Below are 57,132 nucleotides of genomic sequence, written 5' to 3' on the forward strand. Positions count from 1 at the left end.
TATCTTCACGAATGTTAGCCATCAGGCGCGAGCCGAAGTAGCCGCCCAATACAGTATTCAATACCTGCAAAGCCGGAAAATCGGGGTGGGTACGGTTAATGGTTTGGGTACCCATGCGGATGGCCGATTGCAGTGCATCAGGCTTTTCTTTAAAATAGAAACGCTCAGCCGACGGATGTAATTCGGGTTGTGTAACGTCGGCCGGAGTTGAGCCGTTTGACCAATCGTTGCCAAAGGTGTCTTCAAGTTGGGCAAGTACATCATCACTGATTTTGCCGGCTACAAACAGCGTGCAGTTAGCCGGTTGGTACATTTCTTTGAAATGTGCCAGCAAATCTTCGCGTTGTAATTGTTGGTAGTCTTCTGCCTCGGCGGTAAGGCCGTACAGGCTGTCGCCGTGCATTGCTTTGTTGAACAGGCGGCGGGCTACCACATCGTTTTTCTGCAAACTTACCTGCAGCTTTTGCTGCTGGTTGCGGATATAGGTATTCAGCTCCTTTTCAGGGAAAACCGAATCGGTTAGAATGTCCTTTATAATAGGCAGGGTAGCCCCAAGGTGCTTATTAAGTGTGTACAGCGTTACCTGCGAATGGTCGAAACCATAGTCGGCCTGCAAGAAGGCACCATAGTAATCAACCTGTTCAGCAATTTGCGAAGCCGTTAGGCTGCTGGTGCCCTCAGTGAGCAGGGTGTTGGTAGCCAGGTTTAACAACGGCTTGGCAGGGTTAAAGCGCAGGTTGGCAAAAATCCACTCGATGCGCACCAGTTCCTGTCCGCCCGAATTAAAGCAGTATAGCTGGCAGCCGTTATTAAAAACTTTATGCTGCGGCTCTAAAAGATTTATTTGCTCAATGGCATTAAATTGTGGCGCAGTAGTTCTGTTTAGCATTTTAGGTATATCAAACATGCTGCCGGGGCAGCGCAAAGGTTAGGGCTTTTCAGCCAGGTAAACTAAAGTAGATGAATTATCTTTACGGAACAAAGCTTGCGCCTGGTGCTGTATATCTGCAGCGCTAACAGTTAGGTAGCGGCTGGTTTCATCATTCAGCAGGCTGGCATCACCCAACAGCTCAAAGTAAGCCAGGTTCATGGCTTTATCCAGCAGGCCCATTTCTGCAAACACCATGGTGCTCTCCGTTTTGTTCTTCACCTTGGTGAGTTCATTATCAGGCACTGGCTGGGCTTTCAGCTTTTCGAGTTCCTCCCATACGGCCGTTTCGGCTTCTTCAATGCTCACGGTTTCAAGCGGTTTGCCTTCTACCACAAACATGCCTTTGTCAAGGCTGCCGGTCATGTAGGCATGAATTTCGCTGAATAACTGGCGCTCTTTTACCAAACTTTGGTACAGGCGGGATGAATGCCCGCGCGACAATACATCTGATAACAGGTCAACTGCATAATAGCCCTCGTCGGTACGGCCGGGCATCTGGAAGGCTACATATATATCATTCAGCGGTACTTTAGCCGTTACTGTTTCGCGGCGTTCCTCATGCTGGGCTGGCTCTTGCGGCAGGTTGCGTACGTAGCGCTCACCAGCCGGGATCGGGCCAAACCATTTTTCGGCCAGCTCTTTTACTTGTGGTACAGTTACATCGCCTCCCACTACCATTATGGCATTTTGAGGATTATAATGTTTTTTGAAGAAGGCTTTAACGTCTTCAATTTTAGCTTTCTCAATATGGCTGAGTTCTTTACCGATAGTAGCCCACTGGTAAGGGTGCTGCTTGTACACCAAAGGGCGCAAGCGCAGCCATACATCGCCATAGGGCTGATTGAGGTAACGTTGTTTAAACTCTTCAATCACCACATTGCGTTGCACTTCGAGGCTCTTTTCGTTGAAGGCCAGGTTCAGCATGCGGTCGCTTTCCAGCCAGAAGGCGGTTTCCAGGTTGGCTGAGGGCAGGGTGATATAATAGTTGGTAATATCGTTGCTGGTAAAGGCATTGTTTTCGCCGCCTACACGCTGTAAGGGTTCATCATATACAGGTATGTTAACAGAACCGCCAAACATCAGGTGCTCAAACAGGTGGGCAAAACCGGTTTGGTGGGGCTGCTCATCGCGGGCGCCTACATCGTATAAAATATTTACAACCGCCATAGGAGTGGTATGGTCTTCATGCACCAATACCCGGAGGCCGTTGCTTAGCGTAAATCGTTCGAATTGAACCATGGAGTATAATTTGGAAACTCACAAAGGTAGAAGTTTTACACGAAGTACCTAATGGGGAGGGGTAAGGGGAAAGTCAAAAGTTAAAATTAAAAAGTCAAAAGTCAAAAAGGCACAATGTATAATTATACGCTACCGAATTTTGACTTTTGACTTTTTAAATTTTGACTTAAGAACCTGCCTGCGGGCGGTCTTCACCTTTCAGGTTATCACTTACCTGGTGGTGGTGCAGTTTAGCTTCAATAGCCGAGCTGGAAGTGTTGGCATAAGTGCCGTATGCATCAACCAAAACGCCTTTCAGGTTATACTTGGCTGATGATATGGCATAAACGATAGACATATCTGATGGGTTACTCGGGCCCTCGAAACGATAAAATTCATCAATTTCAAAGTCATCAGCTTTCATCTGGATATTGTTACTTTTATCATCAATGCTCTCGCCGTTATCTTCAAAGCTCAAGTTAGCTGTGTATCCGTTTTTTAATAAATCGTTGGTACAATCTACTAAGGTTTCATAGTTTTTCATGGGTTGATCGATTAAGTTTTAGTACAGTGTTCGTGTAACTCATTAACCCTTTAAGCTGCATACTTGTTTGGTATGTTAAAATTTTGTTCAGGCCGGTTTTGTGTTTAGAGCCGCTTGTGCATTAGTAATAATTGACTCAAACTCATTGTAGGTGAGGTAAGACATTAATATATTATCAGTCTTATTTTGGTGTAGTTCAGTTGAACAAATGTAAGAGGCTGCTGTTGCACTTATAAAGGAGAAGTGAATCATGGAACAAGAAGATCAGCAAGCGCAAAACGCGCCGGATAATCACCAGTCAGGCGAAAATATTGTAAAGGGAGCCAACAACGAAGATCAATTGAACAGGTTCAAGGAATCGGCACCCGAAGGCGGTCGCAATGTTTATCCCGACCAACAAGCCGGCACCCCGCCCGATGCTTATGAGTATAAAAGAGAAGAGAGCGGAGAAAGTACAGCAGCAAATGATGCTGATTAATTAAAAGTATTTAAATGACCCTTGCTTTTTAATGGATGAGTTATTCCTTAAAAAGCAAGGTCATGTTGACTTTTCAATATTTATCTCACATCAAGCGCTTCATATATTTCGCCGAATAGCAAACCGCTGCCACCGCCATAATGGCGAATGAGTTTAGTTTGTGGATGCTGAGCATTAAAGTAAGTAATCAACTCATGCTCCTGGGGTTCGGTAAGGCCATTGCCTAATAGAACAATATCAAATTGAGTTTCTCTACCCAGTTGCATAGCTTGTTCGGCGCTTTCTGCGCCCGTGGCCTGCCAGGTTTCGCTGTGGTTCTGGATGAGCCTTAAAATGGTGGCCCTGATTCCTTCATGGGTGGAGATGGCCAGTATTTGTATAGGTTGCTGCATGGTTGCTTTAATAAGTCATGGGTACTTCCATCAGCAACACTTCTGCGTTACTGTTGGCCGCTATTTGAATGTCGCTAATGCCGGAAAGACCCATGCCATCGCGCGCTTTTAAAACTTCGCCATTGATAGTAACTTGGCCGCTGATAATGAATACATATACTCCGTTTTCTGACCGGTGTAACGTGTAGGTTGTTTCCAGGCCCGCATCAAACTTACCCATACTAAACCAGGCATCCTGGTAAATCCATACGCCGTCATCTTCTGCTTTTGGAGAAAGGATTTGATGCCAAACGTTGCGTGCTTCTACATCAAGCCGGCGTTGTTCGTAGCGGGGGGCTACATTACGCTGGTTGGGATATACCCATATCTGCAATACCTGTGCAGGTTCGGTAGGGTCTTCATTTACTTCAGAGTGGTACAGGCCGGTGCCTGCGCTAATTACCTGTATTTCGCCTGCACGTATAACAGCTACATTACCCAAATTATCCCGGTGAGTAAGCGCCCCTGCCAGCGGGATGGTGATAATTTCCATGTTGTCATGCGGGTGATCGCCAAAGCCTTTGTCGCCGGCAATGGTATCATCGTTCAACACCCGCAGGGCGCCAAAGCTCATCCGTTCGCGGTTATAATAGTGCCCAAAGCTAAAAGTAGGGTTGGCCTGCAACCAGCCTAAATCGGCACTGCCGCGCGTATTGGCCCTGTGGATAACTGTTTCCTCCATAACTGTAAATTGATGTTATAACAAATATATAGAGGAATGGTGTACAGCATTTAAACTTTTATCTGCTTTGTACTATCGTGTCCAGTCAATTAAGCCCGACAGGGTAAGATGATAAATATGCAAACCGGCGCTCAGGGTAAAAATAAATGCAAACGCCGCAACAGCAGCTATGGTGGTTTGGGTAAGATTTATCCGTTTCATACAGTTTTGATGTAAGTGCAGCGCAATAGTTTAACAAGTATTAAAATTGTAATGCCTTTATTTAACAGCTGAAACCTAAATAGATATAATAAATACAGGTTTGGAATCACAAAACAGGGTTTTGGTGTAATAAAGTTTCAGGGCATTACGGGTTTCAGCAGTTTTGATTCATAAATCATCAACATTATATGAAATCCGTACGCCTTACACTGCTGCTGCTTTTTGCAATTACAACGTTATCCGTAGCGCAAACTATAGATGTATCGCCTTGTAAGCGTTACTTCGAAATTACCGACCGTTTGCGGCAGGGCGATACCCTGAGCAGGGATACCTGGCATGCGTTTTTGCAAGATAAAGCCATACAAACCTATATGGCCGACCAAGGGGTAGATGAGTCTTATTACGAAGCTTACCGCAAAAACATGCAAATTGTATACATGCCTCAAAAAGACTCCATATTGCAGCGAAGGTTAAAAGATTCAAGCGCTTATTGGCTAACTTATATGATTTATCAGTATAAAAAGCATGAAGCTGGTATGAAAGCTTATCTGGCAAAAATTGAAGCTGACCCTGCTGCTTACTTTAATGCTTCATATCAGTATGCTTATACTGCTTTGCCAGCAAGGGCGCATCGTAAACTGCCGCAATACGCCTTTACCATTATTCCGATACATAATGATGCGCATGCACAAAGCAACTGGATTATTTATACCCTGCTGTGTGCTTACTTTAATGATGCCAACCGTTTGGGAGCTTTAGGTGGGCATGAGTTGCACCATGCTTTGCGGCCACAACCCAGTTTTGAACCGGAACATGCGGATAAAAGTGCAGCAACTATAATGTATGCAATTATGAATGAAGGCAGCGCAGATATGGTTGACAAAAAATATATGACAGATACCGCCAAAGCACTATTGCCTTATCAACGTTATTTTAAAGACTTTTTTGATGAAGCTAAACCTGTGATGCCGCATTTAGATTCTATGCTGCAATTAAATGCAAAGATGGATACGGTAATTAAGTTTAGGCAGTATCTTAAAGGTACCGAGTACACCAGCGGGCACGTGCCCGGAACTTATATGGCTTATTACATTGAGAAGAATGGCCTGAAAGTAAAGCTGCTGCCTCATATAGAAAATCCCTTTTATTTCTTTATGATTTACAATGAAGCTGCTAAAAAAGACAAAACACATCCTTATGTATTTTCGAAAGCAACGATGGCTTATATTGAGCGTCTGTACAAAAAATATCATAATTAAACCGAACAAGAGTATTTAATATACATACAAATGGCGCAGGCATAGTGCAATTCAATGCACTATGCCTGAAAATACCGGTTACCTGCTCAGGTAATTGTTTAAGCATATTTATATATTGACGTTTTAGTTTCCATACCGCCCATATTCAGATATGGCGAATTGATGACAAAATGATTTTACAATAAAAGATACTAATTGGTATGTTTTCGCCGTTTCATTATTTATTATGTCAAAAGCTTCAAACACCCGCCTGATGATTTTGCAGAAATCTTTTGATCTCGTTTATGAGCGCGGGTTTCAGGCTACCAGTATTGACGATATTATTGCCACCACACAGGTAACCAAAGGTGCATTCTTCTATCATTTTAAAAACAAAGAAGATATGGGTCTAGCACTGATTAAGGAAGTAATGCAACCCAATATGTTGCCCTTCATGACGGCCTCTTTGCAGAAAACCGGCAACATCCGCACAGATATATACGAGATGATGAAATCGCTGCTGCATGCTCCCTTTTTCAAAGTAGCATATGGCTGCCCGGCCATGAATATGATTGAGGAAATGGCACCGCTAAATGCAGCCTTCCAAGCTGCATTATCAAAATTGGTATTGCAGTGGCAGCAGGCGCTTGAACAAGCGATACAGGAGGCGCAAAAGCAGGGGCAACTAAACCCCAATCATAATGCGAAACATATAGCTATGTACATTTCGGCTAATTACAGCGGTGCCAGAAACATGGGAAAAGTATTTGGAAAGAGTGCCTATATTTCTTTCCTGAAAGAATTTAAAAAATACACCAGTCAGTTAGCTTAAAAAAATTTCATCAAAAACATACCAGTTGGTATTTTATTCTTAATCAATTTATATGTATAGTTTTCTTTTACCCCTGCATTCTTTGTTTCGATGGCTGGTACTTAGTGGTATATTGGTTGCCATAGGTACCGCCGGTTACGGGCTTATCAAACACCTGCCTTATACCGCTGCCGCTAATGCCGTACGCCACTGGTCGGCCACTGTTGCCCACCTGCAATTACTTATTGGTATTGTGCTTTACACGCAAAGCCCGGTAGTAAAATACCGCATGGGCAACAACGGGCAGCACTGGTTAAGCGAACAATTCTTTTTCAGGTATGTGCACATTGCTCTGATGCTGCTGGCCGTAGTGATCATTACCATCGGCTCGGCTAAAGCCAAACGACAAATTACCGACCGCCAGAAGTATGCTGTGGTGATCAAATGGTATCTGGCAGCGCTGGTTATTATTTTTATTGCTATTCCGTGGCCTTTCTCGCCTTTGGCCAGCCGGGCTTATTTGCGCTCATTTTAAACCTAAGATGATGAACTCTCCATATTAACGTTAATATTATGCAAAAACTATTCAAATCTCCTTTGTCGCGTCTTCGCATCGTCGGTTATCTCGAGGGTGCCTCACTGCTATGCCTTGTGTTTGTAGCCGTGCCGTTAAAATATGCAGCCCATCAGTCGGCGCTGGTTAAAACCTTGGGCCCTATACACGGCGGGCTATTTTTATGGTATGTGTTTACGGCTTTAAGTGTAGGGGTAGAGCAAGGCTGGAAGTTTACCCAAACCACCTGGAAAGTACTGTTAGCCTGCATTATTCCTTTCGGTACATTTTATATCGATAGGTATGTATTGCCTAATCAGGGCAGTAAAGCGTAAATCTGAATTGCAGCCTGAGTATCAACCTAAGTCTGCGCCTTTAAACGGGAGGTTCACGCACGTATCACCATTGATGGAAACACTTTTAATTTTCCGCCCAAGCATCCACGCTTGTGCGGAAAATGAACACAGTTTACCAACAAACAATATGCTGTTTAATAGATTGTTGTTTTGCCGCAGCCTGGCGTTAATCAGCTATGAAAAAATATCTTATCTTAATTGTTTTATTGTATACGGCCATTGCCGGGTGTAAGAAGGAGTCGGGCACAGAGCCGGGCAGCACTGCTTACTCAATTGATCAAACTGCTGTAACGGTAAATTACGACGGGCAACATCAATTCGCCATTAATTCCAGTACAGGCGGCAGCAGCACAATTGCCGCCACTTGGAGTTCGAGCGACACTACAGTAGGCACCATCAATTCGGCGGGGTTGTTTAAAGCCAAACGTGTAGGCACAACCACTGTTAAGGCAGCAGGCAGCAACCTTGACTTATCTTCTACAGTTACTGTAGCTCCATATTATCAACTCTATCAGGAGCCTTACCGGCTTTATAACTCCGACACTACCGCATTGAAAGCAAAAGAAATCCGTACCATTATTGGCCGCTATCGTTATGCTGATTTGGTTCAGGTTCAGTTTTTATTAAGTTATAAGGGCGAAAATTCTAATTTGAGTGCTGTGCAATACAATTTCATTGACAATAAAGAAACCAGTGCTTCACTCACACTTACCGGCAACAACGACTTAACTTATATTGCCAAATTGATGGCTTTTTACCGAGAACGATATCCGGTGTACCTGATTAACAGCGCCAGTTACCAGATATTTAAAGGCGTGGATAACCCCAAAGAACTCATAACCGTTGATGCCCGAATTTTAAATAACATCAGTGTTACTTATGTGGTTACAAAATAACCTGATTTTAAATAACTACCTGCTTAAGTTTAAACGCTTGAGTAGGTAATTATTCAAAAGCAGATTTTAAGATTTTTGAGTCTTTTCCAACTAAGCCTTTTCATCCACATCTCTCCACCACTCATTAAATACCTGCTCATCATTATTCAAATCCACCAATTCACCTATTTGGGGTGTCACTAAGGGTATTCCCAGGGTTTCATTACGCTTCGTAATTTCATTCAAAGGCTCATCCCAATTGTGTAACGCGAGATCAAACTTGGATGAATGTACCGGCATCAGTCGTTTGGCTTTTAAATCTACGGCGGCCTGCAGGTTTTCTCCGGGCAGAAAGTGAATTTCGCGCCAGGCCGGATTATATTGTCCGTTTTCTAAAATGGCCAGGTCAATAGGGCCATGCTGGTTGCCAATTTCTTTAAAGTGGTAGTCGTAGCCGCTGTCGCCGCCCAGGTAAATTTTTAATGTTGGGGTTTGCAGCAGGTAAGAAAGCCAAAGGGTTCCATCCCGCTTCAGGCCCCGGCCCGAAAAATGCCTGGCCATCAGCCCGTGTATTTTTACGCCATTGGGTAAGTCGAGTTCCGTATTCCAATCCAGTTCTGTAATTTGTTCCGGCTGGTATCCCCATAGTTCTAAGTGGGCGCCTACACCCAAGCCGCAAATCACCTTCTTTACTTTGCTTTTTAATTGTTTGATGGTGTCATAATCCAGATGATCGTAATGGTCATGTGAGATTAGCAGGTAATCAATTACAGGCATATCATCAGCCGAATACACATCCGAACCCTTAAAGGAGCGGGTTGTGCCGGGTACAGGCGAGGCATTGCCGCTAAACACCGGGTCAACCAATAGCCGCAGGCCATGCGTTTGAATAAAATATGACGAATGGCCGAACCATACCAGCCAATCGCCTTCAGGCAGATTTTTTAAGTCGTTATGTACTGAAGGGATAATGCTTTCAGGCCTTGCTCTTTTACTCTTATTGAAGATGAAATCAAACGTCACCTTACTCAAGGAGTGACCTGCAGAAACCAACGGCGTAGGGGATGGGTTAACAAAGATGCCCTTTTTGTATTGCGGTGAAGCTTTCATGCGCTCAAGCCTTTTACCGCCGGGTTTTGCCCCGAACTTGGGATGTTGAACGTATAGGGCCACCGCAATTACCAGCAGCAACAGAACAAGCGCAAATGTGATCATGGGCTTATGTTTATTTTAATTACTCAGGCCGTAAAGATAGCGTAGCTTAAACAAGTGATTTGCCATGTAAATGTTAAAGTAAAAATTGGCTGGCTCAGCCATAAAAATGCAGGTAATTAAAGCATGAGTGTAAACGCGATGCACATCATCAAAATTTTAAATTTTGTGGAGTTGATGTTGAGCAAGAGATGCTCAGGTAATTTTGTGATAGCTATATTGCAGCCGAACAACTAATGCCATTGCCATGAGAAGCTTAACCGACTTACTGCAAATTACTTACCCTATAGTGCAGGCACCTATGCTGGGTGTAACCACCCCGGCTATGGTAGCTGCCGTTGCCAATGCCGGCGCTCTGGGTTCACTGCCCGTGGGCGGTTTATCACCCCAACGTACACAGGAACTGATTAAAGCCACCAAAGCATTAACGGATCGCGCTTTTGCGGTCAACCTGTTCGCGCATCCGCCTGCCGAAAATCCGGATTTGGATGAAATAGCCTTGATGCAGGATTTTTTGGCTGAAATTTGTAGGGAGCATCAAATTCCTTACGAACGCCAGTCACCAGAGGCATTTAAGTTTTATGATTACCAAGATTTAGTTCCTGTACTCATTGAGGAAAATATCCCTGTAGTCAGTTTTACTTTCGGGCAATTGAAGGATGAGGTGATAGCACAACTCAAAGCTAAGGGCACAAAACTTATTGGCACGGCTACCAGCGTAGCAGAAGCCAAAGTATTAGCGCAAGCGGGAATTGATATCATTACTGTGCAGGGCATTGAAGCCGGCGGACACCGCGGAACTTTTTTAACCGGGCAACCATTGCAGCAAGTGGGCTTATCCTCGTTGCTGCCCCAAATAGCCGACCAGGTTGCGTTACCTTTGCTGGCTGCGGGCGGCATTGTAGACAGCCGTACTATAAAAGCTGCCTTTAATTTGGGAGCAGCAGGTGTGCAGGTTGGCAGCTTATTCATCACCGCCCATGAAAGCCTGGCAAGCGAAACATATAAAAATGCTGTGCAAAGCAGCCATGATACCTCAACCGTAATAACAAGGGCTTTCTCCGGCCGTTGGGCAAGAGGCATTCAGAATGGCTTTATGCAACGTATGGATAAGGCAGGTATAAGCATCCCGTATTATACCATCCAAAACCAACTGATGAGTTCAATCAGAAACTATGCGCAAAAGGAGGGACTGATAGATTTTATCGCCATGTGGGCCGGGCAGTCGGCAGGAAAAGCTGTGCGGGCCAGCACACATGAGATAATTACACAGCTCATACAGCAACTCCCTTAAACAGGCGTATGCCTTAAAAAGTAGAATAACGCTTTTAAGTAGCTGTAAAAGCTATAATTACAATGGTTATAAAAATAGCGAAGGAGATCACTACATCTTTGGTGAAGAACCAAAAGCTTTTTTCGATAGCACCTGAGGCTGCCAGTTGAGTTAGTAAAAGTTCCTCCTGTGCCTCGTTTACTGCTCGTTCCCGTTCCATAATTTTTGCGTCCGGAAATTTCCGGCCATCTTGTGAGGTAACAGGGTAGACTACCCAAAGCCGGCTGCCTGATTGCAAATAGAACAGGTGCATGCCCGCCATAATAGCCTTAAACTGGTAGTGAGTAACAGTTACAGGCTTATCGTTAATCCTTAAACCGTCGGTCCAACTAATTTTCTTTCTGCCCCAGGCAAAGAACAGCAATGTTGCCGCAATGAATACAGGGCCAATCATCATTCTCTCGGCACTGCTGCCAAAAAAATCATTCACTGCGCGGGCACGCGCTGCTAATATGGGATTTACGCTGTGCATTGCCATTTGGCAAAGAAAGATCAGCGTAAATAACCAAAATGACATGTCGAAAGCCAAAAAAGCAGTGCGCAGGTTACCACATCGTAATTGAATAGTAGGGTAGGCATTCCCATCGGGCAATTTGGTAGATTGGTTAAAGGTCATACTACAAAAAACCGAAATCAGCGCCTATGGTTTTGCCTGCAATGTATAGCTGATCGGATATCGTATGCCTTTCAACCATAGTGGGTTACCTCCTCATGCTTTGTTTGATACGCTCGCGGTGCTGGCTGCCCCAGGCGCTCAGTTCATGCAATACATTTCTTAAGGTCTGGCTGTATTCGGTGGCTTCGTAAATTATGGTTACCGGCGTGGTGGGATATACCTTGCGGATAATAAATTCATTCAGTTCCAAATCTTTCAGCTCATTGGCCAGCACCTTGGGCGATATGCCGGTTACTTCACCCTGAATTTCGTTAAAGCGCTTAGCCGATTGCATTAAATTTAAAATGATTGGCAGTTTCCATTTGCCGTTGAGTACATATAGGGCATCCAAAACACTGGCCAGAGAACTGGCACATTGAACCTTATCAGGCATGGGTTCTGCAATTGTCATCATGCCCAAAGGTACGCACTTTCCTGAAGGTTAGCGCTTTCCTTTGGGTAAGTACTATCTTTTGAATAGCTGGCCCGGCTACTTTTGCTGGTGTGAATTGCATTGGGCAGGCTTGCCAGAAATGGTTGGTGTCAAACCTTATCACTCATGAGTGATTGGCGCTAAACAAGCCTACCCTGCAGCTACACATCACATTTAATTACAATTTTTATGAAACGTATTCTTCATTTGATTTCCAGCATTCAGGGCAGTCAATCGTACAGTATTCAACTGGGTAAAGCAGTAGTTGAAAAAATTACTGAAACTTACCCGGGCAGCAGTGTTGAAGAGGTAGATTTAAACGCGCTGAATATTCCGCACCTGTACCCCGCACTCCTGCAATCCATGTTTACCCCCGGCGATCAGTTGACAACCGAGGCGAAAGAAACATTGCATTACTCCGACGCAGCGGTAAAGCAACTACAAGCTGCCGATATTTTGGTGATTGGCGCACCGCTGTATAATTACACCATTCCTACCACGCTTCAAACCTGGATTAATCACATTACACGGGCAGGTGTTACTTTTAGTTACGGTGAAACCGGGCCTATTGGTATGGTAACCGGCAAAAAAGTATATGTGGCTATGGCATCTGGCGGTGTTTACTCAGAAGGGCCAGGTAAAGCCAATGATTTTGTGGCTCCTTACCTGCAAACCTTTCTGGGCTTTTTGGGCATGAAGGATCTCACCGTATTCCGTGCAGAAGGCCTCAAGGTTCCGGGTATAAAGGAGCACGCCATGGAAAAGGCGCTTGCGAGTATTTATATCGACTAAGGCTTAAGATTAACGAACACGTGCCAAAACAAAAAAGCCGGTAACCTCGCGTTCCCGGCTTTTAACCTAAACCTTATCACAATATGAGTCAAAGTGACTCAATGAGTGCAATAATAAAAAATTATATTGAATTTGTAAAATATTCTATAGGTTATGTAGATAATATTTACACCATGAGCCCGCAAAATTTTGCGGGCTCATGGTGTAAATATTTGGCTTAACGGCCACTGCCACAAAGCGATTTTAGCTTTCAACAGATGATATGTTTGACTGAAGAATGGCTGTGAGGTTTAAGCCATTACTGGTACTGCTGATCGGATTCTCTCTCGTATTTTTTTTAAATCAAATTTAAAAGACTTGAGCAGAGCGCGAATGACCTGTAATAGTAGGCCAGGATAGCGCTGCAAGGCCTGCCCTAAGCGTCTTGTGCCTGTTGCTGGTGGTTTAGTTTACGAACCCTGATAAAAAGTAACAAAGATATTATCCATACTGCAAACATAGCCATGCCGAAGGCAATGCTTTGCCATACCTCTGGTTGTTTGAGCGATTTAAGGAAAGCAGAAAAGAAGAAAACAGACGAACTCAAATTGGCAAACAGAAGCATTCGTGCCTGTTTTAATTTCTCTTTAGTGCTTATGGTTGTCATATATTCAAATATAAATATAATCTGGGGTAAAAAAATCAACTATCAAAATTGAAATACTGCGTGCTCAGGTGTAATTCACTACGCATGAAATGAGTTTTTGGCCAATGCATGCTATTCTTATTGCTTTTTAGTGTAGCTTACTGCCATATTATTCACTTCAATCAACCTATTCATGGTTAAAATTTGGCTTTGCTGTTTAGTTACTTGGTTTGGAATGATGTCCGCGCAATTAACAGTTGCTCAAACAGCAACGAAAGATGTAATGCCGGCAGCGCGGATCATCAAATCTGTTGAAACTCTATTGAACTACCATGCTAATTATCTGCAATTGAAAGAGGCGTTTACTGCTTATGATGCAGAGATGCAAAAAGTAAGCAAAGAGGCATTTTTAAAAAAGCTAACCACCGGAGACTTTTTGCCTCTGCGCATGTATGCTCAAAATAAACATGGTGTATACCGGCTGTACAGATTGCCCAAAGGTACAGATCCGGACATCAAGGCGATGTTGAAACAAATTGGTAATACCTATTACGGGTTTGCGCTTATGGTGGGTAAAAAGTTTCCGCCTTTTCATTTTGAGGATATGAACGGGAATATTTACACCCCAGCCAATACAAAAGGTAAAATTGTGGTATTGAAAGCCTGGTTTGTTTCATGTGCCCCATGCGTTGCAGAAATGCCGGCATTGAATAAAGTAAAAGCGAGTTATAATAACCGAAAAGATATTTTGTTTTTAAGCATCGCTTTCGATTCAAAAAAGAGATTGCAGCAGTTTTTGAAGCGCACCACATTCAATTACGCTATTATTCCGGTAAGTGCTCAGTATATTGAAAACGAATTACATGCCACAGGATATCCGGCACACTGGGTAATCAATAAACAGGGGATAGTAGTAGATATGAGCTATGATTATGAAGAAATGGTTGCCGCTTTGAAGCAAGAGGCTGAGAAGGGCTGATAAATATCGTGTTAGACGGCCGTATTTGAGTTGAAAACTTAAGGTATAGTATGTATAAACTATGCAGCGCTGAAGGCAGAATGGTATAATGGATTAAACTTAATCACAGCCCAACAAAATTGCCGGGCTGTGATTGTTTTTTCAAAATTAATCTAATGGGAATTGCTGACCGCTTTCTGTCGCTGGGCCTGAATAGGATTCACCATCATTCGGACCAAAAGCATAGCTTACAGTAAGGTAATAACTTCCATTTTGAACACTCCACATACCAGAGGCCGACCCACTTGCATATAGAATCTGTCCGCTTCTGGTCCCATCGAACCGGAAGATTGTACCGTCGCCACGACCGGCAACGTTAACATAGCCATCAGAAGTAGCAAAGCGGAAATAATAGTAGGTAATGTTTGCTTTCCTCTCCACCCGAAGCAGTTCTCCCTTTAAAGCTTTTGGCTTGCTCCAACTAAAAGAAGATGACAATACCACGGCAAGCATCAGGCTTGCACATAATACATAATTGAAAGTTTTTGGGATGGCACACTTAAGGGCCTGTGATAAATTTTTCATAATAAAGAGGTTAGTGTAAGTTGTTGATTACGAGTGTCGTGTGGCGATTGTTGCGTTAATTTACGTATAAACGAAAATTTATTTTTTCAAATGCGGTTTGGTATCATCAATTGGTGATTGCAAGGCCTGAATAAAAAGCTCTTTCTTCCGCTAAACCAGGTAAACTTGGGTTAAAAGGGGAGATTTAATCAAAAGTGTTATTTGCAGGAAAAAAGTTAAAACTATCTTTGGTTAAATAATTTCCTACACCTAATGTTTAAACTTGTTAAACCTATCTGCTTATTGTGGTTTGTTGTTATTACTTTAACAGCAAATGCACAGGTAACTGACAGCCTTACACTATCTGATAAAATTTACGGCCTTTCTAAGTTTTGGAGCGAGGTGAACTACAACTTCGTTTACTTGTACAAGGTGGATGCCAAAGCCTGGGATAAGGCTTACCGCCAGGCTATTGATCATATACAGTTAACCAAAAATGACTACGAGTATTACAGGGAGCTGCAGAAGTTATGCGCTATACTCAAAGACGGGCATACCCAGGTGTACCTGCCCGAGCAGATAGAAAAAAAGATGATGCTGTCATCCTTCGGTAATTACAAAATTGTACCCATGAATGTAGCCGGCAGGGTGCTGGTTGTACAAACCAATAAGAGCAAGGCTGAAGAAGTGCCTTTTGGCAGTGAGATTATCAAAGTAAACGGCCTTAACACCCAAGATTATCTGAATGGGTTTGTAAAGCCTTATATTTCAGTTTCCACCACGCACGAGCTGAACAATAAGGCGGCTTATTCGATATTTAATGGTTTTGCAGGCGATAAATTTGATATCGAAATCAGAACCCCCAAAGGCCTCGTTAAATCATTGCATTTAACGCATGCACCGGTTGCCGAAACGGAGGTATATCCGGCTATGCTGGGTAATCAGCCAAATTTTGAATGGAAATGGCTTAAAAACAAAATTGCCTACATCGCCATCAATACTTTTAATGATGCCGGCGTAGTAAAAGAATTCACCGAAAAATTACCTGAGCTTAAAACAGCCACTGCAATAATTATTGATGTGAGGAATAATGGTGGCGGCAGTGCCCGTAATGCCAAAAATATTGCCAAATACTTCATTAAGGGCAATTTGTTGTATGGCGAAAAAACTTACAGTCGTGAAATTATACCTACCGACAGGGGCATAGGCTCGTTCCTGGTGGCGCAGGATACCATTAACGGCAAAGCCGCCTGGGGGCTGAATGCCGAAGCGGCAAAGGCTTATTACAAAGCTTACGCAGGTAGTAAATTTCATGAGTACCCTTTTGCACCCGATACTTTAGAAAAGGTGGAAAAATTATCGGTCCCTACCGTGATACTTACAGGAAATTATACCACTTCGGCAGCTGAAGACTTTTTGGTGTTTTTAGATGGGCAGCCGCATATTAAAAGACTGGGCGAGTACACCAGCGGCAGTACCGGCCAGCCATTGCAAATTGACTTGCCCGGAAATACTACCGCCTGGATTTGTACCAAAAGGGTTACTTTTTCTGATGGGCGGGAATTTGTAGGTACCGGCATCAAGCCCGATGTACTGGTAGAGCGAACCGCAAATGACATTCTTTACCCGAAAGAAAACGACTCGCAGTTAGAAATGGCGGTGAAGTATTTAATGAAAAACAAATAAGTTTTTACGCCAAGAGGTGAAATTACAGTGTGTTCAGGGATTTGTAATTCAAATTTTTGACCATTGCTAATTGTATATAGAGAAATGTATATGTACTTCCGTTAAATGTGTAAGTGCTCATGAACTGTATATTGGAACTTTGCTTTACTTAAAAGCAAACAAATGAATACAGTAAATGCATCACCAAAAATTGTACTGATCACTGGCGGAAGTCGTGGCATCGGGAAAAGCATTGCTATAAATGCAGCGAAACGAGGCTTAGGCGTTATCCTCACGTATCATAAGCAGGCTGAAAGCGGTCAGGCTGTTGCGGATGAAATTAACGGAAACGGCGGTAAAGCAGTGGTATTATGCCTGGATGCAGGTAATGCGGCTTCCTTTAATGGGTTTATACAACAGGTTGCTGCCGTGCTGCGCAAAGAGTGGGGGCGTAATCAATTTGATTACCTCGTCAATAATGCCGGCATCGCACAGCGGTCGCTGATTCAAGATACCACAGAAGAGGTATTTGATCAACTGGTGAACATCAACCTGAAAAGTGTTTTCTTCCTGACACAAAAACTGCTGCCACTGATTGCAGACGGCGGGCAGGTGATTAACATATCATCGGGGCTGGCCCGTTTTGCCTTTCCGGGTACTGCCGTTTACGGGGCATTAAAAGCAGCTTTAGAAGGATTGACCCGGTATTTTGCAAAAGAGTATGCCGAGCGTAAAATTCGTTTTAACAGCGTGGCGCCAGGCGCCATTGATACAGAGTTTGGCGGTGGAAAAGGCGACGAGCAGCACCGCCAGCAAGTTGCTGCGGCAGCGGCCTTAGGCAGGCTCGGCGTGGCAGATGATATTGGGCTTTTTGTAGCAGCCATGTTGTCTGATGACAGTCGGTTTGTTAATGCCCAGCGTATTGAAGTAGGTGGTGGAATCATGATTTGATGAAAAGATGAATGGGCGCCTATGTAAACTATGCATGCATTGATGTGCATAACATTTATACATTTGAATACAAAGATGGGTTATGGAATATCTTGATATCAGGTCGATTGCCGAACTGCATGACTTTTTTCGCTATAGTAAACCATTGCATCCGCTAATCAGCATTGTGGATATGGGCCGGGTAGACCGCTCCCACCGGAAGCCCGGAGTAGCTTATAGGCTAAACCTGTATGCCATCACCCTGAAAAAGGTAGACGGTACTTTTAAATATGGCCGTACGGATATTGATTTTGCCGAAGGTGCATTGCTGTTCACTGCACCTAACCAGGTACTGGTACCAGATGCCTCAAACCAGGTGGAGGGATGGGGCCTGTTCATCCACCCTGACTTTTTTAACGCAACGTCAAAGGGGCATCAATTAACTGAATACTCGTTTTTTAATTATGATTTTAACGAGGGGCTTCATGTTTCGGATGCAGAGAAAGCGGTGATAGAAAGTTGCTTGAAAAATATTAATCAAGAAATTTCCAATACCCTGGATACGCACTCACATCAGTTGATTGTGGCTAATCTGGAACTGATGTTTTCATACGCCTCAAGATTTTACGACCGCCAGTTTATAACACGTGCCAAACCAGCTCATGATTTGGTGGAAAAATTTGACCGGCTGTTAACCGATTACTTCAAAACCGATTCGTTACTGGAAAACGGGTTGCCCAATGTGAAGTATTTTGCTGAACACCTTCACTTGTCGGCAAATTATCTGTCCGATCTGCTGGTTAAATATACAGGCCTGTCTACGCAAACGCACATTCATTTAAAACTGGTAGATAAAGCAAAACACTTGTTGTGGAGCACCGAGCATTCCATCAGCGAAATTGCTTTTCATCTGGGGTTCGAACATCCTTCTCATTTTACAAAGTTGTTTAAAAACAAAACCGGGCAATCCCCCAAAGCATATCGGGCATTAAATTGACGTACCCGCTCCGCACACGCATAAACGCCTGAGCGGAGAAGGTACGACAGTATATTTGGTAAAATTGCACCGGAAAATTTGAAGTAAAAAGTTATTTTATCGAATAGCGCAACATATTCCGTTGTCAAGAACTTAAACCAATTTAAATGGCGGATATAAACTTTGAATTTGAAATTTTAAAAGCGAGCAGGGCCAGGTTAGTACAATTGATAGCAACCACTAATCATGAAAAGTTATTTCAAATTCCGGATGGTTTTAACAATAACATCATTTGGCAAATTGGCCATTGCATCACTTCTCAACAGCGGCATATGTATATGCGTAGCAGATTGCCAATGCATATATCTGTGGACTTCGAGGCATCCTTTAAAATCGGAACATCTCCACGTTCTTGGAAAACTATTCCGGATGTGAATGAAGTGAAACATTTATTGATGTATACGGTGAACCAACTGGAATCAGACCTGAAATCCGAATTGTTCACTACTTATGAGCCTTTTGATTTACCTATGGGATTTCGAGTGAACAATCATATGCAGGCACTACAAGCGGCTAACTATCACGAGGCAGAACACAGTGGAAAGATCTTTACTTACTTAAGGTTACTGAATAATGATTAGAGTGCTCACAATTATATATATAATTGTGAGCACTCTTTATTCCAGGTTTAGGGGAGTGTAAATCAGACCAGTAAAGTAAGCCGTTTACGCCCCGCTTTGCTTCAAAAGGCCAAACCAGTCTTCGAGATGCCAGGTATGGGTTAGTTTACCATCTTTAAGGTAATGAAACTCATGGAGGGGAACAGACACTCTTTTACCGGTAGGCGGTATGCCCAATAACTCTTTATCATGGGTAAATGCGATTTCGGCACGTACGCCGGCACGTTCATGGGTTCCAAAAATTTCGTGAATAATGATTTCAATATCAGGAAAGGCGGCAGTAAAGGTTTCGATGATATCCTTCAGCCCCTGTGGACCTTCTACCTGCCCCGGGCCTAAAGGAATGTCTTTCCAGTCGGGTGTGCAAACCCCGTCCAGTATTGCGGGTTTCTTTTCCTTCCATGCGGAATAAAATAATTCGATAGCCTGGCGCTCTGCCGAAGTGAGTGCGGGTACCATATTCGGATTGTCTTGTGGTGCATTCATTTGTTAATGAGTTAATGAATAACAAATATCCGGCAAACCGGCTCCTAAACAGTGGTGACTATTTCAGTATTACAGGTGAGGATTTCAGTTTTTTTATAGGTTATATTACAGTAAGCATATACCCGACGGCCCTATCTCTGGTTTAAGTTATGCTGCGCTAAACTCAAATCTGTATCAATAGATATTAAACCGCCGCCCTTAGTATTAATAGTAATTTTATATGTTTGCCAGTACTAATATTTACCCATGAAAAAGCATAATCTACTTACGTTAACTACTATTGTAACGCTGTTCGCCACTACTCATGCCGAGGCGCAGTTTGGTGGCTTATTACAAAAAGCAAAAGATAAAGCAGCTCAGAAAGCAGGCGAACTGATGGATCGTAAAAGCGACCCGCAAACAAACCCTGCGCCTGGCAGTAAACGGGTAAGAATAAATACAGCTTTTGATTTTAACTCCGGCGATTCTGTACTTTTTTCGGAAAGCTTCTCATCAGTGCCGGTTGGGGCTACGGTGAGGTCGCTTAAAACAAATGGCTCTGCTACGGTGGCAACAATTGATGATGCTCCCGGAAAATGGTTGGTGATGGAGGGCGGCGCCACTTACCGGCTGGCTAAGCAGCTTTTTTACCCCAAACATTTTACGGTAGAGTTTGATATTCTGGTAGCTGCAGATAAGGTAAGCGATGTTTCTCCGGTATCTTTTGGTTTCACTAATGATAATAGTGTAAGGAGTTACATACAAGAGGATGGCGGACATGCTTCATTGCAATACTACAATAATGATGACGTAACTGTAAGCAATCAGCACGGCAAGCATTTGGCCACTAAGTTTGACTTAACGCCTTATAACAACCGCTCAATGCACGTTTCGGTAATGGTAGATGGCGATCGTTTTGCTTTGTACCTGGACAAAAACAAAATTGCAGATACAGAACTTTTCTTTCCTTCAGAAACTAAGAACCTGTACATCAGCGCTCCGTTCCAATATTCGAACGGTGCAAAGGTTTTAATTAGTAATCTGCGCATTGCCGGATTCAGGAAAATGTAATATGTGAATTAATGTCTTTTCTTTTCCGCTTAAGCGTCCGCGCTTGAGCGGAAGTAGAGGTTTAAAAAGATATCTGAAAGCGGTCAATCAAATATTGATCAGTAACCAGAACAACAATGAAGCAAATTGCCAATGTCAGGATTCTTCCAAGTCCTGAAATGAGGAAAATCTGTGTGGGCGACTCTTCTAATCTGTCGATAAAGACCTTCTGGATGATTATAAATAAAATAAAGGTTGGCAAAAGTACTGCAATGATTATGAGCAAACGTAAAGATTTGTGCATACTGATAAGTTGGTAAGAGCAGATGTATTTTGTTGATAACAATGCAGCAAGTAATAATAAAGAACCTTTAACGGGAATTTAAGTCGTATAGAATGATGAGGCTATAAATACCACCTGTCAAAAGCATAGCAGCAAATAGGGTGATCATTCTACCACCTGGAGAAAGTAAAAACCACTGAGCGGGTCCTTCTTTCATCTTGTTAATGTAAAACCTATATAAAAGTAAATATATAATGAGTGTTGGGATGCCCACTATAACGAGCATCAGCAAAAAGAATAGTCCCAGTGATATCCACATTTAATTAAGTATGACCAAAATAATTATTTAATCAACACCAATAACCTCCTCTTTAGTGAGGAGAATGACGGTATCCAGTGCCGTCCAATTACTATCAGTAGAAGCATAATCATCAAGAAGCTACAGGCGATTATCAACCCGGTTTCAACTTCTTTAGGATTGTCATGGTATGTTCTTCCTGTGCGTTTGTCAATAGCGTTTGGTTGTATATACTTAAGAAAAAACCAAATGGCAATGAAGAAAGCAGGGCAGCCTAAAATGATTTGTAAAAGCTGAATATAATACTTTGATAAGTGCATTAAATAATGGTTCTACATACAAATATACAGAACAATTCAATTCACCCTATTCTTCCGCTCAAGTGTCCACACTTGAGCCTTATGCAAGCGGCTCTGCTACAAGTTGCTCAAGCGTGGACGCTTGAGCGAAAGTAGGGGATTTTGCGTTCATTAAGCCTACCTTTAATAAAATAATTAATATATTTATCACTTCCGCTCGGGCGTCTGCGCTTAGTCCCTCTACAGGCAGCTCTGCTGCAAACTGCTCAAGCGTGAGTGCTTGAGCTTAAACAAAGTAAATTCTTAAAGCCATAGTTAAGACATTTATAAACGTTACTTTAGCGCTCTGAAAAATAACACTTTATCACTTTCATGACCAAGTTACTCGCAACAACACTTTTTATCTCTGTGTGTTCATTAGCCGCTAAGGCCCAAACGCAAAAGGGCAGCCAGCTGCTGGGCGGGCAGTTCTCATTGAGCATCGGCAAAGGTACTACCACAGAATATGATCCTGCCGGCAATGGTGCCACTACGGTGAGCAAGGATAAAATGAACTATTTTAGCATTGGGCCTTCTTACAGCTACTTCGTGGCTAATAACCTCGATCTGGGTGCTTCTGTGGGTTATTCCAGCTCTACGCTAAACAATAACTTCAGCGCTTTAGGTAACGATGCAAGTAAGGAAAAAGGCATTTATTCCGGTGTATTTTTAAGAAAGTACTTTTTGTATGAGGGCAAAGTTGGCTTCCGCGTGGGGCCTTATATCAGCTATCAGCATAGCAGGGCGACCTTGAATTACCAGGATACACAGAGCTTTAATGAGGACACTGTAGAAAACAGGTTAAATGCAGGAATCGGGCTGGACTTTGTTTATTTTCCCGTCCGCAGAATCGGGCTGGCTGCCAGTATAGGGAGCCTGTCTTATGAAAAGGTGTATTACAAAGAGCTATCCGGCGGCCGGCTGATGCAGGAGCAGCGGGACCATGCCTTTGGCGCCAACCTGGTTTCCAACCTTGCCTTATCGGTTTATTACTCTTTTGGCAAATAACTTACTTGCATTTACATATCTCTACTCATCATGTTAAAAAAAGCTTACCGTACACTGCTGATGGCCTCTATGGTCGGGCTCCTCTTTACTTCTTGTAAAAAAGAAGGCGTTATTGCTTCGGAGGCCGTGCCTGCTACAAAGGAGGTACAAACACAAGTTGCTGCCGGCAGCGATACCAGTGTAGCTGCAGACCCGTTTTTGCTCAGTTCCATTTCAAACCCAGTCGGGCATTTTCAGCCGGCAGATTTTGGTGCAATGCCTTACGGTTTGCCCAACAGCACCGGAGATAACGGTGTACCCATTGGTCAGCCTACCGGTATGGTGTTGAAAATAAACAGCAATACATTTGTGCTTAGTAAATCCTTGCACAATGATCCGGTAGTGGCGTTTTCTAAACCGGCGCTTTTGCCGATGAGGCCTATACCCGAAATGACTATTGAGGGCGGGGATAAAGATGGTTTTATGAAGGTGCAAATTACATTTCTTTATATAGCACGCCGATATCAACTTCAATCCTGCAAGCTGATCATTGACGGCGATTTCTATGGCCGTGCATCTGCTGTATACTTCAGCGCACCTCAGGGAGCTCAATATGCTAAACTGCTTTCGGCGACCATTGACACCGGCAAAGAATACGCCAGCGCTAAAGGTACGTTTGATGCTGAAGTGAGTAGGGTTAGTGGCCTATGGGTCCCTCCAGGCGTATTACGGGTAAGCGGATCGTTCAATATAGAGTCTCCGAAACTTTAAATAGCAGGTAAGCACTGCAGAGGGGCAATACATCTTTTTTCAACTAATGAGCTTGACCAACTATCCTCTGCAGAGCCGGTCAAACAACTCCTCATTACCGGGATAACTCTGAATTAACCTGTGTTTATCAGCCATTTCAAATTCGCTGAACTCAAACCCGGGCGCAACGGCGCAGCTCACCAGTGTGTAACCAGATTTTTGTGTTATTTCCGCAGCGAACCATAGTCCGGCGGGTACCACCAGCGAAAGACTACCATCCGGCCCGTCTGATAATTCGTGCGCCTCGTGCCGGCCATCAGCGGTGATGATATGCACCGTAAGCGGGGAACCTTTGTGAAAATACCATATCTCGTCTGATAAAATACGATGGAAACCCGAATAGTCATCGCCTTCCAATAAATAATAGATCGAGGTGCAGGCTTGTAGTACCCTGGCGCTCCCTGCCCGGTTTACTTGCTTTTCAGAACGGAAAACTTCTTTATAAAAACCACCTTCGGGATGGCGGATCAGGGATAAATGTGCTATCCAGTAATCGGCGTCAGTCATATATATAAGTTGAAAGATGATTTGTCGTAAGGTAACAATATGTTATTTGCGAAGGTATAGGATATGCTACAAAAGAAGAAATTTGGTCTTAAGTCAGGGTTCTGTAGATACTCCATTCCGCTCAAGCGTCCAGGCTTGAACCTTTTACAAGCGGCTCTGCTACAAGTGGCTCAAGTGTGGGCGTTTGGGTGGAAGATGGGTTTTCTAAGCAATATTCAATTAGAAAGGTAAGCTGAAAGCTTACTGCATTGTGGGTTTAAGTTACGCTGCGCTAAACTCAAGCCAGTGCAGGGTTTATGCAATAATGTGGTATAAAATTAGTTTTTATAAATTTTTCAAAATGTTCCTTTAACAAATATCCAACTGCATTAACTAATAGTAAGAGGAATATGTATAAAGGCCCTGTTCATCAGTGTAAACTTAGCTTTGCATCCAATTGGCTGGTTGCCAAAAAGGCTTTGTAATCTTGGATGTGCAACATATCATATATTGCCTGTTTTTTGTTGGGGGCCTGGTTAAAGTAAGCTTTGCAAATTTGGTAGCCTACCCAATAGCCCAGGTCGGCAGGATGTTCGGGCGTTTCTTGGTTGCTGTTGGCAATCCAGTTGCTGTAGCGGTTCAGGTACATTTCCTTTTTAAAGTCGGCCCATATTTTCGCTTCGCGCCCTTTGGCAAAAGTATGCAGCCGCTCATTTGCCGTGCGGCCGCTAATCAGTTGGCCTATAAAATCAGCCATGCCTTCCTTAATTGCCGAGCTCAACAAGGTAGTATCGCTGGTCATTTGCCCCTGTTGCACGTGGATAAGCTCGTGCGCTACCACATATTTCATTCCATTGAGGGGTATCAGGTTGTGCTGCTGCCAGGTGTTCAGTTCAGTGGTTACCGTGTGTGCATCTGCCGATTGCATATCTGCGCCAACAATAGCCCCATCATCCGTAGAAGTACCGCCTGAACTCCAGCCGCCCATCACAAAGGTGGTATTAGGGAAAGTGCTACCCGGGTACCAGGCTTTCAAATTGGTAAAAATATGCCTGAAAGTATCTTTCATGGCTTTTACCTTTAAACTGTTTTGCCTTATGCTGCGGTAGTAAGCGGGCATGGTGGCCATGTTATGCATAAAAGCCTTAAGCCCCCCAATGTTGGGCGTTTTTATGCGGTAGTACTCTTGAAGGGCAGGTGTACCTTTGGCAAAGTATTCGGTCTCAAACAGGGGTCCGCCGTTGGTGGTATCTTTTTGGTAGCGATCATACACTTTCCAGAATAAATCGATATCACTGGTAATGATCTGCGCTTGGTTAGGATTCTGCGAGATGAATTCTTGTTTTTGCAGATATTGCTTTAGCAGGCCATAACCGGCCAATTTGCGCATATCAACCAGTTCAGTTGCAGTCTCCAGCCACCGGAGGTTACGGAAACCGTATTGTTGGGCGCTGGCCGTAAAACAGGCCAAAGCACTGTCGGGCATTTGCGATTGGGCATAGCAGTAACCTGCATTGCCAATGGCATTGCGCTGGTAGGCTACCATGTCGCGCAGGCGATACTCGGCCATAAATAGTTGTGCGGCTCTTTTTAAATCTTTGTTTCCGTAAGCTTTATTGGCTTGGCGCTGTACCGTATTGGCTGCGGTATTATACTGCTGCGCCATAGCGCCTGTAGAGCTGATTAAAGAGGCTACCGACAAAAGCAGCAGGACAGTGTAAAAATGAAATTTGGTTTTATAAAACATGTTAACAGCGTGATAAGCTGTGCAATTTACATCAAAATAAGTTAATAAGTTTTGAGCTAAATGGTTTGAGTGTTTAGGCTTTGTGCATGTCAGGTATTTATCTCGCAAAGCCCCTGTGTTGTCGCACGCACACCGCATGCGTCCAATTCATGATACCGATTCACTCATTGTCCGTTCTATACAAATAAAGTAAAGGCACACGCGGCAGGCCTACGCCAGCAATAGGGGAGTAAAACCAAACACAGCCAGTAAAATCGCTTATAAACAATTTTCAATAAACGACCCTTTAAAGAGAATCTTTAACCATTGAAATAAATGCCGACTTTCGTCACGGTAATATATAATTATGATTAGCTTCATGTTTATTTTGTTTTTTGCTGTTATTCTGAATATCATATGCCATCATCCCCCTCAAGCTCATTGTCAGCGGCTATATCGGCTGTTACTCAAATTCCACTAATTGATACTATGCTCAAAGTCATATGTCAAACCACAGGTTTAGGCTTTGCAGCAGTAGCCCATATTACCGGCGACCAGTGGATTGCCTGTGCGGTACGAGATGAATTGGGATTGGGTGTCAAAGCCGGCTCACAACTGGCTCTGGACAGCACACTGTGTTATGAAGTGCATGTCAGAAATAAGGAAGTTGTTATCGATAATATTGCGCAAGATGCTAAATTCGGCAGCCATCCTGCACCAGCCCTGTACGGCTTTCAAAGTTATATTTCAGTACCAATTTTTCTGAAAACCGGTGACTTTTTTGGTACCCTTTGTGCGCTTGATTCTCGTTCGGCACAATTAAATAATGAGCACACAATTAACATGTTCAAGCTGTTCTCGGAGCTGATTGCGTTTTACTTAAGTGCCCAAAATGAACTGTTGGTATCGAAAGGTTTGCTTACTAATGAGCAAGGTGTCTCTGCAGAGTATAAACGCATACGTGATGAACTGGAGCTCTCTAATGAAAAACTTGCTGACACAAATGCTGCGCTGTTAGGAAGCAAGGAGGATTTGCATGTAGCCGTTGAAGCAGCTGGGCTGGCCACCTGGGATTATGATCCGGTAAGCGGCCGCTTTAAAGGTAATTCACTCACCAAGGCCTGGTTTGGCTTGCAGCCCGATGATGAAATTGAGCTGCATGAGGCTACTGATGTGATTGCAGAGCCCGACCGTGAAACGGTACTTACTGCCATACGTAAGGCAATGGTTTATGAGTCGGGCGGTAATTATGACGTATATTACACCATCATCAATCCGCTCAATCCAATTCCCAGAATTGTAAGGGCTAAAGGTAAGGCCTTGTTTAACGACCATCGGCAGGCAACCCGCCTCAGCGGGGTACTGCTGGATGTAACCGAGCTAAAGCAGGACGAGCTGCGTAAAAATGATTTTATCGGGATGGTAAGCCATGAGCTGAAAACGCCGCTTACCTCTTTGGGTGGCTACCTTCAAATTCTCAAACTCAGGGCAAAAAGAGATGCCAATGAAAGTATGACAGTACTGCTGGACAAGGCGGGCAACCAAATTGCCAAAATGAGCCGGATGATTCACAGCTTTTTAACGGTAGCCCGGCTCGAATCGGGCAAAATCCACCTGGACGAAGAGGTGTTTGATATTGAAGTGCTGGTTGAAGAGATTGTGGAGGAAAGCCGTATTGCGCACCCCGGGCATCAGCTAAACTTTAGTGCCTGCACGTCTACACTGTTGCAGGCAGACCGTGACAAGATAGGGCAGGTGATTACCAACTTTATCTCGAATGCAGTAAAGTACGCGCCGCAGAATAACAGCATAGATATTGTTTGCATGGACGATGGTGAACTGGTTGAACTGCGGGTATCTGATTACGGGGTAGGCATCAGTGAGGCCGATAAAGCGAAACTGTTCGACCGGTTTTACCGGGTGAAAAATGCAGCTACTAAAAACATTGCCGGCTTTGGTATTGGGCTCTACCTTTGTTCCGAAATTATTGAACGGCACAAAGGCAAAATCGGGGTAGAAAGTACGCAGGGCAAAGGGTCAACTTTTTATTTCAAGCTTCCTAAGTTGTAAACTAATGTATTCGGGCCACGAAATGTAATTAGGGGTTCGGGTTGCAGTAAAATGATTTGCTTGTTCGGGTAACCTCACCAATATTAAAGCCTGCCCATTGGGCAGGCTTTAATATTTATTTTAAGTATCAGCTAGGATATCCGATTCATTGCGATTTTAGCCTTCAACGGGTGCTTGTATAAAGCAGCGGTATTTTAAATTGTTTGACAAGTGCAAGGTTAAAATTAACTCAATGTCCTCTATTTTCCGCTCAAGCGTGGACGCTTGAGCGGAAGATGGGCTTGACCAACTATCCTCTGCAGAGCCGGTCAAACAACTGCTCATTACCTGGATAACGCTGAATTAATCTGAGTTTATCAGCCATTTCAAATTCGCTGAACTCAAACCCGGGCGCAACGGCGCAGCTCACCAGTGTGTAACCGGATTTTTGTGGTATTTCCGCAGCAAACCATAGTCCGGCGGGTACCACCAGCGAAAGACTACCCTCCGGCCCGTCTGATAATTCGTGCGCCTCGTGCCGGCCATCAGCGGTGATGATATGCACTGTAAGCGGGGAACCTTTGTGAAAATACCATATCTCGTCTGATAAAATACGATGGAAACCCGAATAGTCATCGCCTTCCAATAAATAATAGATCGAGGTGCAGGCTTGTAGTACCCTGGCGCTCCCTGCCCGGTTTACTTGCTTTGCTGAACGGAAAACTTCTTTATAAAAACCACCTTCGGGATGGCGTATCAGGGATAAATGTGCTATCCAGTAAGCGGCGTCGGTCATTTGCATAACTTGAAAGATGATTTGTCGTAAGGTAAGGATATGTTATATGATAAAGGTATAGGATAGGCTACAGAAGAAGAAATTTGGTCTTAAGTCAGTGGTCTGTAGACACTCCCTTCCGCTCAAAAGTAGACGCTTTAATTTTTTTACAAGCGGCTCTGCTACAAATTGCTCAAGCGTGGGCGCTTGAGCAATTTGTAGCAGAGGCTTAAAAAGATATTTGAAAGCGGTCAATTAAGTATTGGTCAGCAATAAGCACCATAACAAAGCATGCCACTAACGTTAGTATTCTTCCGAATCCTGAGACAAAAAACGCTTGTGTAGGCGACTCGTCAAGCTCTTCTATGAATACTTTTTGGATGATGACAAAAAGAACAAAGGTCGGTAAAAGTACCGCAATGAATATGAGCGAACGTAAGGACTTGTGCATAGTGATAAGTTGTCAGGAGCAAATATAAAGTATCTACTAAATCAAAAGACGTCCCACAAAACGAACGTTTAATGAGACAGGATGTAGTTAATGTCTAGCAAACGAAAAAACGACACAAATTAAAACAACTGTAAATGCTAGCGAAAACAATGTGGTCGTTACTTTTCCGCCAGTACTCAAAAGAAAGATTTTGTGAGTAGACATTGGCTGTTTATGAATGATATATCGATATATCAGATATTGAAATAATGAGGTAGGTAAACTAAGCGATACAATAATTAAGATGATAGTGGGTACATCTAATTCATACATATTAACAAAATTAGGCTTATTAATTAATTTCACAAAACGACCGTTTTAAGAGAATTTATAAAGCGGTGGTGGGATTGTTTAAATATATATTTTGTAAGATATTGTACGAAATATCAAATTGATGACCGAGAAAGATTTGGGCAAAATTCTTCTTTATTTAACCCCTATATTGACGATTGCTGTAGCCGCAACTATTGATTATTTTAAAGAACGTCGAACTAAAATCAAATGGTGGTTATTGCTAGTGCCTATATTTGGTGCCATAGTTGGGTTCTTTGGCTCTTATCACTCAGATAAAGAAAAAGAAAGAGCCGACTCCACAGCAGTAGCCAATGATTTGCTATATAAAAAGCAATTGTCGTTGAATTTAGGTAAATCAATACAGATATCAGAAGATCTTGGTAAGTCCATTAAAACCGCTAAAAAGCAGCTCGACAGCACCTCAAAGGTGTTGTCAGCTCAACGGCAAGAAGCCGAAGCTCTTTCAAGGCAATTGGTATACACCAAGCAACTATTGAATACAACAAGTCTATCATTACGCAACTCCAATAAGTCGTTGATTGAATTTCAACGCTTACAAAGTCCAATCAACAACATACGCTTTTTTGTATCGTTGGTATTTCGCCTTGACAATATGTACTTTTCCGGAAATAGCAAAGACTTAAATAATCATGGTAGCTATATGGCTAATTTGAATATTTTATTATTTGACAAGAGGTTTACACTAAGTCCAGGTTCAAAGATTGAAGATAATAGCCTTGAAATAAAAAAAATTTATACATATAAGAATTCTTATATAGTTAAGAAGTTCAACACTCCGCACGATTCTTTGCTGGTATCCTTAAATATCAATCATGGTTTAAATACTGAACAATCTGAATTAAATGATTTCTTTCCTCCATTTCATTTGTTCGATGCGAGTCTGTTCGACAAGATCATGATCCAAAATAATGACCTTCAAGGTAAAAACTCTCACCTTATAGTCACTTACCAAGCAGCACCAGATAAAAACCAAGTTGTTTATAAGTGGGGAACCGTCGACCTTATCAAACGACAAGTTAATGTTTGGGTAGAATTTACGCCCACGAAGACATTCGGCGACAATATTCTCTTAAGCTCAAAAGATTTGAATGGCAAGTATTTTAACCTCTTTATTATTAGTAATACTAACTATGAATGTGAATTTGCTAGAATTCAATTCGGAGATAATTATTCGAGTTCCTTGGATATTCCTAAACAAAAGATTCAACTTTTAAAAAATTCTGTACTTCTTCACTTATAGCTTTATGCTTAAGTCAATCGTCCCAGAAAATGCCCGATTAATGGTTCAAATCAGCGCCACTAGTGCCGGCACTACAAAACCGGCTCTTCGCGCTTCAAAAGAATTTTGCAAATTCTCTCAAATCCGTTTCAAAAATCATTTTCATCAATTCAATAAGTTGACGGATTAATGAAACTGCATCTACATTAAAACAACTCAACCTTCTTCACCCGCCCGCCTTTCCACCCGCTTTAACGTCCGTAACACGGTACTGTTCGCAATATTTAGTTTGGCTGCAATTTGCCGCAGGCTCAGCTTTTGTTCGTGCAGCTCCATAATTTTCAGTTCCTGGTTGCGGCAGTATTGTTCGGTGTAGGGCAGCAGGTGCTCGTGTTCGGGGGCCAGGCCCACAAAGTCAAACTCCAGGCTGTTGTTCATGCGGCGCAGCTGGCATAAGTAAACATTGTTAGCGCCGTGCACCTGCTCACCGCTGCGCTGCTTTACCTGTTTCAGGTAGCGGGTGTCGGGCTGGGTATGGCTCTCGCCAATGGCAAAGGCGCTGTCGGCAAAGTTGATGAGCATTTTGCTGCCCTGCAAATCATCGCGGCTAATGGGCCGCGCCGGGTTGCGCTTGGGCGTATGCGCCAGTACCAATACCGATAGCTTGTACTTCACCTTTAGCTTTTGAAACAGCTGCATTAGTTCTACCGCGCCGGCCGTGCCCTCGGTGCCGCTGCGCAGGCAGCTCAGGTTATCAATAATTACAATGCGGGCCTTGGAGGTAATCAGCGTGTTTTCCAGTCCGTTAGCAATAAATTCATTATAGTTTTTAAAACGGTGTGCGCCCACGCAATCGTGGTTTTGCACCACGCGCTGCAGCAGGGGGCTAAAAGGGTAGGGCCTGCCGCAGCCTTCCCGGTAGCGAAGGCCAAACTGGGCGGTGCTCAGCTCGAAATCAAAATACAGCACCGGCTCTGGCGATATATCGGGTGTGTAGGTGCCAATGCGGTGGTTAAGGGTAATACTGTTGGCTATTTGTACGGCCAGCACGCTTTTGCCCATATTGGTATCGGCAAACAAAATACTGAGTTCGCCCTGCGTCCAAAACGGCCCGAACAGGGCTTTGCAGGCAGGTTCGCGTTTGGCCAGCTCCATCCACTGGGTGGCGGGGCGCACAATAAAAGCGGTTTTGGGGTCAACCCACAGCTCGGCAGGCAGCCGGGTGTTTTCGGTACCCTCGCGCGAAAGCTGGCGGATCAATTCAATTTCGGCCGAACGGCCCAGCACCTCGTTAGCCGGGGGCGGCGCAGCAAATCTGATTTTCATGAAATTTAATGTTTGGGGGAATAATGAGAAAGAGCCCGCAAGCTATGTATTCTTCCTGATATTTTTGGTGACACAGGTGTGTCACTGCTGCGGGTGCTGCGTGGTGCTGCGCCTGCTGCGTACTGCTTCAGGGTGCTGCGCCTGCTGCGCAGTGCTGCGTGTGCTGCATCTGCTGCGCCCGCTGCACGCAGCACCTACGCAGCACCCATAAAAAAAGGACGATGAACTGTTGAAGTCCATCGTCCTTTATCTTTAATCCATTCGTCTTTTATCCCACTCAGGCATTTTCCACTTCCTGCGGGTTCAAAAACACAAACTGGTTGTCAAACACATCCAAACGGATGGTGCTGTCTTTATCCACCTTACCGGCCAGTATCTGCTTCGACAGTTCGTTCAAAATCTTCTTCTGAATTACCCTTTTGAGCGGACGGGCGCCAAACTGCGGGTCGTACCCCAACTGTGCCAGCCAGTCCAAAGCCTCTTCCGAAGCATCCAGTTTGATACCCATTTCTTTCAGGGTATCCTGCAACTGGGCAAACTGCAGCTTCACAATATCATGTATCTCATTACGGCCCAGCGGGGTAAACATAATGATCTCGTCAATCCGGTTCAAAAACTCCGGCCTGATGGTATGACGCAGCAGCTCGAACAGCTGGTTCTTGGTTTTGGCAATCACCTCGTCCTTCTCCAGCTCATTATACCCCTGGAAGTTCTCCTGGATGATATTGGAACCAATGTTGGATGTCATGATGATGATGGTGTTCTTAAAGTTTACCACACGGCCCTTGTTATCGGTCAGGCGGCCATCATCCAGCACCTGAAGCAGGATGTTGAACACATCGGGGTGTGCCTTCTCAATCTCATCCAACAATACTACGCTGTAGGGTTTGCGGCGCACGGCCTCAGTGAGTTGTCCGCCTTCATCATAACCCACATAGCCCGGAGGCGCACCAATCAGGCGCGATACCGCGTGGCGCTCCTGGTACTCGCTCATGTCAATACGTACCAGGGCCTGTTCATCATTGAACAGAAACTCGGCCAGCGCCTTGGCCAGCTCGGTTTTACCTACACCGGTGGTTCCCAAAAAGATGAAGGACCCAATCGGGCGGCGTTTATCCTGCAAGCCGGCACGGCTGCGGCGTATGGCATCGCTGATGGCTTCAATGGCCTCTTCCTGCCCGGCTACGCGCTTGTGCAGTTCGGCTTCGAGGTGCAGCAGCTTTTCGCGCTCGCTCTGTATCATCTTGCTCACGGGGATGCCGGTCCAGCGGCTTACCACGCCTGCAATGTCATCGGCAGTAACTTCTTCCTTCAGCATGCGGCTGTCGGCCTGATTTTCCAACAAGGCGGCCTTCAGTTTATCTACCTCTTCCTGCGCTTCGCGGATGCGACCGTAACGGATCTCGGCTACCTTGCCGTAATCACCTGCACGTTCGGCCTGCTCGGCTTCTAACTTATAGTTCTCAATGGCTTCTACCTTGGTATTAATGCCATCTACCAAATCTTTTTCACTTTGCCACTTGGCCCGCAGTGAATCGCGCTGGGCGGATAGGTTGGCAATCTCCTCGCTCAGGTCGGTTACCTTTTTGTCGTTGTTTTCACGCTTAATGGCTTCACGCTCAATTTCCAGTTGCATAATGCGGCGTTCGAGTTCATCTACCGCTTCAGGCACCGAGTCCATTTCCAAACGCAGTTTAGAAGCGGCCTCATCCATCAGGTCAATGGCTTTATCCGGCAAAAAGCGGTCAGAAATATACCGTTGCGACATTTCTACCGAGGCAATAATGGCCTCGTCCTTAATGTGCACCTTGTGGTGCGTTTCGTAACGCTCTTTCAAACCCCGCAAAATGCTGATGGCATCGGTAGCATCCGGCTCTTCCACCATCACACGCTGAAAGCGGCGCTCCAGGGCTTTATCTTTTTCAATGTACTTTTGATACTCGTTCAGGGTAGTGGCACCTATAGCACGCAGTTCTCCGCGGGCCAGGGCAGGTTTTAAAATATTGGCCGCATCCATCGCGCCTTCGCCACCGCCAGCACCTACGAGGGTATGAATCTCATCAATAAAAAGGATAATCTCACCATCGCTTTTAATCACCTCGTTTACTACGGCTTTCAGGCGTTCTTCAAACTCGCCTTTGTATTTAGCTCCGGCCACTAGCGCACCCATATCCAGTGAGTACAGAGTTTTATTTTTCAGGTTCTCAGGTGCATCACCTTTAATAATGCGGATGGCAATACCTTCGGCAATGGCCGTTTTACCTACGCCGGGTTCGCCTACCAGTACCGGGTTATTCTTGGTACGGCGGGAGAGAATCTGCATCACGCGGCGGATCTCCTCATCGCGGCCAATCACCGGGTCAAGTTTACCTGATTCGGCATAATCGTTCAAATTGCGGGCGTATTTATTGAGGGCATTGTAAGTAGCCTCGGCATTTTGGTCGGTTACCTTGTTGTTGCCGCGTAAATCGGTAATGGCCTTTTTCAGGTCTTTTTCGGTTACGCCATAATCCTTGAGCAAACTGCTGGTTTTATCATTTACGGCCAGCAGGCCCAGCAGGATATGCTCAACGGATACAAACTCGTCTTTAAAATCTTTTACAAAGCCCTGTGCTTTTTGCAGGGCGGTATTGGTATTGCTGCTCAGGTAAACATTGCTGCCGCTCACCTTAGGGAAGCCGGCAATCTGCTCATCCAACTGCTGGTTGAGGCGGTTTACGTTTACGCTTAATTTTTGCAACAAGTAGTTGACTACATTTTCATCAGCCAGTAACAAGCCCTTCAGCAAATGTGCCGTTTCAATGGCTTGCTGCTGATTACCGGTTGTAATCTCCGAAGCCTTTTGTATGGCTTCCTGTGCTTTTATGGTGAAGTTGTTAAAATTCATATCTCATCTTATTCAAATCATTTGCCACAATGCATTTCCCTATGAAATAAGAAATATTGACAGGTAAAATTTGTTTTACCCGACTTTTTGTCCTGAACAAAAATGTTACGAAAACAATCCGCAATAACAGAACGTATATACCGTACACTATCTATTGAAAAAACATATATCTATGAAAAAGACTTTGTTAAGTATCGTTTCATTCTTTGTATTGATATTTTGCATTATTGCTTATTTATTTACTGCCAAAGAAGCCGGTAATTAATTATTATTAAATACACCGGTTAAATATCAGATGCTTTTTTTGCCTGATATTTAAAGCTTGGTATTCAGCGGTATGCTTATGTAATTAATGGTTATTTATGCTTAGTTTTGAAGTATTAAATAACTGTTACCCATACGGCCTTGACCACATACTTCTTTAAGAAAATACCGTCCGTTTACCGGTCCGGTTTCAGGCTTTATTACACCAGGCAGAACCTGCAGGCCATCAAAACCGGCAGTTTAGTATTCTTTGTTCTCAATTTTGCCCTGCGTGTCATCTGCACCCTTTTCCCTGAAGATATACTGCGGGCAGCTAATTATCCTGAATATAATATTACCAATTGGGTTTACATTGCCATAACGCCGCTGTTTTACTTCGCCGGGTTACGTTATCATCACCTAATTAAAAAAACACAAAAAATACCCGCAGGCGCCCACATACTGATTATGGCTTTTAGCCTGTACATTATTTTGAGCGGTATGATGGCTACTTTTATTGCCATGTACAATCCGCATAATACCCTTACCCTTTATTTAATTGCACTGATTACCATAAGCGTATTATGCGTATTTGAGTTTGAGGACAGCCTGATGCTTACGATAGCTACCGGCGTATTATTTACTGTACTGCTTTTTGTTTTCAAAACGGACCCTACTGAGGTAGTTTACAACCAACTGGTTTCGCTTATTATCCTTACCGGGTTTTATTTTATATCGAGGTATGTGTTCTCCTACAAATCCGGCCATTATATACAACTGGTGCAGATACAGGAGAAAAACATAGAGATTGAAAAGGCCAGCGCTTTTAAAAATGATGTGCTGGGCATGGTAGCGCATGATTTACGAAACCCCATTGGCGCCATCGAATCCATTGCGATGATTGCGGAGCTGGGCGACCTTGATGATGATATGCAGGACAATGTGAATATGATTAAAGCATCCTGCGTAAAGGCGCGCACCATTATTGAAGATTTATTGGAGGTGGCACGCAATGATAACAGCAACGTAATTATTACCAACCGGCTTGATGTAAACCAATTGCTGGAGCATATTGTAGCCGACTGGAAAAACCAGGATATACGGAACCGGGTGGTGTTTAAGGGTACCAATACTCCTATATTTGCCGAAATCAATCCCGAAAAATTTCACCGGGTGGTGGATAACCTGATCAGTAATGCCATAAAATTTTCGAAGGATAACGATACAGTGGATGTAGTGTTGAGCCAGGCAAAAGGCAAGGTGATAATTGAAGTGCGCGATTATGGCCTAGGTATCCCCAAAGATATTTTGCCGCATATTTTTGAGCGCTTTTCAAAAGCCGGGCGGCAGGGCGTTCGCGGCGAGCAATCCACTGGTCTGGGCCTCAGCATTGCCCGCCAGATTGTAGAGCGCCACCGCGGCACCATTGAAGTGCAAAGCGAGGAGCAAAGAGGGTCTACCTTCAGGATACACATACCGGAGGTAGTGGGGTAAAAATGCTTTCAGCCTGATATATTTAGATCCAATGTGATTGCTTAAACGATTTAAAATTGCCTTGCTGATAGGTAACATGATGTTTACACCGGCCGTAAGCAGCAATCAAGTCGTCCGACTATTTTAATTAGAACTTAATGTTAATAATTCCTGGTACATATCTCTTGGCCTTTTTGCATTTTTATTAATGATATTCCCCTCTTTGTCAATAATTGCATAATGGGGTATGCCGTTAATTCCGAAAAGCTCATTGGCTTCTTTTATCATATTATCGCTTAACAGATAGTGCTCACCCTGTATATCTAATTGATTTCGTGCTTTTAACCATGCTCTTTCTTTGTCATTATATCCAAAATATAGAAACACAACTTTTTTTCCTTTTAGTTTTTCCTTCAGGCTTTCCGAATTTGGCATTTCAGCTCGACATGGAATGCACCAACTTGCCCAGAAATCAATGTAAATAATGCTTCCTTTATATTTTTTAAATATATTGGTTATCGAGTTTAATTTGCTTGTATTAGCAACAAAAGCAGGTGCTACCTTCGGAGTTTGATAATCATATCGTCTGCTGATTACTGATTGTTTTAATTCTTTACGATGAACAATGCGGTTGTATTTCTCGAAAATAGGATTATATACACTATCAGGTTGTTTAATTAGCCATGCCATAAATCTGGAAAGATAGACATCCTTCGTACTCCCTGATAAAACGTTGCTATTTGCTACATAATTAAAATGATCTCCTAATGTTAATTTAGCTGCTTTTGATTTGATTTTTGAATTAATATAAAAATCAACAAGATCATTATACTCACTTGTATTTAAAGCGGCGTAATCATCACTTACACCGTTCTCCAAGAATTTTGATATGGTGTTCTTATCTAAAGAGTCTTTGTTAGTCACATTCTCTACTAAGGTCCTCTCATATGGTTCGTATAAATATTGAGCACGAAGCCAACGATAATAAGTATCAGACATGATGTGTGTGTGTCTATACTTATTTAGTAGTCCGGCTTTGTAGGAGGAGAGCCGTTTTCTATAATATAAAACACTATCTAAATTTTTATCCCTAAATTTTTGTGAGAGGTTGTTTTGAGCTTTATATTTAGTTATGCTGTCGCTTAAAAAGGCAGAAAAATTAAAATCACCTGCATTTCTACCAATGGCATGAACTATGTTTTGTCGGGAGAAGTCAATGATTAAGTTTAAGCTTTCTCCTTTTACCAAATCGAATATTTGATTATTGTTTTCTGTTGAAACGTACCATGAACCAATGGCTTGTTCAGGAACTGACACATTGAAGTTGTGTTTTTTATCAATACTCACCTTCACTCTGTTGTCGCGCCATACTCGAGTAAAATTATGGAAGCCCCCGGTTTCGTTAATGTAAAATGCCGAATCTTTATAATTTTTAACAGTTCCTGAGATATGGACCTGTGCAAATAGGGTTAACGAAACTGCTAATAGTGATAGGGTAAACAGGATTTTCATCGTTCATGATTAAATTCAATCAGAGTATCGCTTTATTAAGTTTTGCGTATTGATTGAAGGTGGATTCATGGCTACAAATTATAAGTTTTAAACGAAGTATTTATTCTTTTAACTTATATTAACAATCTACAAAGGAAATGTATTTGGTGAGCAGTTATTACAACTTTTATACTTATGTCCAAGTGTCTTACTACACCGCTTTCCAAGTGGTGAAATGTAAAATGTTATAGTGATAACGCCCGGCACAGGCGAAAGTAGCAACGAGAACCTGTAGTCATAAAAGATATATCAGGAGTGATGGGATAGTTTTCAATTAGGTTGGGTTGTAATAAACATCTGTTATTGACAAAGCCATATTCTCCAATAGAAAAATTTTATGCATAAAAACGGCGCTATTCCCGTAAATAGTTTTGGAGATGATTCCGGTGCAGGTATTTCTGTTGAACGGATTGCTTTTGATAACCTGCCTGAACTTGGCGAATGGGAACAGCCTGAGCGGCACGACTGCCATACGTTTTTCCTGCTCGAGCAGGGCAGTGTTCATATAGAAATTGATTTTCAACAATATCAGATTAAAGCTCCATCCATTATTTATATGCACCCCGACCAGGTGCACCGAATTATAGGGTTTGCCCATGTGATCGTTAGTGCTCTGGCTATGGATAATGAGTACCTGAATCCTGAATATTTAAAACTGCTGGAAGAGATTACACCTGCAATGCCCGTCGCTATAAGTCCGGAAAACTTTGAAATGCTTAAACAAGCTGCATCACTTTGTATCAGATATAAGGAGCGTGAAAAGGATACGCTGTATCAATCATTGCTTAAAGATTATTGCAACGGATGGGTCGGGATCATTATTACCATCTATCTTGAACAACTGCAAAGCACCGATAAAACGCTCAGGGCCGAATATGTTACCAAGGCTTTCAGGCAGGCGTTGGCATTGCATTTCACCCGGCTCAAACGTCCGGCAGATTATGCTGAACAACTCCATTTATCAACTTCTTATTTAAACGAGTGTGTAAAAAGCACAACCGGGCAATCGGTAACCTGGCATATTCAACAACGGGTTATATTAGAGGCAAAGCGCTTAATCCATCATTCCAACCAGTCGCTCAAAGAGATTGCGTTGGCTTTAGGGTATGATGATTATGCATATTTCTCCAGATTGTTTACCAAAGTTGCGGGTATGTCGCCTGTGGCATTTCGTCTTAAAAACCTCGGTTAGTCCAAGCCTTACCCTGTTTCGGTCTATTTTTTTGCATTTAAGGGCTGTTTCTTTGCAGTGTTAAATACATGTTCAAATGGAAACAGTCAATCAAAAAAGAGTATTAGTATCAGGGGCAAGCTTTGCAGGGTTGTGTACTGCTTACTGGATGAATAAATTAGGCTATAAGGTAACTATTATAGAGGTTGCTCCGGGTATTAAAAAAGGCGGAACGCCGGTAAACATTATCGGCCATACCATTGATGTGGTAAAGCGTATGGGCTTATTTGAGCAAATTGAGGCAAACCAGTTGGTGATGCAAAAAATGGAATTCAAAAATGCCGACGATGTTACAGAAATGGCAACGCTGCTGCAAGAGCGGAATCAGGACGAACCTGAATACGAAATTGAGCGGGACACACTACTGGATATTTTATACAATACCATTAAAGATGACGTGGAATTTGTATTCGGTAACAGTATCACGCAACTCAATGAGACTAACGATCATGTTGCAGTTAGCTTTAAAAAAGGTCAGCCACAGCATTATGACCTGGTTTTTGGTTGTGATGGCGTTCACTCAACGGTTAGAAAGCTATGCTTTGGTGAAGAGAATGCGTTTGTGCATCCCCTGGGTGTTTACTTTTCCATCAGCATCATTCATAAATTACTGATCCCCGAATTTACCAACCAAATGTATAGCGAGCCGGGAAAAACGGTAATGCTGAACGCTTATAACGGAAAAACAGACATCGCCCTTGCCTTTTCATCAGAGCAGGCAATTGATTACAATTACCGCGATGAAGCGCAGCAGCGAGGTATTATTACTTATGCATTTAAAGATGCTGGCTGGCGCACAGCAGAACTGTTGAAGGAAGTACAGCAGTCAGACACTTTCTACTTTGATAAATTATGCCATGTCAGGATGCCTTCATGGACGAAAGGCCGGGTAGCATTGGTGGGGGATGCCGCTTATTGCCCGTCGCCGGCTGCAGGCAGGGGAGGTTCTATTGCCATAGATGGTGCGGGTGCATTGGCCGATGCTTTTTTTAAGCACCCCGATAATTTCGAACTGGCGTTCCAGGAATACAATCAAAGCTTTAGGCCTTTTATTGAACAGGTACAAGCCGATGTAGTAATGTATAACCTGGATGTGCTGGTTCCTAAAACAGAAGAAGCCATACGTCAGCGTAATGCACAAAGCTTTAGTTTTTGATTTTATTTAGTGAGGCGAGATAAGAGGCATTATCAGGTTTCATGTTTTAAGCCTGGAATCTGATTTTTTAATCCAATTTATAAATAAACTCTTCTATTTCTGCCTGCCTGGCGTTGGCAAAGCCTTTATCTGTACTTACCTTAATGAAACCCGCTTTTTCTAAAACGCGTTGCGAACCCAAATTATCAAAAGCAACGCGTGCGGAAATCGGCCTCATGTGTTCAATACTCAGGAATTGTTGAAGTGCTGCTGTAGCTACACCTTTTCCCCATAATGCGCTGTCAATCCAATAAGTAATTTCAGCCTCGCCGTCTATTTCAAACTTGGCTATGCTTCCGGCTATGATACCATTAATAAGGATGGTTTGATTGTTAATACTGGGATTACTTAAAAAAGGTAAATGCTTTTGAATATAAGCTGCCTTGTCCAACTCATCCTTCGGAGTGAAGGCGGCCAAATAGTTCGCTTCGGGGTCGAGCTGAAAAAGAAAAAGATGCTCCAAATCGGCAGCAATGGTTGGTCGTAGTATCAATTCGTAATGATTGGTCATTGGGTATTGAATTAGCAGTTCTATAATATTTCTGCTTGTGTTGGTGTATACAGATAATTAGATAAAAGATTTTTTTGCTTAAGCGTGCAGGTTTATACTGATGTTGAGACAATAGGCCATGTCATCACTAAAAAAATAAAAACGGCTCTTTAAATTCAAAGAGCCGTTTTTATTTTTATCAAGTGTATAAATCCTGTTTCGTTAGCTTTAATTAACTGTAATGGTAGCAGTCTCTTTAATATCGCGTGATGAAGTGCCGGCCAGCAGTTTGTATTTGCCCGGCTCTACCACCCACTTCTTGGCCTGCACGTTATAATAGGCCAAGTCTTTAACCGGTATATTGAGGCTAACATCAGCAGTTTCGCCGGGGGTAATGCTTACCTTTTTGAAGGCTTTTAGTTCCTTGTCCGCACGTTCCACGCTTGAACCTTCTTTGCGGATGTACAGCTGTACGGTTTCTTTGCCGGTATATTTACCTGTATTTTTTACCCGTACAGTAGCCATAATATGATCAGCAGGGCGGTACGCTTTTTTGTTGGTATGCAAATCGGCGTATTTAAAGTCGGTATAAGATAAACCATAACCAAAGCAGTACATCGGGTCGATTTTTTTGGTATCAAACCAGCGGTAGCCCACCAATATGCCTTCTTTATAATCTACCTGCAGGTTACTGCCGGGATAAGCGCCCAAGGCGTGTGCCGGTGAATCGCCCAGTGAAGCCGGGAAGGTAAATGGCAGTTTACCCGACGGGTTGATTTTACCCAACAGTACATCGGCCAGGGCATTACCATTCTCTGAGCCGTTATACCACGACCATACAATAGTGTGGTTGTTGCTTTTAATTTTAGCGATATCATAAGGCGCACCACCTACCACTACCACTATGGTATTGGCATTTGCCGCAGTTACCGCGTCCACCAATTCCTGCTCGCCGAAAGGAAGGGAGAGGTCTTTACGGTCGCGGCCTTCGCTTTCATAATCGCGGTTGCCGCCTACAAACAGTATCGCCATATCTGATTTTTTGGCGGTAGCAACGGCCTGGGCAATCATAGCGGTATCCGGGCCATGTGTGTCGGGATTGGTGCTGGCAAAACCAGCCTTGTAAACGCCGGAATAGCCCTGTGCAAAATTAAGGGCAGCTTTGCCCGCCAGCCGGTTTTGCAGCCCGGCCAGTGCCGTTACCTCGTACCGTGCTTTTACGCCTGCACCAAAGCCGCCCAAATGGAAAGTGTGGGTGGCGTTATCACCAATAACGGCAATACTTTTAAAGTTACTGGTGCTTAATGGCAGCAGGTGTTTGTCATTTTTTAACAATACAATAGATTCGGCAGCAATATCGTAAACTGCCTTGCTGTGTTCAGGCGTGTTCAATTTTCCGGCCGGGGCATTGGCACTTAACGAGGTTTGGTACATCACCCATAAAATGCGGCGCACTTTATCGTCAATAATTCTTTCGCTCACTTTGCCGGCTTTTACCGCAGCCAATAAGGAGTCGGCAAAGTAATAGCTGGAGTAGGGCAACCTGGAGCCCATTTCCAGATCCAGGCCATACTTGGCAGAGTTTACGGTGCTATGCGTGCCACCCCAATCGCTGATCACAATGCCTTTGAATTTCCATTCGCCTTTCAGAATCTGGTTGAGGAGGTAATCATTTTCTGCACAGTACGCACCCCTCAGCTTATTATAAGCCGACATGATGGTCCAGGCGTTACCTTCGGTAATAGAAGCTTTGAAGGCCGGCAGATAGATTTCGCGCAGTGCACGTTCATTCACTTCTACATTCACACGGCCGCGTTCCACTTCCTGGTTGTTTACGGCATAGTGTTTTACACAGGCGGCCACGTGCTGGCTTTGTATACCCTGCACGGCTTGTACGGCCAGCTTTGCATTCAGAAACGGATCTTCGGAATAATATTCATAGGTGCGCCCGCCTAAAGGTGTACGAATAATATTGAAAGCCGGCGCCAGCATAATATGCTTATTACGTGCACGTGCTTCTTCGCCCATGGCTTTGCCGAAACGGTAAGCCAGTTCGGGGTTCCAGGTAGCGGCCAGTGCCGAGCCGTTGGGGAAGAAAGTGGCCGAGTCGGTAGTCAGGTTAGCCGAACCCCAGCCCGGCTTTACGTCTTCACGTACACCCAGCGGACCGTCATCGCTCACCAGGTCGGGTATACCCAGGCGCTTCACGCCCGCAGAGGTAAATAAGCCGTTGGCATGTAGCATGGCTATTTTTTCCTGAAGGGTGAGTTTTTTGATAATAGATGTAATCTTCTGGTCGGTGGTGAACGGCGTTTTGGTTTGTGCCATTGCCGGTACGGATAAGCTCAGCCATGCCGCACCGCAGCAAAGCAGCGATAAAGTAAAATGTTTCTTCATCAGGTGTTGATTAGATATAATTGGTTAGTGTACAGTTGGTTTGCAGTAGTACTGCATAATACAAGTATACTGTAATATTTACACAAAGCGTGTGTTTCCAACAAAAAATAGCGCAGGGTTTAGCTGATAAAGGAAAAGAGAGTTTTGCCTGTAGTTCTGGTATTGACAAAAGCCTGTTTAAAGCCGCAGTTTCAAAAGCGAAAAGATATTGTTGACAGGAAGTGGACTTTGTTAATCTGCCTCCACATCCATACCTGCAATCAGCCCCTCTTTAAAAGTATAAATATGCTTCACCATACCATCAAACAGCACTTCACCATCTAAATTCTTCACCAGCTGATGAACTGCCACCTCAAATCTGCCGTCGGGCCGCTCGGTGATGGATTGTGGTTCTACATGCGGGTTAATTTCGCTCCACTGGCGGGTCCAATACTTTCGTACCTCATCTTGCCCGATTACATATCCCCCTTCAAACGCCTTGGGCCAGTGTACATCAGGCGCCATGGCGGTAAACACCAGGTCAATGTTTCGGGTATTAAAACCGTGGTAAGTTTTTTCGATAAGGGGCCAATAGGAGGATTGCATGTGATTAATGACTAAAGTGAACGCAGGCAATTACGTTAATTAAACGCTAATAAACAATGCCATTATTTGATTTCAACAATTCCTTCTTTTATGGCAGGAAATCGCTGAAACACCTTTCCGTCATGGCCGGGTATGATGTATTTGGATGAGAAGACCATAGTTTTCATCCGCTTCATGGCGCGTACATAAGCTGCAGGGTCAAAGGTGCCGCCTTTAACGGGTGGAAGCAGGTGCTCCAGGTTGGCATAAATCCAGATATTATCAGAAGCCAACAGGGTTGGATGGCTTGCTGCTTTTACCAGTACATATTGCGAATTGTAGGTATGCCTGGAGCCGGTATACACAAAGATGCCGGGTAAAATTTGTTTGTTATCGCCGGTAATTAATGTTAGTCTTCCGGCCAGATTAAGTTCGACAAGTTTCCTCACATCGCGTACGGCAAATCCACCTGCATCTTTGGGTTGCTGCCAGGCCCGGCCAACAAAGTAATTGTAGTCTTCCTGCTGCATCCAAAAATGAGCTTTCGGAAAAAGATCTATCCCATCTATGTGGTCCCAATGCGGATGTGTAATCATAACATCGGTCACCTCAGCGGCACTAATGCCCATGCGCTGCAAGGCAGAGTCGGGACGAATGTATGATGTAAGCTGAAAATCTTTTGCGTCATCTGCATCACGCTCAAAGCCAGCGTCAACTAAAATTGTTTTATTTTGACCTTTAATCAACCAGATTGAGAAAGTTATGTCCAGCCGCTCCTTAGCTGAAGCTCCCGCTGCCCAATCAGCCGCAGTAAACGGGTAGCCTGAACGTGCAAAGCGCAGAGCGTATATTTTATAATTTACAGGTTGAGCCGTGGCATAAAAGCCAGAGCAGAAAGCAAAAATAGACAACCATAATACCTTAAAATTCATTTGTGTTAAGCTTAAATTGCAACTTCAATACTATAAATAACAGAAGAAGTAAGGTAGATTCTATGAAAATGGCGCAGTTCATATATTCATTAATGCTGCTACTCCGCTCCCCCTTCAGTAACCTGCGGAGCATAAAACTGATCATTAAAATTCACCAAAAATAATTCCTGCGTGGCCCGGGTGCAGGCGGTATAAAACCAGCGTAAAAAGTCGGTGTTCACCATCTCGTCGGTTACGTAGCCTTGATCTACAAATACAGCCGGCCATTGGCCGCCCTGGGCTTTGTGGCAGGTAATGGCATAGGCAAATTTAATTTGCAGCGCATTGTAATAAGGATTAAGCTTTAGCTCTTTCAGACGGTCGCGGCGGCTGGGTATGTGCTCATAATCTTTCATCACCTCCAGGTAAAAGCGTTTTTGCTCGGTAGGGGGCAGGGCAGGCGAGTCGGCATAAAGTGAATCCAGCAGTACTTTGCATTCCAGCACCGGGTCTTCGCTGTAATCAATAAACTCAATCTGTACATCGGCAAACCGGAAGCCGTAAATTTCTTCGGTGCGGCGCACTTTTTTGATGCGGGCAATATCGCCGTTGGCAATAAAACCGGTGCTGTCATCCTCGCGCTCCTGTAGCCAGAAATAGTTGTTGCGCACCACCATAATCTGGTCGCCGCCGGTGAGCTCTTCTTCTCTGAATAAAATACGGTTACGTATCTGGCGGTTATACAAGTTGGCGTTTTTGTTAGAGCGGCAGATGACCAGCGTACTTTCGTTTCCGTATTTGCGGTAGGCGTAATTCAGCCCTTCCTCCAGGCGGTCGCCGCTCATGCGGAATACGTCTTTATAGCCATTGGTTATAATTTTGGGTAGCTGAGGTTTTTCCTGGCGGATGATGTTACGTATTTCGGTTACGTTGTGCAAGATGCCTGAATCGCGTTGCTGGCGTAAAACATCAGTAAGTTCATAGGCATGAATATCCAATCCGAACTGCTCTCGCAACACCTCCTCATCCAGCGCCGGGCTGTACTCTGAGCCTACCGGCGGTAATTGTGCGGTATCGCCCACCATCATCAGTTTACAGTTTTTGAAGTTGTATACGTAATCAATCAGGTCTTTTAACAGCGTCTCGTTGTTATTGCCGCTCAATTCATCGGTAATCATCGAGGCCTCATCCACAATAAATAATGTATTTTCGGCATTATTGGCAGCCAGTAAAAAAGACTCATCAATGTTAAGAGCCGATTTTTTACGATAGATGCGCTTGTGTATGGTAAATGCCTTACGGCCCGAGTAACTGGTAATTACCTTGGCTGCCCGGCCGGTGGGGGCCAGCAATACCGATTTTAAATTGTATGAGCGCAAAGCTTTTACCAGGGCGCTCAGCACAGTGGTTTTACCGGTACCAGCATAGCCTTTGAGTACAAAGCACTCGTAACCATTGTTGGTGTATAAAAACTGGTGCAGCTTTTCAAAAAGCTCGGTTTGCTGGGCGGTAGGCTGGTGCTTAAAGGCTTTGCTTATAGTTTCGGTAGCTGGCATGCGGCAAAATAGAAAGAATGCTATATATTTAGAGTAAATTTTAAAACCTTACTTTTGTTCATTGATATGAGCAATACTTTGTATAACTATCTCGACCCTGATTTTAACCTGCAGCAGGCCGGTAATGCTATGCTGCTATTATTGGCTACATCCAGCCACTTTTCGGCGGCAGTGGTACAGGCCTGCAAACTCACTGCCTGGGTAGATGACTGTCCGCTGGATGAGTTGCTCCATCCGCAGGAACTCAAAAGCTTATTTCAGGCAAACTATCAACAGGTAATTACAGGTATATCAAGCTCAAAATTTACGCTGTGGCCCAAAGAAGTTTATACAGAAAGCCAGGCTGCAGATATTGCCCGTTTTTTAAATGTCAGCGCTACCGATACGGTGTTTTCTGATAGTTTTGATTTACAAAATCAAGTACTATTTGTAGCTAACGAGCCTGTGGTTAAGGCATTAAGCCAGCTTAATTTAACACAGCAATCTCAATTCGGTATGAAGTGCTGGGTGAAAGCCATCATGGATCATCATTCTTCAGAACAGTGTATCTATATTAACGTTAATAACCAGCAGATTGATATACTTTTTGTAAGCGAAAACAAAGTAAAATTTTGCAATAGTTTTGAGTTTGTCACAGTAGATGAAGCTGTATATTATGTGCTACTGGCCGCGCAGCAATTAAAACTGGATTTAACCGCCACCTATATTAAAGCCAGTGGCAACGTGCGGGTGGGCGGGCCTTATATGAGCCGCCTGGCCGAGTTTTTTAAAGGGGCCGAACTGAACCCGTTGAAAGTGATTGAAATTTCTGAACAAGTACCATCTCACCAAATACTGGCGCTGAGCGCCCTGAGCTTATGCGCATCATTGGTGGAAGCTTAAAGGGGCTGCGGCTAAACCCGCCTAAAAATTTACCGGTAAGGCCCACAACCGATTTAGCTAAAGAGGCCCTGTTCAATATTCTGCAAAACCAGGTAGAACTTTATGGTATTACCGTGCTCGATTTGTTTAGCGGTACCGGTAACCTGGCACTTGAATTTGCCTCGCGCGGTGCCGAACAGGTCATCGCGGTTGACCGCAGCATACATTGTGTGAATTATATAAAGGATACAGCCAGGCAGCATAACTTGCCGCAAATAAAAACTTTCAAGGCGGATGTATTCAAATACCTCGAAATGGAAACTGAGCCATATGACCTGATATTTGCCGACCCGCCTTATGACCTTAGCCGCATTCCTGATATTCCCAAAATCGTATTTGAAAAAGGTTTGCTAAAGCCTGATGGTTTACTGATTGTTGAGCATCAATCCATGCAAAATTTAAGCAACCACCCGGCTTTTGCCGAGCAGCGAAAGTACGGGCATTCTTCTTTTTCTTTTTTTAAGGGGTAATTGTTGTGCTGCTATACTTTTCGTTGTTGTTCTTTTGTCTTGATACAAAAGAACAACAAAATCAAGTACAGCCCGCTTAGGCTTTTTTGCCACACGAGGCCTGCCCTGCAAAGACAGGCAGCACCACAGGCTGTTTAGTGTTTGCGTATGAGCAGGCTGTGCTTTGCCCGTTGCCAGTGCAAACACTAAAAGGCCTTCCCTTATGCTCGGGGCCACCCTGTGCTGCCCGCCTTTCACCCAAAGCTGAGGGGCTGACAGAGGAGGAAGAGAATTAAGAGTCAAGAACCAAGAGCCAAGAATCAAGAAACAGGGATTGAGAAAGAACAAGCAGCGTACGCACATACCCTCACGTCATTAAAGGGAACGAAGCAATCTTTATACGCTTGAAGAGGTTAAATGCATAGAGATTGCTTCGTTCCTCGCAATGACGTGGGGGATAATAAAGTGCCACAACGCATTCTGCTCATTCTTAAACTTTACAAATTTTGATTCAGACAACTGCCATCACTGCACATCAATACCCTCAACCTGTGGCCTTGGCTTTTTCGGCTACCACTACAGTTGCCTACCCACTTCACACCTCAAAGAAAAAGACGCAGCCACGAGTTTTCTTTTTGGTTCTTTTTCTTTTGCGGAAAAAGAAAAAGAACATCCACTGACTTTCATACTCAACCAACCCTGTCCTCATGGAATACCAATAACAAGTATCACCCAGCGTCATTTCTATATCAAAAATCCTTATAAGACAACCATCCTTGCTTCCTCTCACAAAAAACACTATCTTTGCCCGGCAAATAATAACCCACAAAATTATTTGCCATGCAGCTCGACTCCTCTAAATTTGTTGCCGAAGGTTTAACGTATGATGACGTGTTACTCATTCCGGCTTACTCCGAAGTTTTACCGCGCGAAGTTGATACCCGCTCATTTTTGACCAAAAAAATTCAGCTGAACGTTCCTATAGTTTCTGCCGCGATGGATACCGTAACTGAGGCACAATTGGCTATTGCCATTGCACAGGCCGGCGGTTTAGGCATGCTGCACAAAAACATGAGCATACAGGCCCAGGCCGATGAAGTGCGTAAGGTGAAACGCTCGGAAAGCGGCATGATACAAGACCCGGTAACCCTGCATGAAGATTCTACCGTGGCCGATGCGTTTAAAATTATGCGCGAATTCAGAATCGGCGGTATTCCGGTGATTGATGGTGATCATATTTTGAAAGGTATTGTCACCAACCGCGACTTGCGCTTCCAAAAACAGATGGACAAGCCGGTGCGTGAGGTGATGACCAGTACTAACCTGATTACCGCTCCGCAGGGCACTACCTTGCCTCAGGCTGAGGAAATTTTGCAAAACCATAAAATAGAAAAGCTGCCGGTGGTAGATGCTGAAGGCTGCTTGTGTGGGTTAATTACCTTTAAAGACATCCAAAAGTTTAAAAATTACCCGATTGCCTGTAAAGACGAGTTTGGCCGCTTACGGGTGGGCGCTGCTGTGGGCGTAACTCATGATACCATGGATCGTGTAGATGCTTTGGTAAAAGCCGGCGTAGATGTAATTGCTATTGATACTGCTCACGGGCATTCTAAAGGTGTAATTAACCAGTTGAAAGCCGTAAAGGCTAAATACCCCGACTTGCAGGTAATTGCCGGCAACATTGCCACCGGCGATGCAGCCAGAGCCTTGGCCGAGGCAGGTGCTGATGCCGTTAAAGTAGGTATTGGTCCAGGCTCCATTTGTACCACCCGCATTATTGCCGGGGTAGGCGTACCGCAGTTATATGCAGTGTATGAATGTGCCAAGGCCCTGCAAGGTACAGGTGTGCCGGTAATTGCTGATGGTGGCATTAAACACACAGGTGATATTGCCAAGGCCATTGCCGCAGGCGCCAGTTCCATTATGGCGGGCTCGTTGTTTGCAGGGGTAGAAGAATCACCAGGCGAAACTATTATTTATGAAGGCCGCCGGTTTAAATCTTACCGTGGTATGGGTTCTATCGAGGCGATGGAATCAGGTTCTAAAGATCGCTACTTTCAGGATGTAGAGGATGATATCAAAAAGCTGGTGCCCGAAGGTATTGTGGGGCGCGTGCCTTATAAAGGTACCCTGGCCGAAGTGGTATATCAGTTTGTGGGTGGTTTAAAAGCCAGTATGGGTTATTGCGGCGCTAAGAATATTGAAGCCCTGCAACAAGCCAAATTTGTGCGCATCACCACTGCCGGTATCCGCGAGTCGCACCCGCACGATATTACCATTACCAAAGAAGCTCCAAATTATACAAGATAGTTTTTAATTGATTGGGTTGATTAAGTGAGTAGTTGCTTATATGCAAAACAATAACATTGTTGAACTGCTGCAACCTAATCAACCTAATCAACCTAATCAACCTAATCAACCTAATCAACCTAATCAACCTAATCAACCTAATCAACCTAATCAACCTAATCAACCTAATCAACCAAAGAACATGAAATCTATCTGCATATTCTGCGGGGCCAATTATAACGGCGACCCGGTTTTAAAGCAAGCTATTGAGCAACTGGCTGAGGTTATGGTTAGCCATCAGATTACTTTGGTATATGGTGGTGGCAAAGTGGGCGTAATGGGCCTGATGGCCGATGCTGTGCTGCAACGCGGCGGAGAAGTAATTGGCGTTATTCCGCAGTTTTTGATGGATAAAGAAGTAGGGCATACCGGCATTACCCAAATGCATATTGTTGAAAATATGCACCAGCGCAAGCAATTAATGAGTGACTTAAGTGATGCCATTATTATGCTGCCCGGCGGTTTTGGTACGCTTGAAGAATTTTTTGAGGTGCTTACCTGGCTGCAACTGGGCCTGCACCAAAAGCCAATAGGTGTGCTTAATGTAAATGGCTTTTACGACTTTTTACTAAAACAGATGGATGTAATGGTGGAGCAGCGCTTTTTAAAACCTGCCAATCGCCAGCTGGTGCTTACTTCTGCTGATGCCGTTGAACTGGTGAACCTGATGGAGCACTTTAAACCTGTGGTAGATGAAGTGTGGTTCCGCGACCGTAACCTGACTTAACAATCCAATTAAGTCTCGCTTAAATGTCATTATCTCCGGCCTGATTTATCGCTGTTTAACACTCTGACGGCAAAGTTGTATCTTTGCCTATAGTATGCAGGTTACAGTAGCACCAACAGAGCAGGGGTTTAAAGGGTATAACAATTACGGGGCATGGCTGCGCAATAAATACAAGGGGCAGCGTGTGTTCAAAGTAATTGTTGACGGCGGCTTCACCTGTCCTAACCGCGATGGCTCTAAAGGTTATGGCGGCTGTACTTATTGCAATGTTGACTCTTTTACACCTTCAGTATCCCGCCAGGCACCCTCGCTGCGCGAACAGGTCATCCAGGGTATGGAGCGGGCCCGTAAAGGAAATAAAGCCGATAAATTCATTATCTATTTTCAGCCCAATACCAATACTTATGCGCCGGCGCATTATTTAAAAATGATGTATGACGAGGCACTGAGCATTGAACCTGAAAACATTGTAGGCCTCTCGGTTGGTACCCGCCCCGATTGTATTGATGCTGAAAAAATTGCCCTGCTGGAAAGCTATACCGATCGCTTTGACGTAGACCTTGAAATGGGTATGGAGTCTATTTACAACGATACACTGGCCCAAATAAACCGCGGCTGTACCCACGAGGAGTTGCTGAAAGCGCTTGATCTCACCAAAAACAGCAAGTTGGATGTTTGCGTGCATACCATTTTCGGTTTCCCCTGGGAGAGTCATGACATGATGCTAGCTTATGCTGACGAGATTAACCGGCACGAGCATATCAAGTTTGTGAAATTTCATCACCTGCATATTGTAGAAGGTTCGGTAATGGGCGTTAAATACAAACGCGAGCCGTTCAAATTATTCAGTCTGCCTGAGTACACCGACTTTTTATGCGAACTTTTACCCCGCGTTCGCCCCGATGTAGTCATCCAACGCCTCTTCGGCCTGTCGGACCGCGAATTGCTCATTGCTCCCAACTGGCAACTCAAAAAATCAGAAATTCAGTATTACATTGATAAAGCGATTTTGGATAGGGGTGTGATACAAGGTTCAGCTTTGTAGTTTTTTGTGCTGCTCTATCTGCCTTGTTAGGCGTGTGCTGTTATGTTCGTTATTGTTCTTTTGTCTTGATACAAAAGAACCAAAAACTTAGCGTAGCGGTCTCATGAGCGATAGTGAATAAATGCAAGTACAGCCCGCTTAGGCTTTTTTGCCGCACGAGGCCTTGCCTGCTTTTCGTACAAAGCAGAGGGGCTGACGTGGAGGATGAGAATCAAGAAATAACCAGTACCACACATATCACCAACACGACATTGCGAGGAACGAAGCAATCTTTCGACGCCTGACTCAAACAGGATGCATAGAGATTGCTTCGTACCTCGCAATGACGCGGTGGTGTAAGGCGTTCTGTCCGTTCCTAAATTCTGCAAATTCTAATTCAGACAACTATCATCACTACACATTCATACCCTCAACCTGTGGCCTTGGCTTTTTCGGCCACCAATACCGGCCGCCCACTTACTGCACGCCTCAAAGAAAAAGACGTAGCCACGAGTTTTTCTTTGGTTACTTTCTTTTTGCGGAAAAAAGAAAGTAACATCCACTTGCTTTCATACGCAACCAACCCTGTCCTCGTGAAACACCTATAAACAATCAACAAAAAGTTAAAATACCACTCAATCCACAAAGTGGTATTCCATTTGCACCAAACGGTTAAAATTGATTATTTTGAGCCGTTTATAAATCGCTTACCTGTTGCAAAAAGCTGTACAAAACTATATTCCTGCGTTAACCGGTGTACGGGCCCTGGCCGCCTACCTGGTTTTTATTTCCCATTATGAGTATGTATTTGATGAAAACTTTCCTCATGCTGTACAGCGCTTTTTCCAGGAGTTTCATATCGGAGTAACTATCTTTTTTGTCTTGTCGGGCTTTTTAATCGCATTCCGGTATTGGGATAATTTTCATCTTACCCGCAACTGGTTTAAGCAGTACCTCAAAAACCGGGTGGCACGCATTTACCCCATGTACTTTTTGCTTACGTTAGCTGCGTTTGCAGCCAATTACTTTAAGCCCATGGTTGAAGTAACAGCAGGCTACAATCACCCGTTTATATTACTGTTGATGAACATTACCTTCGTGCGGGGTTTTTTCAATGATTTTAAGTTTACCGGTATCTCGCAAGGCTGGTCGCTCACGGTGGAGGAATGTTTTTATTTTTCAGCGCCCATCATCTTCCTGGTTGCACAGCGGTACAAAAAGTTTTACATTCAGCCACTGTTGATCACCGGGATTGGCTTTTTGCTGGTACTCATCTTTCGCAACGTCAACTGGTATGGTTTCTTTGGCAACTTTACGTTCATGATGCTGTATACATTTTTAGGCCGTTGCTTTGAGTTCTTTGCGGGTATCCAATTGGCACTTATCCTCAAACGCCAGGGCATGGAGCGTAGCAGTAAGTTCAACTTCACTTATACCGGCCTGCTGCTGATTTTTGGTTGTGCCTGGATCATGTCTGTTTTGCCGGTACCGAAGGGCTGGTTTTTTGGTGTGCATAATCCCTGGGGACTAATAACTAATAATTACCTGCTGGCGGTCAGTATTACGCTTTTCTTTTACGGATTAATTACAGAGCAAACAGTATTGAAAAGAGTGCTGGCTCATCCTTTTATCGAGTTATTGGGCAAAAGTTCTTACATATTTTACCTCATTCATTTAGGATTTATGTATCTCACCTTACATAACTGGTTCGAGGTATGGAATGATAAAGTATTTGAACTTTACGACAAATGGGGGGTAGACTGGATTTCACCCTTTCAGTACGATGCATTGAATTTGCTATATGCATTCATCATTTTGAATGGCGTATCTGTCCTGCTGTTTAAGTTGATAGAAGAACCATTAAACCACTACATTCGTAAATCAGATTTCCTGATCAAGCATCAGCCCAAACCCGTTAAAGATTAAGCCGTATAAAGATTAAATTTGCACGAGAATTATAGATATGAAATATAAGTTGAGTTTGTTTACTACCATGCTGATATGTGCATTGGCCTTAAACCAAGCTACGGCTCAGCGGGTAACCACCCCTGTAAACAAAGCACCGGTAACGCCGCCTACCAGGCAGCAAAACGAAAAAGCTACGCCCACGCCTAAACAGGAAGAAGCAGACACTGAAGGTGACGAAGAAGGTGATGTCAACATCAAGATAGAGGCCGATCCTAAAAAAGCCATATTTACAGGTCTGGATGATATTAAGTTTAACATCGACCTGAAAAGTACTTATAAGGTGCGCCAGGACGGTCGCCTGAACATGCTGGTAACTACCACTTTTGGTACCAAAGTAGCCGAAAGCGCTATGGACGTGCACTTGGGCAAAAAGGGCAGCACCAAACTGCATGTAAAATTGCCTCCGCAAAATGCCGGCTTTTACCAGATAACTTTCCGCTTCAACCTGTCTATGTATGACGATACTATTAAGCGGGTATTCGGCGTTGACCCAACCGAAATTGAGGTGAGCCGCAACAAGCCTAAAGATTTTGATAAGTTTTGGGCTGATACCAAAGCCGGTCTGGATACCATTGAACCTCAGTATATAACCACACTGGATAAAAAGCAATCTACCCCCGAAAAGAACGTGTACCTGGTAGAGATGCACTCTTATGGCGATGCGGTGATACGCGGCTGGTTAACTGTACCTACCAAGCGTCGCCCTAAAAAAATACCGGTAAAATACCGTTTGGGCGGCTATATAGTAGCCATGAAACCCACACTGGAGGACGATGATTTTGCGGTTTTTAATATCAATGTTCGGGGTAGTGGCAACAGCAAAGATGCCGTAAGTTACACAGGCGAGTTTAACCTGTGGAATATAGAAAATCGGGATAAATACATTTATCGTGGCGTATATATGGACTGCATACGCGGCCTGGATTTTATTTATGCCAATGCCTCTAAGTTCGGTTTCGATTTGGAGCGGGTGAATGTAGACGGCGGTAGCCAGGGGGCAGGTTTAGCTATAATGCTGGCCGGGCTTGACCCACGGGTACGGGCTGTAACCAGCGAATTGCCTTTGTATAGCGATCTGCGCGATGCCATTCGTATCGGGCCAAAGCTGTATCCTTATAAGCAATCGCCCATTTGGATGTTTACCGATTATATGCGCCGCAACAAAAGTTTTACTGAGAAAAAGCTGTTTGCCACCTGGGATTATTACGACCCTATTATGTTTGCGCCCAAGGTAAAATGCCCGGTGCTGGTTGCAGTAAGTTTATTGGATGAAATGTGCCCACCATATTGCAGTTTTGCGCTGTTTAATAAGCTGGGTACTGATGAAAAGGAAAAAGAGTTTTGGGTAAACCCGGTGCTGACGCACGAAGTGGATAACCTGTATTATGGCTATCAATATTATTGGATTAAAGAAAAATTTGTACTGCCATAGATGATGTTTTCATTAACCGGATATAGAATAAAATAATTCCGGTGGTTTTAACTGATATATCTTGCTGTTCATTAGAACAACCATTACATGAAAAAAAACTATACGCTGCTGCTGTTTTTGTTATTGAGCCTGATGGGGACTACCCATGTATATGCCGGCTGGCCGGTAGGTAAGAAACGCTATCTGGTAGGCACCAGTTTCTATACTTACTTCTCCAGCAATTACTGGGATCGCAAAGGAAATTTCCATAACGATAATACCAGCAAATTCAGCGCTTATTCTGTTGGTATATTTGCTGATTATGGCCTTACCCGTAAACTGGATTTGCTGGTGAACCTGCCTGTATCATACCAGTACTTAAAGCAACCGGGCAGCAGTCTGACCAACATCGGCTCCGGAGATTTGCAGATCGGTTTGAATTATGTGCTGAAAAGCTTCAACCTAAAAAATTACATTACAGGCTATGCCGGGGCTATCATCCCTACTTACGCCCAAAAGTTAAATCAAACTTTGGGTTATGCCTATTATGGATCTGAGTTTAGGCTGAGTAATACCGGCAACATCAAACTGGGGTCGCATACCGGGTATTACAACGTAGATGCCGATTACCGCAAATATTTTGCAGATGACGGCCCCTCGCAGTTTAACTATATGGGTACTTTTGGGTATTTCCTCAATAAATATAATCAGGTACTGGTAGATGTGGCTGGTACCATTTCGGCCAGCCCCACCAAAATATTTAACAATTATGCCGGCAGCACACTTGATTATCGCAATGTGCGGGTGCAGTTAGATTACGGTTATACCGTTAACCGCCGGGTAAGTGTTTACGCTTCGGGTTTTTATACGGTAAGTGGCTTTAACATCGGCCAGGCTTATGGCGGTAGTTTACAGTTGCTAATGCGTCTGTAAAAACATCAGTGGAGATAAATAGGTCCTGTCGTTTCCTTTTGAGGCGAATTGACAGGAAAAGAAATATTTACAGTAACCTAAATCAGTTTGTGATCATAAAGAATTAAAAAAGTCCAGATGATGATGAACAGCAGGGTGGTGGCAAGTGGTGAAATGCGCTGAAAAAGGCGGTCGGCAAAGGTAGCATCCAGCATTGGAAAGGAAGCTTCGCTTTCTAAGCCGTTATTCGCTTTTTTGTAGTTGCTTGCCAGTTTGTGCATTTGCACCAGGCTGGTGATAATATCCAATAAGGTAAATATACTTACAATGGCTCCTACAAAGGGAATTACACCGCCAAATATTTGAGCCCGGTTGGTTAAGTCGGGCGAAGGAGGCATGGCAAAGGTTAAGCCGCAGTAAATACCAAAGGCAAAGGCTTGGCCGTTGGCCATCCAAAGCAACCTGGGGCCTAAACCGGCATCGTAGCTTTGTATTTGGCTCCGGCTAATGGTATATAAATCCGAAGGCACAATATTTTCTTCAGCCATACTACTTTGTTTCGTTCAATAACAAACCGGCTTATGATAAGTTTATGATAATAACAGCGTTTAAACAATTTGTATTCGCTGCTGTACTTTTACTATTCATGAAAAAAATATTATCCCTTGTGTTTGCACTGGCAAGCTATACCGCAGTTCAGGCACAAAACCCTACGTTTGTAAAGTTTAACAATAGCAAAATTTATTACCAGGGCCGTATTAACCGTGCAGATACCTCAGCCTGCGCTTTTTACTGGCCGGGTACATCCGCCACAGTAAGTTTCTCAGGTACCGGGATCAGCGCGGTCCTTGAAGATGAGAAAGGTTTAAATTATTACAATGTTATCATAGACAACCGCCCACCGGTAAAAATTAAGATGAATGCCGGCAAGCAAACTTATAACCTGGCCGAAAACTTACCCGCCGGCAAACATACCCTGCAACTGTTTAAGCGCACGGAGTGGGAAGAGGGTACTACCCGGTTTTATGGCTTTCAATTGGCTGGCAAAAGCAAGTTGCTAAATGCCCCGACTTCACCCAAACGCAAAATAGAGTTTTACGGTAATTCTATTACTT

Annotated in this window: 57 protein-coding genes (2 of these 57 cut by a window edge); 30 read left to right on the forward strand and 27 right to left on the reverse strand. The window is 43.8% G+C overall.

All coding sequences use genetic code 11. The annotated features are described in order from the left end of the window. From ACYVNW_RS01290 to ACYVNW_RS01300, 3 genes are all read right to left on the reverse strand, one after another. A protein-coding gene (locus ACYVNW_RS01290) for a M16 family metallopeptidase (protein ID WP_460678024.1) crosses the window boundary here: on the reverse strand, positions 1-889 show its 5' portion. Its footprint begins 389 nt before the window's first position; only the first 889 of its 1,278 coding nucleotides appear in the window; the start codon lies at positions 887-889; its stop codon lies beyond the left edge, outside the window. 39 nt (positions 890-928) lie between these two features. Then, positions 929-2,170 (reverse strand): M16 family metallopeptidase, encoded by a 1,242-nt coding sequence (locus ACYVNW_RS01295; RefSeq protein WP_460678025.1) that lies wholly within the window; start codon positions 2,168-2,170, stop codon positions 929-931. Positions 2,171-2,336: 166 nt separating this feature from the next. Then, positions 2,337-2,693: a phosphoribosylpyrophosphate synthetase gene (locus ACYVNW_RS01300; protein WP_460678026.1), complete on the reverse strand. Its 357-nt coding sequence runs from the start codon at positions 2,691-2,693 to the stop codon at positions 2,337-2,339. A 250-nt stretch (positions 2,694-2,943) separates the two neighbouring features. Here ACYVNW_RS01300 and ACYVNW_RS01305 point away from each other — a divergent pair, with 250 nt between their 5' ends. Continuing rightward, positions 2,944-3,171: a hypothetical protein gene (locus tag ACYVNW_RS01305; protein ID WP_460678027.1), complete on the forward strand. Its 228-nt coding sequence runs from the start codon at positions 2,944-2,946 to the stop codon at positions 3,169-3,171. Between the two features lie 80 nt (positions 3,172-3,251). Here ACYVNW_RS01305 and ACYVNW_RS01310 read toward each other — a convergent pair whose 3' ends face one another. From ACYVNW_RS01310 to ACYVNW_RS01320, 3 genes are all read right to left on the reverse strand, one after another. Then, the gene (locus ACYVNW_RS01310; RefSeq protein ID WP_460678028.1) at positions 3,252-3,563 is read right to left on the reverse strand and encodes a hypothetical protein; all 312 of its coding nucleotides are present in this window, start codon (positions 3,561-3,563) and stop codon (positions 3,252-3,254) included. Positions 3,564-3,570: 7 nt separating this feature from the next. Beyond that, entirely contained in the window at positions 3,571-4,284 is a 714-nt protein-coding gene (locus ACYVNW_RS01315; RefSeq protein WP_460678029.1) for a pirin family protein, read from the reverse strand. A 72-nt stretch (positions 4,285-4,356) separates the two neighbouring features. Then, a complete protein-coding gene (locus tag ACYVNW_RS01320; RefSeq protein ID WP_460678030.1) occupies positions 4,357-4,485 on the reverse strand; it encodes a hypothetical protein in 129 nt (42 codons plus the stop codon). A 188-nt stretch (positions 4,486-4,673) separates the two neighbouring features. On the opposite strand from ACYVNW_RS01320, the gene ACYVNW_RS01325 reads away from it, so the two are divergent. The 5 genes from ACYVNW_RS01325 (at position 4,674) to ACYVNW_RS01345 (ending at position 8,339) form a co-directional block, all read left to right on the forward strand. Beyond that, entirely contained in the window at positions 4,674-5,744 is a 1,071-nt protein-coding gene (locus ACYVNW_RS01325; protein ID WP_460678031.1) for a DUF5700 domain-containing putative Zn-dependent protease, read from the forward strand. 226 nt (positions 5,745-5,970) lie between these two features. Next, positions 5,971-6,555 (forward strand): TetR/AcrR family transcriptional regulator, encoded by a 585-nt coding sequence (locus ACYVNW_RS01330; RefSeq protein ID WP_460678032.1) that lies wholly within the window; start codon positions 5,971-5,973, stop codon positions 6,553-6,555. Positions 6,556-6,607: 52 nt separating this feature from the next. Then, positions 6,608-7,069, forward strand: a complete 462-nt coding sequence (locus tag ACYVNW_RS01335; RefSeq protein ID WP_460678033.1) for a hypothetical protein — start codon at positions 6,608-6,610, stop codon at positions 7,067-7,069. A 38-nt stretch (positions 7,070-7,107) separates the two neighbouring features. Continuing rightward, a complete protein-coding gene (locus tag ACYVNW_RS01340) occupies positions 7,108-7,422 on the forward strand; it encodes a DUF3817 domain-containing protein (protein WP_460678034.1) in 315 nt (104 codons plus the stop codon). A 197-nt stretch (positions 7,423-7,619) separates the two neighbouring features. Then, positions 7,620-8,339 carry an Ig-like domain-containing protein gene (locus tag ACYVNW_RS01345; protein WP_460678035.1) on the forward strand — a complete coding sequence of 240 codons (720 nt, stop codon included), beginning with the start codon at positions 7,620-7,622 and terminating at the stop codon, positions 8,337-8,339. 90 nt (positions 8,340-8,429) lie between these two features. On the opposite strand, the gene ACYVNW_RS01350 is transcribed toward ACYVNW_RS01345, so the two are convergent. Then, the gene (locus tag ACYVNW_RS01350; protein WP_460678036.1) at positions 8,430-9,533 is read right to left on the reverse strand and encodes an MBL fold metallo-hydrolase; all 1,104 of its coding nucleotides are present in this window, start codon (positions 9,531-9,533) and stop codon (positions 8,430-8,432) included. 244 nt (positions 9,534-9,777) lie between these two features. Here ACYVNW_RS01350 and ACYVNW_RS01355 point away from each other — a divergent pair, with 244 nt between their 5' ends. Then, positions 9,778-10,824 (forward strand): NAD(P)H-dependent flavin oxidoreductase, encoded by a 1,047-nt coding sequence (locus ACYVNW_RS01355; protein WP_460678037.1) that lies wholly within the window; start codon positions 9,778-9,780, stop codon positions 10,822-10,824. Between the two features lie 34 nt (positions 10,825-10,858). Here the strand turns inward: ACYVNW_RS01355 and ACYVNW_RS01360 are convergent, their stop codons facing one another. Next, on the reverse strand, positions 10,859-11,479 hold the full coding sequence (locus ACYVNW_RS01360; protein WP_460678038.1) for a hypothetical protein: 621 nt from the start codon (positions 11,477-11,479) through the stop codon (positions 10,859-10,861). A gap of 85 nt (positions 11,480-11,564) precedes the next feature. Beyond that, positions 11,565-11,912: a winged helix-turn-helix transcriptional regulator gene (locus tag ACYVNW_RS01365; protein WP_460678039.1), complete on the reverse strand. Its 348-nt coding sequence runs from the start codon at positions 11,910-11,912 to the stop codon at positions 11,565-11,567. Between the two features lie 228 nt (positions 11,913-12,140). Here ACYVNW_RS01365 and ACYVNW_RS01370 point away from each other — a divergent pair, with 228 nt between their 5' ends. After that, positions 12,141-12,743 (forward strand): FMN-dependent NADH-azoreductase, encoded by a 603-nt coding sequence (locus ACYVNW_RS01370; RefSeq protein ID WP_460678040.1) that lies wholly within the window; start codon positions 12,141-12,143, stop codon positions 12,741-12,743. 415 nt (positions 12,744-13,158) lie between these two features. Here ACYVNW_RS01370 and ACYVNW_RS01375 read toward each other — a convergent pair whose 3' ends face one another. After that, on the reverse strand, positions 13,159-13,389 hold the full coding sequence (locus ACYVNW_RS01375) for a hypothetical protein (RefSeq protein WP_460678041.1): 231 nt from the start codon (positions 13,387-13,389) through the stop codon (positions 13,159-13,161). A 262-nt stretch (positions 13,390-13,651) separates the two neighbouring features. Between ACYVNW_RS01375 and ACYVNW_RS01380 the strand changes: the two genes are divergently transcribed. Continuing rightward, positions 13,652-14,347, forward strand: a complete 696-nt coding sequence (locus tag ACYVNW_RS01380; RefSeq protein WP_460678042.1) for a TlpA family protein disulfide reductase — start codon at positions 13,652-13,654, stop codon at positions 14,345-14,347. A 147-nt stretch (positions 14,348-14,494) separates the two neighbouring features. Here ACYVNW_RS01380 and ACYVNW_RS01385 read toward each other — a convergent pair whose 3' ends face one another. Further along, complete coding sequence (locus ACYVNW_RS01385; RefSeq protein ID WP_460678043.1) at positions 14,495-14,911, reverse strand: hypothetical protein; 417 nt, start codon at positions 14,909-14,911, stop codon at positions 14,495-14,497. A gap of 252 nt (positions 14,912-15,163) precedes the next feature. Here ACYVNW_RS01385 and ACYVNW_RS01390 point away from each other — a divergent pair, with 252 nt between their 5' ends. From ACYVNW_RS01390 to ACYVNW_RS01405, 4 genes are all read left to right on the forward strand, one after another. Continuing rightward, entirely contained in the window at positions 15,164-16,576 is a 1,413-nt protein-coding gene (locus ACYVNW_RS01390; protein WP_460678044.1) for a S41 family peptidase, read from the forward strand. Between the two features lie 162 nt (positions 16,577-16,738). Beyond that, positions 16,739-17,506 (forward strand): SDR family NAD(P)-dependent oxidoreductase, encoded by a 768-nt coding sequence (locus ACYVNW_RS01395; protein ID WP_460678045.1) that lies wholly within the window; start codon positions 16,739-16,741, stop codon positions 17,504-17,506. Between the two features lie 82 nt (positions 17,507-17,588). After that, the gene (locus tag ACYVNW_RS01400) at positions 17,589-18,482 is read left to right on the forward strand and encodes a helix-turn-helix domain-containing protein (protein ID WP_460678046.1); all 894 of its coding nucleotides are present in this window, start codon (positions 17,589-17,591) and stop codon (positions 18,480-18,482) included. 146 nt (positions 18,483-18,628) lie between these two features. Beyond that, positions 18,629-19,102 carry a DinB family protein gene (locus ACYVNW_RS01405; RefSeq protein ID WP_460678047.1) on the forward strand — a complete coding sequence of 158 codons (474 nt, stop codon included), beginning with the start codon at positions 18,629-18,631 and terminating at the stop codon, positions 19,100-19,102. Between the two features lie 84 nt (positions 19,103-19,186). Here ACYVNW_RS01405 and ACYVNW_RS01410 read toward each other — a convergent pair whose 3' ends face one another. After that, positions 19,187-19,627, reverse strand: coding sequence for an ester cyclase (locus ACYVNW_RS01410; protein WP_460678048.1), 441 nt, complete (start codon positions 19,625-19,627; stop codon positions 19,187-19,189). 246 nt (positions 19,628-19,873) lie between these two features. Here ACYVNW_RS01410 and ACYVNW_RS01415 point away from each other — a divergent pair, with 246 nt between their 5' ends. Then, complete coding sequence (locus tag ACYVNW_RS01415) at positions 19,874-20,677, forward strand: hypothetical protein (protein WP_460678049.1); 804 nt, start codon at positions 19,874-19,876, stop codon at positions 20,675-20,677. Positions 20,678-21,027: 350 nt separating this feature from the next. On the opposite strand, the gene ACYVNW_RS01420 is transcribed toward ACYVNW_RS01415, so the two are convergent. Next, positions 21,028-21,156: a hypothetical protein gene (locus ACYVNW_RS01420; RefSeq protein WP_460678050.1), complete on the reverse strand. Its 129-nt coding sequence runs from the start codon at positions 21,154-21,156 to the stop codon at positions 21,028-21,030. Between the two features lie 752 nt (positions 21,157-21,908). On the opposite strand from ACYVNW_RS01420, the gene ACYVNW_RS01425 reads away from it, so the two are divergent. Together ACYVNW_RS01425 and ACYVNW_RS01430 are read left to right on the forward strand one after the other, a co-directional pair. Continuing rightward, the gene (locus tag ACYVNW_RS01425) at positions 21,909-22,583 is read left to right on the forward strand and encodes a hypothetical protein (protein WP_460678051.1); all 675 of its coding nucleotides are present in this window, start codon (positions 21,909-21,911) and stop codon (positions 22,581-22,583) included. Positions 22,584-22,613: 30 nt separating this feature from the next. After that, complete coding sequence (locus tag ACYVNW_RS01430; protein ID WP_460678052.1) at positions 22,614-23,333, forward strand: hypothetical protein; 720 nt, start codon at positions 22,614-22,616, stop codon at positions 23,331-23,333. Positions 23,334-23,393: 60 nt separating this feature from the next. Here the strand turns inward: ACYVNW_RS01430 and ACYVNW_RS01435 are convergent, their stop codons facing one another. Together ACYVNW_RS01435 and ACYVNW_RS01440 are read right to left on the reverse strand one after the other, a co-directional pair. Continuing rightward, positions 23,394-23,879: a cupin domain-containing protein gene (locus tag ACYVNW_RS01435; RefSeq protein ID WP_460678053.1), complete on the reverse strand. Its 486-nt coding sequence runs from the start codon at positions 23,877-23,879 to the stop codon at positions 23,394-23,396. 409 nt (positions 23,880-24,288) lie between these two features. Then, positions 24,289-25,605 carry a gliding motility protein GldB-related protein gene (locus tag ACYVNW_RS01440; protein ID WP_460678054.1) on the reverse strand — a complete coding sequence of 439 codons (1,317 nt, stop codon included), beginning with the start codon at positions 25,603-25,605 and terminating at the stop codon, positions 24,289-24,291. A 468-nt stretch (positions 25,606-26,073) separates the two neighbouring features. On the opposite strand from ACYVNW_RS01440, the gene ACYVNW_RS01445 reads away from it, so the two are divergent. Beyond that, the gene (locus ACYVNW_RS01445; protein WP_460678055.1) at positions 26,074-27,654 is read left to right on the forward strand and encodes a GAF domain-containing sensor histidine kinase; all 1,581 of its coding nucleotides are present in this window, start codon (positions 26,074-26,076) and stop codon (positions 27,652-27,654) included. Positions 27,655-27,943: 289 nt separating this feature from the next. Here ACYVNW_RS01445 and ACYVNW_RS01450 read toward each other — a convergent pair whose 3' ends face one another. Next, entirely contained in the window at positions 27,944-28,435 is a 492-nt protein-coding gene (locus ACYVNW_RS01450) for a cupin domain-containing protein (RefSeq protein WP_460678056.1), read from the reverse strand. 857 nt (positions 28,436-29,292) lie between these two features. Between ACYVNW_RS01450 and ACYVNW_RS01455 the strand changes: the two genes are divergently transcribed. Next, on the forward strand, positions 29,293-30,453 hold the full coding sequence (locus tag ACYVNW_RS01455) for a hypothetical protein (RefSeq protein ID WP_460678057.1): 1,161 nt from the start codon (positions 29,293-29,295) through the stop codon (positions 30,451-30,453). A 195-nt stretch (positions 30,454-30,648) separates the two neighbouring features. On the opposite strand, the gene ACYVNW_RS01460 is transcribed toward ACYVNW_RS01455, so the two are convergent. The 3 genes from ACYVNW_RS01460 to clpB all read right to left on the reverse strand — a co-directional run bounded on the left by ACYVNW_RS01460 (position 30,649) and on the right by clpB (position 34,645). Then, a complete protein-coding gene (locus tag ACYVNW_RS01460) occupies positions 30,649-31,758 on the reverse strand; it encodes an AAA family ATPase (RefSeq protein ID WP_460678058.1) in 1,110 nt (369 codons plus the stop codon). 81 nt (positions 31,759-31,839) lie between these two features. Further along, positions 31,840-31,998: a hypothetical protein gene (locus ACYVNW_RS01465; RefSeq protein ID WP_460678059.1), complete on the reverse strand. Its 159-nt coding sequence runs from the start codon at positions 31,996-31,998 to the stop codon at positions 31,840-31,842. Positions 31,999-32,035: 37 nt separating this feature from the next. After that, positions 32,036-34,645 carry an ATP-dependent chaperone ClpB gene (gene clpB / locus ACYVNW_RS01470; protein WP_460678060.1) on the reverse strand — a complete coding sequence of 870 codons (2,610 nt, stop codon included), beginning with the start codon at positions 34,643-34,645 and terminating at the stop codon, positions 32,036-32,038. 405 nt (positions 34,646-35,050) lie between these two features. Here clpB and ACYVNW_RS01475 point away from each other — a divergent pair, with 405 nt between their 5' ends. Then, a complete protein-coding gene (locus ACYVNW_RS01475) occupies positions 35,051-36,382 on the forward strand; it encodes a sensor histidine kinase (protein ID WP_460678061.1) in 1,332 nt (443 codons plus the stop codon). Positions 36,383-36,505: 123 nt separating this feature from the next. On the opposite strand, the gene ACYVNW_RS01480 is transcribed toward ACYVNW_RS01475, so the two are convergent. Further along, positions 36,506-37,873 carry a TlpA family protein disulfide reductase gene (locus ACYVNW_RS01480; RefSeq protein ID WP_460678062.1) on the reverse strand — a complete coding sequence of 456 codons (1,368 nt, stop codon included), beginning with the start codon at positions 37,871-37,873 and terminating at the stop codon, positions 36,506-36,508. A 376-nt stretch (positions 37,874-38,249) separates the two neighbouring features. Here ACYVNW_RS01480 and ACYVNW_RS01485 point away from each other — a divergent pair, with 376 nt between their 5' ends. Then, positions 38,250-39,104: an AraC family transcriptional regulator gene (locus ACYVNW_RS01485; RefSeq protein ID WP_460678063.1), complete on the forward strand. Its 855-nt coding sequence runs from the start codon at positions 38,250-38,252 to the stop codon at positions 39,102-39,104. Positions 39,105-39,180: 76 nt separating this feature from the next. Next, a complete protein-coding gene (locus tag ACYVNW_RS01490; RefSeq protein WP_460678064.1) occupies positions 39,181-40,299 on the forward strand; it encodes an FAD-dependent monooxygenase in 1,119 nt (372 codons plus the stop codon). Positions 40,300-40,366: 67 nt separating this feature from the next. Here ACYVNW_RS01490 and ACYVNW_RS01495 read toward each other — a convergent pair whose 3' ends face one another. The 5 genes from ACYVNW_RS01495 to ACYVNW_RS01515 all read right to left on the reverse strand — a co-directional run bounded on the left by ACYVNW_RS01495 (position 40,367) and on the right by ACYVNW_RS01515 (position 46,256). After that, positions 40,367-40,849 (reverse strand): GNAT family N-acetyltransferase, encoded by a 483-nt coding sequence (locus tag ACYVNW_RS01495; protein WP_460678065.1) that lies wholly within the window; start codon positions 40,847-40,849, stop codon positions 40,367-40,369. Positions 40,850-41,056: 207 nt separating this feature from the next. Further along, positions 41,057-43,225: a glycoside hydrolase family 3 C-terminal domain-containing protein gene (locus ACYVNW_RS01500; protein WP_460678066.1), complete on the reverse strand. Its 2,169-nt coding sequence runs from the start codon at positions 43,223-43,225 to the stop codon at positions 41,057-41,059. A gap of 231 nt (positions 43,226-43,456) precedes the next feature. Then, positions 43,457-43,810 carry a nuclear transport factor 2 family protein gene (locus ACYVNW_RS01505; protein WP_460678067.1) on the reverse strand — a complete coding sequence of 118 codons (354 nt, stop codon included), beginning with the start codon at positions 43,808-43,810 and terminating at the stop codon, positions 43,457-43,459. 62 nt (positions 43,811-43,872) lie between these two features. Further along, entirely contained in the window at positions 43,873-44,721 is an 849-nt protein-coding gene (locus tag ACYVNW_RS01510) for an N-acyl homoserine lactonase family protein (RefSeq protein WP_460678068.1), read from the reverse strand. A gap of 98 nt (positions 44,722-44,819) precedes the next feature. After that, the gene (locus ACYVNW_RS01515; RefSeq protein WP_460678069.1) at positions 44,820-46,256 is read right to left on the reverse strand and encodes an ATP-dependent DNA helicase; all 1,437 of its coding nucleotides are present in this window, start codon (positions 46,254-46,256) and stop codon (positions 44,820-44,822) included. A 66-nt stretch (positions 46,257-46,322) separates the two neighbouring features. Here ACYVNW_RS01515 and ACYVNW_RS01520 point away from each other — a divergent pair, with 66 nt between their 5' ends. From ACYVNW_RS01520 to mnmL, 5 genes are all read left to right on the forward strand, one after another. Beyond that, positions 46,323-47,138, forward strand: a complete 816-nt coding sequence (locus ACYVNW_RS01520) for a DUF3822 family protein (protein ID WP_460678070.1) — start codon at positions 46,323-46,325, stop codon at positions 47,136-47,138. After that, positions 47,114-47,647 carry a 16S rRNA (guanine(966)-N(2))-methyltransferase RsmD gene (gene rsmD / locus ACYVNW_RS01525; protein WP_460678071.1) on the forward strand — a complete coding sequence of 178 codons (534 nt, stop codon included), beginning with the start codon at positions 47,114-47,116 and terminating at the stop codon, positions 47,645-47,647. Before ACYVNW_RS01520 ends, rsmD begins: the two co-directional genes overlap by 25 nt. Positions 47,648-48,466: 819 nt before the next feature. Beyond that, positions 48,467-49,936: an IMP dehydrogenase gene (gene guaB / locus ACYVNW_RS01530; protein ID WP_460678072.1), complete on the forward strand. Its 1,470-nt coding sequence runs from the start codon at positions 48,467-48,469 to the stop codon at positions 49,934-49,936. A 181-nt stretch (positions 49,937-50,117) separates the two neighbouring features. Then, positions 50,118-50,702, forward strand: coding sequence for an LOG family protein (locus tag ACYVNW_RS01535; RefSeq protein WP_460678073.1), 585 nt, complete (start codon positions 50,118-50,120; stop codon positions 50,700-50,702). A 94-nt stretch (positions 50,703-50,796) separates the two neighbouring features. Then, positions 50,797-51,747, forward strand: a complete 951-nt coding sequence (gene mnmL / locus ACYVNW_RS01540; protein ID WP_460678074.1) for a tRNA modification radical SAM protein MnmL/YtqA — start codon at positions 50,797-50,799, stop codon at positions 51,745-51,747. A 409-nt stretch (positions 51,748-52,156) separates the two neighbouring features. Here mnmL and ACYVNW_RS01545 read toward each other — a convergent pair whose 3' ends face one another. After that, a complete protein-coding gene (locus ACYVNW_RS01545; RefSeq protein ID WP_460678075.1) occupies positions 52,157-52,285 on the reverse strand; it encodes a hypothetical protein in 129 nt (42 codons plus the stop codon). A 155-nt stretch (positions 52,286-52,440) separates the two neighbouring features. On the opposite strand from ACYVNW_RS01545, the gene ACYVNW_RS01550 reads away from it, so the two are divergent. The 3 genes from ACYVNW_RS01550 to ACYVNW_RS01560 all read left to right on the forward strand — a co-directional run bounded on the left by ACYVNW_RS01550 (position 52,441) and on the right by ACYVNW_RS01560 (position 56,038). Further along, positions 52,441-53,652 (forward strand): acyltransferase family protein, encoded by a 1,212-nt coding sequence (locus tag ACYVNW_RS01550; RefSeq protein WP_460678076.1) that lies wholly within the window; start codon positions 52,441-52,443, stop codon positions 53,650-53,652. Positions 53,653-53,689: 37 nt separating this feature from the next. Then, positions 53,690-55,126 carry an acetylxylan esterase gene (locus ACYVNW_RS01555; RefSeq protein WP_460678077.1) on the forward strand — a complete coding sequence of 479 codons (1,437 nt, stop codon included), beginning with the start codon at positions 53,690-53,692 and terminating at the stop codon, positions 55,124-55,126. A gap of 87 nt (positions 55,127-55,213) precedes the next feature. Next, the gene (locus ACYVNW_RS01560; protein ID WP_460678078.1) at positions 55,214-56,038 is read left to right on the forward strand and encodes a hypothetical protein; all 825 of its coding nucleotides are present in this window, start codon (positions 55,214-55,216) and stop codon (positions 56,036-56,038) included. A gap of 77 nt (positions 56,039-56,115) precedes the next feature. On the opposite strand, the gene ACYVNW_RS01565 is transcribed toward ACYVNW_RS01560, so the two are convergent. Then, a complete protein-coding gene (locus tag ACYVNW_RS01565) occupies positions 56,116-56,565 on the reverse strand; it encodes a hypothetical protein (protein ID WP_460678079.1) in 450 nt (149 codons plus the stop codon). A gap of 98 nt (positions 56,566-56,663) precedes the next feature. Between ACYVNW_RS01565 and ACYVNW_RS01570 the strand changes: the two genes are divergently transcribed. Next, positions 56,664-57,132 carry the start of an SGNH/GDSL hydrolase family protein gene (locus ACYVNW_RS01570; RefSeq protein ID WP_460678080.1) on the forward strand. Its footprint extends 620 nt past the window's final position, so 469 of the gene's 1,089 nt are visible here — the first part of the coding sequence; it begins with the start codon at positions 56,664-56,666; its stop codon lies off the right edge, out of view.

The sequence above is a fragment of the Mucilaginibacter koreensis genome, from assembly GCF_054783355.1.

Coding starts and splice junctions, on each gene's coding strand:
- ACYVNW_RS01295 (WP_460678025.1), bottom strand. CDS start 2,170: ATGGTTCAATTCGAACGATTTACGCTAAGCAACGGCCTCCGGGTATTG.
- ACYVNW_RS01300 (WP_460678026.1), bottom strand. CDS start 2,693: ATGAAAAACTATGAAACCTTAGTAGATTGTACCAACGATTTATTAAAA.
- ACYVNW_RS01305 (WP_460678027.1), top strand. CDS start 2,944: ATGGAACAAGAAGATCAGCAAGCGCAAAACGCGCCGGATAATCACCAG.
- ACYVNW_RS01310 (WP_460678028.1), bottom strand. CDS start 3,563: ATGCAGCAACCTATACAAATACTGGCCATCTCCACCCATGAAGGAATC.
- ACYVNW_RS01315 (WP_460678029.1), bottom strand. CDS start 4,284: ATGGAGGAAACAGTTATCCACAGGGCCAATACGCGCGGCAGTGCCGAT.
- ACYVNW_RS01320 (WP_460678030.1), bottom strand. CDS start 4,485: ATGAAACGGATAAATCTTACCCAAACCACCATAGCTGCTGTTGCGGCG.
- ACYVNW_RS01325 (WP_460678031.1), top strand. CDS start 4,674: ATGAAATCCGTACGCCTTACACTGCTGCTGCTTTTTGCAATTACAACG.
- ACYVNW_RS01330 (WP_460678032.1), top strand. CDS start 5,971: ATGTCAAAAGCTTCAAACACCCGCCTGATGATTTTGCAGAAATCTTTT.
- ACYVNW_RS01335 (WP_460678033.1), top strand. CDS start 6,608: ATGTATAGTTTTCTTTTACCCCTGCATTCTTTGTTTCGATGGCTGGTA.
- ACYVNW_RS01340 (WP_460678034.1), top strand. CDS start 7,108: ATGCAAAAACTATTCAAATCTCCTTTGTCGCGTCTTCGCATCGTCGGT.
- ACYVNW_RS01345 (WP_460678035.1), top strand. CDS start 7,620: ATGAAAAAATATCTTATCTTAATTGTTTTATTGTATACGGCCATTGCC.
- ACYVNW_RS01350 (WP_460678036.1), bottom strand. CDS start 9,533: ATGATCACATTTGCGCTTGTTCTGTTGCTGCTGGTAATTGCGGTGGCC.
- ACYVNW_RS01355 (WP_460678037.1), top strand. CDS start 9,778: ATGAGAAGCTTAACCGACTTACTGCAAATTACTTACCCTATAGTGCAG.
- ACYVNW_RS01360 (WP_460678038.1), bottom strand. CDS start 11,479: ATGACCTTTAACCAATCTACCAAATTGCCCGATGGGAATGCCTACCCT.
- ACYVNW_RS01365 (WP_460678039.1), bottom strand. CDS start 11,912: ATGCCTGATAAGGTTCAATGTGCCAGTTCTCTGGCCAGTGTTTTGGAT.
- ACYVNW_RS01370 (WP_460678040.1), top strand. CDS start 12,141: ATGAAACGTATTCTTCATTTGATTTCCAGCATTCAGGGCAGTCAATCG.
- ACYVNW_RS01375 (WP_460678041.1), bottom strand. CDS start 13,389: ATGACAACCATAAGCACTAAAGAGAAATTAAAACAGGCACGAATGCTT.
- ACYVNW_RS01380 (WP_460678042.1), top strand. CDS start 13,652: ATGCCGGCAGCGCGGATCATCAAATCTGTTGAAACTCTATTGAACTAC.
- ACYVNW_RS01385 (WP_460678043.1), bottom strand. CDS start 14,911: ATGAAAAATTTATCACAGGCCCTTAAGTGTGCCATCCCAAAAACTTTC.
- ACYVNW_RS01390 (WP_460678044.1), top strand. CDS start 15,164: ATGTTTAAACTTGTTAAACCTATCTGCTTATTGTGGTTTGTTGTTATT.
- ACYVNW_RS01395 (WP_460678045.1), top strand. CDS start 16,739: ATGAATACAGTAAATGCATCACCAAAAATTGTACTGATCACTGGCGGA.
- ACYVNW_RS01400 (WP_460678046.1), top strand. CDS start 17,589: ATGGAATATCTTGATATCAGGTCGATTGCCGAACTGCATGACTTTTTT.
- ACYVNW_RS01405 (WP_460678047.1), top strand. CDS start 18,629: ATGGCGGATATAAACTTTGAATTTGAAATTTTAAAAGCGAGCAGGGCC.
- ACYVNW_RS01410 (WP_460678048.1), bottom strand. CDS start 19,627: ATGAATGCACCACAAGACAATCCGAATATGGTACCCGCACTCACTTCG.
- ACYVNW_RS01415 (WP_460678049.1), top strand. CDS start 19,874: ATGAAAAAGCATAATCTACTTACGTTAACTACTATTGTAACGCTGTTC.
- ACYVNW_RS01420 (WP_460678050.1), bottom strand. CDS start 21,156: ATGAAAGAAGGACCCGCTCAGTGGTTTTTACTTTCTCCAGGTGGTAGA.
- ACYVNW_RS01425 (WP_460678051.1), top strand. CDS start 21,909: ATGACCAAGTTACTCGCAACAACACTTTTTATCTCTGTGTGTTCATTA.
- ACYVNW_RS01430 (WP_460678052.1), top strand. CDS start 22,614: ATGTTAAAAAAAGCTTACCGTACACTGCTGATGGCCTCTATGGTCGGG.
- ACYVNW_RS01435 (WP_460678053.1), bottom strand. CDS start 23,879: ATGACTGACGCCGATTACTGGATAGCACATTTATCCCTGATCCGCCAT.
- ACYVNW_RS01440 (WP_460678054.1), bottom strand. CDS start 25,605: ATGTTTTATAAAACCAAATTTCATTTTTACACTGTCCTGCTGCTTTTG.
- ACYVNW_RS01445 (WP_460678055.1), top strand. CDS start 26,074: ATGCTCAAAGTCATATGTCAAACCACAGGTTTAGGCTTTGCAGCAGTA.
- ACYVNW_RS01450 (WP_460678056.1), bottom strand. CDS start 28,435: ATGCAAATGACCGACGCCGCTTACTGGATAGCACATTTATCCCTGATA.
- ACYVNW_RS01455 (WP_460678057.1), top strand. CDS start 29,293: ATGACCGAGAAAGATTTGGGCAAAATTCTTCTTTATTTAACCCCTATA.
- ACYVNW_RS01460 (WP_460678058.1), bottom strand. CDS start 31,758: ATGAAAATCAGATTTGCTGCGCCGCCCCCGGCTAACGAGGTGCTGGGC.
- ACYVNW_RS01465 (WP_460678059.1), bottom strand. CDS start 31,998: ATGGACTTCAACAGTTCATCGTCCTTTTTTTATGGGTGCTGCGTAGGT.
- clpB (WP_460678060.1), bottom strand. CDS start 34,645: ATGAATTTTAACAACTTCACCATAAAAGCACAGGAAGCCATACAAAAG.
- ACYVNW_RS01480 (WP_460678062.1), bottom strand. CDS start 37,873: ATGAAAATCCTGTTTACCCTATCACTATTAGCAGTTTCGTTAACCCTA.
- ACYVNW_RS01485 (WP_460678063.1), top strand. CDS start 38,250: ATGCATAAAAACGGCGCTATTCCCGTAAATAGTTTTGGAGATGATTCC.
- ACYVNW_RS01490 (WP_460678064.1), top strand. CDS start 39,181: ATGGAAACAGTCAATCAAAAAAGAGTATTAGTATCAGGGGCAAGCTTT.
- ACYVNW_RS01495 (WP_460678065.1), bottom strand. CDS start 40,849: ATGACCAATCATTACGAATTGATACTACGACCAACCATTGCTGCCGAT.
- ACYVNW_RS01500 (WP_460678066.1), bottom strand. CDS start 43,225: ATGAAGAAACATTTTACTTTATCGCTGCTTTGCTGCGGTGCGGCATGG.
- ACYVNW_RS01505 (WP_460678067.1), bottom strand. CDS start 43,810: ATGCAATCCTCCTATTGGCCCCTTATCGAAAAAACTTACCACGGTTTT.
- ACYVNW_RS01510 (WP_460678068.1), bottom strand. CDS start 44,721: ATGAATTTTAAGGTATTATGGTTGTCTATTTTTGCTTTCTGCTCTGGC.
- ACYVNW_RS01515 (WP_460678069.1), bottom strand. CDS start 46,256: ATGCCAGCTACCGAAACTATAAGCAAAGCCTTTAAGCACCAGCCTACC.
- ACYVNW_RS01520 (WP_460678070.1), top strand. CDS start 46,323: ATGAGCAATACTTTGTATAACTATCTCGACCCTGATTTTAACCTGCAG.
- rsmD (WP_460678071.1), top strand. CDS start 47,114: ATGCGCATCATTGGTGGAAGCTTAAAGGGGCTGCGGCTAAACCCGCCT.
- guaB (WP_460678072.1), top strand. CDS start 48,467: ATGCAGCTCGACTCCTCTAAATTTGTTGCCGAAGGTTTAACGTATGAT.
- ACYVNW_RS01535 (WP_460678073.1), top strand. CDS start 50,118: ATGAAATCTATCTGCATATTCTGCGGGGCCAATTATAACGGCGACCCG.
- mnmL (WP_460678074.1), top strand. CDS start 50,797: ATGCAGGTTACAGTAGCACCAACAGAGCAGGGGTTTAAAGGGTATAAC.
- ACYVNW_RS01545 (WP_460678075.1), bottom strand. CDS start 52,285: ATGTTACTTTCTTTTTTCCGCAAAAAGAAAGTAACCAAAGAAAAACTC.
- ACYVNW_RS01555 (WP_460678077.1), top strand. CDS start 53,690: ATGAAATATAAGTTGAGTTTGTTTACTACCATGCTGATATGTGCATTG.
- ACYVNW_RS01560 (WP_460678078.1), top strand. CDS start 55,214: ATGAAAAAAAACTATACGCTGCTGCTGTTTTTGTTATTGAGCCTGATG.
- ACYVNW_RS01565 (WP_460678079.1), bottom strand. CDS start 56,565: ATGGCTGAAGAAAATATTGTGCCTTCGGATTTATATACCATTAGCCGG.